This window comes from Halomonas sp. BC04 (assembly GCF_000568385.1).
In genome coordinates this window covers 1-55748 of the sequence record NZ_AZQX01000323.1, presented here as the reverse complement: position 1 = coordinate 55748, position 55748 = coordinate 1, and the positions used below count along the sequence as shown (strand labels likewise).

The window sequence follows — 55748 nt, the reverse complement described above, 5'->3', positions numbered from 1 at the left end:
CCTCTGCCGAAGTGTCGCATCATGCCGACCGCATGGATCAGCGCCTGGAACGCCAGGGGCACACGGTGCGAGAGGCTTCCGCCAGCATGGCCTCGATCACCTCCGCCATCGAACAGGTGGCAGCGAGCGCGGCCAACGTGGCGAGCCTCGCCAGCCGCTCCCGGGATGCCAGTCACGTCAGCCGCGAAGCGCTGGGCCAGGTCATCGAAGAGATGCAGGCATTGGCCGAGCGTTCGGAAGAGGCGCTTGAGTTGCTCAACATGTTGAGCCAGAAAGCCGATAGCGTTCGCCATGTCACCTCGTTGATCGAGGAGATCGCCGAACAGACCAACCTGCTGTCATTGAACGCCTCGATCGAGGCGGCCCGTGCCGGCGAGCACGGCCGCGGTTTTGCCGTGGTGGCCGGTGAGGTGCGTCAGCTGGCGGGGCGAACGGCGGATGCCACACGCAACGTAGAGGCCCTGGTGGGTGATATCGGCGACAGCAGCCATCGCGTGGTCGACACCATCGGTCATCTGATGCAGCGCGTCGGCGATCGTGCCAAGGAGATGAGCAAGGTGGGTGAACAGCTCACCGAGATGACCGGCAACTTCGATCAGGTCGAAAGCGAGATCCGTTCGATCGCCGAGGCCATGGACGATACCAACCAGCACTCTCAACGGGTGGCGGGAACGCTGACGACGCTGGAGAGTGAAACCGAGCAAGGTAACCGGGATATGCATGGGCTGGCGACCCAGGCCCGTTCGCTCATGGAGGGGGCGGAAGCCGTCGATGGAGCGCTGGCTCAACAGCGACTGGAAGGGCGTCACCAGCAGGTGTTCGGCGCGGCGCGCAAAGCCGCTGCCGCTCTCGGTTCACTGCTTGAATCGGCCATCAAGCGCGGTGAGCTCGATGAGCAGACACTCTTTCATGCCACCTACACGCCGATACCCGGCACCAACCCCCCGCAGCACTTGACCGGATTCGTCAGCTACACGGACGAACACTTCCCGGCCATCCAGGAGCCGCTGCTGGAGCAGCTAGGGGTGGCCTATGCCATTGGTATCGACCGCCGCGGCTACATACCGACCCACAACCAGAGCGTCAGCCAGCCACCCAGCGGCGACTACGATCACGACCTCAAGTTCTGCCGTAACCGTCGTATCTACGAGGATCCCACCGGGCAGCGCTGTGGTTCCCATGAGGAGACGCTGCTGCTGCAGACCTACAAGCGCGACACCGGCGAGATCATGCACGACCTCTCGGTGCCGATCTACGTGGGTGGCAAGCACTGGGGCGGTTTCCGTATCGGCTACAAGCCCGAGGCGGCTTGACCGGGCGAGGACATCACTCCTTCAGTCCGACTGATGCCCTGCCGGGGCCAGTGGCGTGCGCTCCGGGAGTGCCAGGCCGACCAGGAGTAGAGCGCAAGGCTGGCCCAGATCAGCACGAAGGTGGCCAGCTGGATCACTGATAGCGGCTCACGGAATACCAGCAGGGCGATGAAAAACTGGATGGTGGGGTTGAGGTACATCAGAAAACCCAGCGTTGCCAAGCGTAGCCGACGGGCGGCACCGGCAAAGGCCAGCAGGGGCAGAGCGGTGATCACTCCACTGGCTATCAGCAGCAGCGTGGTCCGAGACGTGTCGAGAAAATGGGAGAGATCGGCCATCGACAGCCAGGAAAGCGCCATCAGCCCCAGGGGAAGCAGCAGCAGGGTTTCCACAAAGAGGCCCGAGAGGCCATCCAGGGGAACCTGCTTGCGCAACAGGCCGTAGGTGCCGAAGGAGAGTGCCAGGCTCAGGCTGATCCACGGCAACTCCCCCAGCAGTACCAGCTGTATGACGATCGCCGTTGCCGCCAGCAGAACGGCCAGGCTCTGCACGCCGGCCATCCGTTCGCGCAGCACCAGCATGCCGAGTGCCACATTGACCAGCGGCGTCAGGAAATAGCCAGGCTGGCCTGGAAGACCTGCCGTGTCTCCACCGCATAAATGTAGAGCCCCCAGTTGATGGCGATCAGCACGGCGCAGCCGAGCACGCGTCCGAGCCGCCTTGGCTCGGCCAGTGCCTGGCGTATCGGGCGCCAGCGATTCATCACCGTGACCAGACCCACCAGGAAGAGGCAGGACCAGATAATGCGGTGGATCAGAACCTCGAAGGCGGGCACACCCTGGAACAGGGCAAAGAACAGTGGAAAGCAGCCCCACATGACATAGGCGGTCAGGCCAAAGGCAACACCCTTGGCGGCTTCCGGATCGGTAAAGGGCTTGATGGACATTCCATGTGCTCTTGGAGAAAGCAGTAACTTAGCAGGCTATCCGTCACGTTTCCATGGTGGCAGTAAGCCCCGGCTGACGGCGCAGCCCGGCTGAGTTAGGCTGTGGGGGTGGCGATTCACCCAAGGGAAGCCGATATGAGCGATTTGCGTACGACACTGGTGCAGTGTGACCTGCGCTGGGAAGATCCGGATGCCAACTGCCGCATGCTGGAAGAGAAACTCGGCGGACTCGATGGTTCGCAAACCGACCTGATCGTATTGCCGGAGATGTTCTCGACCGGCTTCACCATGAATTCCCGTGAAATGGCTGAGCCCATGGAGGAGAGCCGCGCGGTGGCCTGGATCCAGCGGCAGGCCATCGATCGTGGCTGCGTGGTGACCGGGAGCGTGGCCGTGGTCGAGGGCGATCACTATTACAATCGTCTGATCTGGGCGCGCCCGGATGGCAGTCGCGTCCACTACGACAAGCGCCACCTGTTTCGCATGGCCGGTGAGCACGAGCGCTACTCCATGGGCCACGAGCGCGTGATCGTCACCCTCAAGGGCTTTCGCATCCTGCTGAGTGTCTGCTATGACCTGCGCTTCCCGGTTTGGCTGCGCCAGCAGCCCGCCGCGAATGAACATTTCGAATACGATGCGCTGCTCTGCGTGGCCAACTGGCCGGCCCCGCGACGTCATCCCTGGCGCATCCTGCTTCAGGCACGGGCGATCGAGAACCTGTGCCCGGTGATCGGCGTCAACCGGGTTGGCGAAGACGCCAATGGCATGGCCTATGCCGGCGATTCGATGCTGGTGGACTTCAAGGGTGAGGCAGTGATCGATGAGCCCCGGGACCAGCCATTCATCAAGACGGGTGTGCTGTCCCGGTCAGAGCTCGATGCTTTTCGCGAGAAGTTTCCGGCCTGGCGGGATGCCGATCATTTCAATGTCGCCGATGGGGTCGGTTTCTGATGCGGCTGGACCGATTTCTTTCCGAAACCACTGACTTGACCCGCAGCCTGGCGAAGAAGGCGCTTCATCGGGGCGAGGTCACCGTCAACGGCGAAGTGATCAAGCAACCGGCGCTGCAGGTCGGTGAGCAGGACCGGGTGTGCTGGGAGGATGAGCCCCTGGTGCTGGTCGGGCTTCGCTATGTCATGTTGAACAAGCCGGCTGGCGTGGAGTGCAGCGCCCGGCGCGGGCTCTATCCCCGGGCAATCGATCTGATCGACCTGCCCAGGGTCGATCGACTGCAGACGGTAGGGCGGCTCGATGTCGATACTACCGGCATGGTCCTGCTGACCGACGATGGGCAGTGGTCCCATCGTGTGACTTCGCCACGCAAGCGCTGTGGAAAGGTCTACCGGGTCACCCTGGCCGACCCCCTCGAGGGTGAGGCCCTGGACAGCGCCGTTGCCTGTTTCGCAGAAGGGCTCCTGCTCGACGGCGAAGAGAAGCCGACGCGGCCCGCCGAGTTGTCCGTGCTGGGGCCGTTCGACGCCGAGCTGACCCTCTATGAGGGCAAGTACCATCAGGTCAAGCGGATGTTCGGTGCCATTGGCAACCGTGTGGCATCGCTCCACCGGGAATCCATCGGACCACTGAGCCTTGGCGGGCTGGCGCCTGGAGAGTGGCGCGAGCTGTCCGACGCGGAGGTGGCCGCCTTCGCCTGATTGACAGGGAGTTACCGCAGGGTGCGAGCGTAAATCAACCTTTATACCGTTATCTCATTGTTGCAATATGTGGGGCCTCCCATGCCGGCGGACGGTCTTCAGCGATAGTGCTCATCAGCTGTCGATGCGCAGGCCTGCCGCCTTGACCAGCGCGCGCGTGTAATCGCTGGTCGGGTTCTCGAGCACATCCCTGCAGTTGCCTTCCTCGATCAGCTCACCATCCTTGAGCACCATCACCCGGTGGGCCATGGCACGCACGACGGCAAGGTCATGGCTGATGAAGAGGTAGCTGAGGCCTCGACGTGCCTGCAGATCGCGAAGTAGTTCGACGAGCTGTTTCTGTACGGTGCGATCAAGCGCCGAAGTCGGTTCGTCGAGTATCATGAGCTCGGGTTCGAGAATCAGGGCCCGGGCCACGGCGATGCGCTGGCGCTGGCCTCCCGAAAACTCATGGGGATAGCGTGCAGCACAGTCGGCCGGCAGGCCGACTTCCTGCAGGGTCGCTTGGACCCGCTGCAAGACCTCGCTCTCCGCAAGCTTGGGGTAGTGAAAGCGCAGCCCTTCACTGACGATTTCCGAGACCGGAAGGCGTGGCGATAGCGAACCGTAGGGATCCTGGAAGACGACCTGGAAACGGCGTCGACGCTTGCGCAGGGCGTTGCCGCTCAGGCGGTCGAGACGCTCGCCGCCGAAGTCGATCTCACCGCGACAGGGCGTGAGTCTCAGCAGTGCCATGGCGAGGGTCGTCTTGCCGGAACCTGACTCGCCGACGATTCCCAGAGTCTCGCCAGGGGCGATCCGCAGGTTTATCGGCTTGACTGCCTCGAAGGCTGGCGGACGCTTGGCGAAGAGCCGTTTTGGCCGCTGGAAACTGACCGCCACGTCGCGTGCTTCTATGAGTGGCGCACCGTCCGGTACCGGTGCGGGATGCCCGGCTGGTTCGGCCTCCAGTAGCGTGCGGGTATAGGCGCTACGGGGTGATTGGAAGACCTCGGAAACCAGGCCGGTCTCCTGCTCGCGACCATCGTAGAGTACGCAAACCCTGTCGGCATGGCGGCGAACCAGGTTGAGGTCGTGGGTAATGAACAGCATGCCCATGCCATGACGATCACGCAGCTCCGCGAGCAGGGCGAGAATGTCCTGTTGAACGGTGACATCGAGGGCTGTGGTGGGCTCATCGGCAATCAACAGCTCGGGGTCGTTGGCGATGGCCATGGCGATCATCACCCGCTGCCGCTGGCCACCGGAGAGCTGGTGCGGCCAGGCATCGAGCAGCTCATCGGGGCGTGGCAGTTTTACCTGCTCCAGCAGCGTGCGCGTGCGCTCTCGTGCTGCCCGGCCGGATAGCCCCTGGTGAAGTCGCAGCGTCTCCCCGATCTGTTTGGCGACGGTGTGCAGCGGATTGAGCGACGTCATCGGTTCCTGGAAGATGAACCCCACACGTCCACCACGAAGCCCCTGCCAGTCACGTTTCCTGAGGCGGGTCAGATCGGTCCCGCCCAGCCAGCGTCCGCCCTCCACGCGAGCATTGTCGGGCAGCAGGTTCATGGCGCCCAGTGCCGATACCGACTTGCCGGATCCGGATTCGCCGACCAGGGCGAGGGTCTCTCCGCGACGCACCTCGAGTGACAGCTCCTTCAGCACCGGAACACCGTCGAACGCGATGGACAGCTTGTCGAAACGCAGCAAGTCTCGTGAATGCGATTCAGGCATTGGGCTGAGTCCTGGTCAGGGGTGTGGTGCTCGGGGCGTGCTGGATATGTCGCGGATCGAAGGCATCGCGCAGCCCCTCGCCGATGAACACCAGCAGCGACAGCATCAGTGACAGGCTCACGAAGGCGGTGATGCCGAGCCATGGGGCGTGCAGGTTATTCTTGCCCTGGGCGACCAGTTCGCCCAGGGACGGTGCGCCAGGTGGCAGGCCGAAGCCGAGGAAATCCAGGGCGGTCAGCGTGGTGATGGCCCCGGTAAACAGGAAGGGAATGAAGGTCAGCGTGGCAACCATGGCATTGGGCAGGACGTGACGCCACATGATCAGGCGTGAGGGCAGGCCCATGGCCTTGGCGGCGCGGACATATTCCAGGTTGCGTGCACGCAGAAATTCGGCGCGGACCACGTCCACCAGGCCGAGCCAGGAGAAGAGCAGCATGATGCCCAGCAGCCACCAGAAGCCGGGTTGCACCAGGCTGGCCAGGATGATCAATAGGAACAGCACCGGCAGTCCCGACCAGATTTCTGTCAGGCGCTGACCGACCAGGTCGGTCTTGCCGCCAAAGTAGCCCTGTATACCACCAATGAGGACACCCATGACCAGCGAGCCGGCAGTCAGCACCAGGGCGAAGAACACCGACAAGCGGAAGCCGTAGATGACCCTGGCGAGGACATCACGCCCCTGATCATCGGTACCCAGCCAGTGGCGCCCGTCAGGCGGAGATGGCGAGGGGCGCATCATCTGCATGTCCAGGGTCTGGTATGAGAAGGGGATCGGCGGCCAGAGCGCCCAGCCATGGGCCGCGATCTGTTCCTGTATGAACGGGTCGTGGTAGTCGGTACGCGTGGGCAGAAACCCGCCGAACTCGGTCTCGGGATAATTCACCAGCAGCGGTGCGTACCACTGTCCATCGAACTGCATCACGATGGGCTTGTCATTGGCGATTATCTCGGCAAAGAGGCTTAGCCCAAACAGCACCAGGAAGATCCACAGCGACACCCGCGCCCGCCGGTTCTGGCGAAAGACGCTGATGCGACGCCGGGCGATGGGGGAGAGCTTGGAGGTGAACGCAAGGGTCATGGGCTCAGGACTCCCGGGTCTCGAAATCGATACGTGGATCCACCCAGACATAGGTGAGGTCGGAAATCAGCTTCAGGATCAGCCGATCAGGGTATAGAGGAAGAGCGTGCCGAAGATCACGGGATAGTCGCGCTGCATCACCGCCTCGAACCCCAGGAGCCCCAGCCCCTCCAGCGAAAAGATCACCTCGATCAAGAGCGAGCCGGTGAAGAAGATCGTGATCAATGCGCCGGGCATTCCGGCGATGATGATCAGCATGGCGTTGCGGAACACGTGGCCATAGAGCGTGCGATGGTCACTGGCGCCCTTGGCCCGGGCGGTAAGTACATACTGCTTGTGTATCTCGTCCAGGAAACTGTTCTTGGTCAACATGGTCAGGGTGGCAAAGCTACCGATGGTCATGGCCACCACCGGTAGGGTGATGTGCCAGAAATAGTCCTTGATCTTGCCCCAGGTGGAGAGTTCGTGGAAATCGGGTGAGGTGAGGCCGCGCAGAGGGAATAGATCCCAGTAGCTGCCCCCCGCAAAAAGCACGATGAGCAGGATGGCGAACAGGAAGCCGGGGATGGCATAGCCCACGATCACCAGCCCGGAGGTCCAGACGTCGAATCGGGAGCCATGGTGCAGTGCCTTGCGTATCCCCAGTGGAATCGATATCAGGTAAACCAGCAATGTGGTCCAGAGCCCAAGGGATATCGATACCGGTAATCGTTCGATCATCAATTCCACGACCGGCCGGTCACGGAAGAAACTGTTACCGAAATCGAAGGTGGCGTAGTCGCGCATCATCCCCAGAAAACGGATGTGCGCAGGTTTATCGAAACCGAATTGCTGCTCGAGCTGTTCGATGAAGCGTGGGTCCACGCCACGAGCGCCGCGTGATTCATCCCGTACCACAACGTCACCACCGCCGGCATCCAGGCGTGTGCTGGACATGGCATCCATGCCCTCGAAGCGGGCCATCATCTGGTCGATTGGGCCCCCCGGGGCGGCCTGCACGATGATGAAGTTGAGCAGCATGATTCCTATCAGAGTGGGAATCATCAGCAGCAGTCGGCGCAGGATGTAGCGGCTCACGATAGGATTATCCTTGTGAAAGCAGCATTGACAGTGAGTGCCCGCACGGCCTAGCGACGGCGAAGACGACGGTTGATTTCGTCTTCCCGCTCGCTATCGACCCACCAGGCCGAAAGGTCGAAACCGTAGCTGGGGAATGGCTCGGGATAGCCGAACTTGTCCCAGACGGCAATTCGCGTCTCGCCCGAATGGTAATGGGGGATGGTGATGAAGTTCCACAATAGCACCCGGTCCAGGGCACGGGCGGCCGTGTTGAGTTCGCTGCGGCTGTTGGCCCGTATCAGGCGCTCAACCAGTTCATCGACCACCGGGTCCTGCAGTCCCATCAGGTTACGGCTTTGAGGACTTTCAGCGAAGTCGCTGGTCCAGAATTCGCGCTGTTCGTTGCCGGGATTGTTTGACTGGGGAAACTGCCCGGTGATGATCTCGAAGTCGAAGCTTCTCAGCCGGTTGAGGTACTGGTTGATATCGACGATGCGCAGGCTGCCCTGGATACCTAGGCGCGACATGTTGCGCAGCATGGGCTGCACGACCCGTTCCAGGCCGCTGTCGAACAGCATGACCTCGACGGATAGCGGGCGGCCGCTTTCGCCGTCGACCAGGACCCCATCCCGTACCTCGTAGCCCGCCTCCAGCAGAAGCTCATAGGCCAACCTCAGGCGTTCACGCAGCTCGGTCGGGTGGTCAATGGGCAGCTCACTATCGAAGATGCGTTCGGGCAGGTCGTCACGATGAGGCTCCAGCAGGGCGAGTTCCGACTCGCTCGGCAGCCCCTCGGCGGCCATCTCCGAGTTCTGGAAGTAGCTCTCTGTGCGGCTGTAGGAGTCGTAGAAGAGGTTGGCGTTAAGCCAGGGGAAATCGAAGGTGAGATTGAGAGCCTCGCGTACGCGAACGTCCTGAAACTTATCCTGCCGCAGGTTGAAGACGAAGGCCTGCATGCGTGACGGCTGGCCGTCCGGTACGGTGATTCGCTTGACCAGGCCGTCGTTGTAGGCAGGGAAGTCGTAACCGATGGCCCAGGTGGCGGCACGGGCGTCGGTACGATAGTCCATGACCCCGGCCTTGAAGGCTTCCCAGGCGATATCGCGGTCTCGATAGTAATCGTAAATCAGGCGATCGATATTGTGCCGGCCGCGATTGACAGACAGCTCGGCGCCCCAGTAGTCCGCCACTCGCTCATAGACGATGCGTCGGCCGGGCTCGACCTCGGCGAGACGATAGGGGCCGGATCCGGGGTGGCGTGCCAGGGTCGGCGCACTGAAGTCGTGCTCTTCCCAGTAATGCTTCGGCAGGATCGGCAGCTGGCCGACGATCAAGGGGAGCTCGCGGGAGTGGTTGGTGGTGAACTCGAAGCGCACGGTATGGCGGTCCAGAGCTTCAACACTCTCTACGTCGGCGTAGTAGCCGCGGTAGAAGGGATTGCCTTCCTCTACCAGCAGGTTGAAGCTGAATACCACGTCTTCGGCGGTCACGGGTTCACCGTCATGGAATCGTGCCTCGGCACGAAGGTCGAATTCGATCCAGAACCGGTCAGGGTCGAGTCGCATGCCGCGTGCCAGCAGGCCATAGACGCTGAATGGCTCATCGACGTTTTCCACCAGCAGGGTGTCGTAGATTTCGCCGATGCCGATGGCCGGCGTACCGCGGATGATGAAGGGATTGGTCGAGTCGAAACTGCTGCCGACGGCGGCACGGGTCAGGCTGCCCCCCTTGGGGGCATCCGGATTGACGTAGGGGAAGTGGGTGAAGTCTTCATCCAGTGCCGGCTCGTCGTAGAGAGCAAGCCCATGAACCGTGGGAATGGCTTCGTGTTCGTCAGCCAGTGTCGACGAAATCCAACTCGTGGCCAGTACCGTTAAGAAGAGGCAACGCATGACGAACCGCATCGATGACATCCTTGCTGAAACATGCCATGGCAGGCAGGGGGTGCCGCCTTAAAGTGTCAGTCCTTCCGTTGCTTGTAAACCTGTCCCGGTGAATTTCACGACACCAGGTGTCAACGAGCGGCCAGGCTGCGCCGTGGAATGGTCAGGCGTTGACCTTCATGGATCAAGTCCCCGTTGAGCCCGTTTTGCTGGCGGATCTCTTCCACGCTGCTGCCGTGCAGTGCAGCGATGGACGACAGGCTGTCGCCGCGTGTGACGATATGCTGCTCCGCCCCGGTGCTCGGCGATGCTGGAGTCGTCAGGTGGGCCAGCACAGCTTCCTCGTAGTCGACTGGCACCAGCACCACGTCAGTGGTGGCGGGGTGAGCAGTGCCATTGCTCAGGGCCGGGTTGAGTGCCGACAGTTCGTCCCGGTCAACGCCCGTCATGGTTGCCAGGCGAGCGAGGTCGATCGGTGCCTCCACCGTTACCTTGGCGAAGACCGGTGCATCGTCGATTTCCGGCAGATCGATGCCGTAGGCATCAGGATCGGCAATGATGGCTGCGATGGCATTGAGCTTGGGCAGGTAGTTCATGGTTTCGTTGGGCAGTTGGAGGTGCCAGTAGTCCGCTGGCTCACCCCGTGCCCCGGCAGCGTGTCGTGCACGGTTCACTGTGCCGGCACCTGCATTGTACGCAGCAAGGGAGAGTTCGAGGTCGCCCTCATACCACTGCTCGGCCTGCAGCTCGATATAATCCAGCGCGGCCGCGGTGGAGGCCACCACATCCAGGCGGCCATCGTAGCCATTACGCCGACTCAGGCCCAGGGCATCGCCCGTGCCAGGCATGAACTGCCAGAGACCGGCGGCACCGCGATGACTGCGGGCCGTGGGATCGAAGGAGCTCTCCACGAAGGGGATCAAGGCGATTTCACCCGGCAGGCCGCGGGCTTCCACCTGCTCATTGATCCAGGCTAGCCAGGGGCGAGCGCGTTCGATGATCTCGGTCACGTTGGATGGATTGGCGCGGTAGTGCTTTATCCAGTGCTGGACGCGTGCATCATGGCTGCGATCCAGCCACTGCAGGTTGTCACGCAGCCTCTCCCAGGTGTCGCCAGGAGGAATTCCAGCTGCAGGTCGTTCCAGAAGTGTGCCGTCGAAAGCGTGTTGCTGACTCCGGGGTGGGGAGCGGCCTGACTCTGTGCGCCGGCAGCCAGCGCTCCGAGCAGAGCCAGGCTGCTGGCGAGGCCAATGACCTTTCGTCGAGCGGTGAGGTAGGTCATGCGTTCTCCTTCTGGTCGCTGAAGCGGCGTGACGGTAGGCCGCCAGGCTTCCATGGGATGCGTTGAAATCAGAAACTGTCTTTCCAGGCTCGCAAGGTGGCGAAGGTGGCCTGGTCGGTATCGGTATCGCCGTGCTGCGAGGCGGCCGCGCGGACAGCGGGGTCAGCGCAGCGCAGGAAAGGGTTGATCCTTTTCTCGCGGCCCAGGTTGCTGGGCAGGGTGGGCCGGTCGAGCGCCCTGGCCCGCTGTGTCTCGTGCAATGCCGTTGCCACTTCGGGATTGTTCGGATCGGCGGCGCTGGCGAATGCCAGGTTGGCCTGGGTATATTCGTGGGCGGCGAAGACCAGGGTGTCGTCGGGCAGCCTGGCGAGAGCCTGCAGGGATTGGTGCATCTGTTCCGGTGTGCCTTCGAAAAGTCGACCACAGCCGGCAGAGAACAATGTATCGCCACAGAACAGCAGGGGGGGGATGCCGGCAGTGAAGAAGGCAATATGGTCCAGTGTGTGCCCTGGTACTTCCATGACGTCGAAGAGGCGTCCCATGACACGGCAGCTGTCGCCCTGGCCGACGCATTCGTCGATACCTGCTATCTGCGGGTTGTGCGGGCCGATGACATGGGGTGAGTAGCGCTCGATGAGCTCCGCGAGGCCGCCGACATGATCATGGTGATGATGGGTGATGAGAACGCTGGTGAGATTCAACTGGTCCCGTTCCAATGTCTTGATGACCGGAGCGGCATCGCCTGGGTCCACTATGCAGACATCGGGGCTCGTGTCCTGGCGCATTAGCCAGATATAGTTGTCGCCAAAAGCGGGAATCGGTGTCACGCTCAGCATAGGCCTAACGTCCTCGTCGCGTCGTCAACCGGTGTGTTGCAGGGCAAGAAACCACGCTGTTGAAAGCCGCGCAACATCAATGCAATTGCATCGTTTCAATGCTCAGTACAGTGATGCACGCGATAGCCGAGGGCCATTGCATGGCGGCGAAACGCTGCCATCTTGCTGTAAGTTGCCTGCAAAACCGGTGATAATGGAGGGTGTTGTAGCCAATGTCAAATTCACAGGATCTGCTGGCGCTGGCTCAACTGTTCCGGGAAGGACGCCGCTATTGGTCGAGTCCCGACGGTGTCGCTCACTGGCGTGCCGAGCGTGCCTGCCTGGGGCCTGTTTGTGAGCGCATGCATGGGCTCCACAGCCTGGAACTCGGCATGGGCCCGCTCTGGCCGATATGTCACCCATTCATCACAGCATGCGCTGGGCGCCGACCGTAGAGTTGGCCGAGCAGCCGTCGACCCTGATCTGCCCACCCGACGCGCTGGCGCTGCCTGATGAAAGTCTGCAACTGGTGATCATCCACCACCTGCTGGAAATCGTCCCGAATCCCCACCGACTCTTGCAAGAGTCCGCTCGGCTTACCAGCGACGAGGGTTGCCTGATCATTTTCGGCTGGGCCCCGCTGGGCGTGGCGGGCCTGTCACGACTCTCACCGGGTCGCGGCGCCGGCAGCCGTGGCGTGGGCAGTGGCGAACACCGGCCAAGCTGCGTGATTGGCTGGCATTTGTGGATTTCCGAATCGAGCGGGTAGACTACTGCGGTTTTCATCTCCCTGGCAGAATGCCGGGCAACGCCACATTGGAGACCCTGGGGCGACGGCATAATGTGCCGCTGGGGGACAGCTATATCATTCGCGCGCGACGTCGCACCAAGCTGGCCCAGATTCAGCGCCCTCGCCTACGACTCGGTGGAGCGTTGGGTGGCAACTCGCTGGGCCATGCTTCCCGGATCGGCCGTCCCGCCGTCGAAGAACCGAGTAAAAGGACTACCGAGGTTGAGTGATACCGAACAGGCCAAGTCGTTACCTAGCGTCACCATATACACGGATGGGGCATGCCGCGGGAATCCGGGGCCGGGCGGCTGGGGAGCGGTGCTGACCAGTGGCCGGCACGAAAAGACCCTCAATGGCTTCGAAGCCAATACCACCAATAATCGTATGGAGCTGATGGCGGCCATCATGTCCCTGCGTGAGCTCAAACAGCCGTGCCAGGTCGAACTCTGGACCGATTCCGAATATCTGCGGAAGGGTATTACCGAGTGGATCCATGGCTGGATGAAGCGGGGGTGGAAGACGGCCAACCGGCAGCCCGTCAAGAATGCCGAACTATGGCGAGAGCTTCTGGCAGAGGCCAGCCGACACCGGATGCAGTGGCACTGGGTGAAGGGGCATAGCGGCCATCCGGGCAATGAGCGTGCCGATGCGTTGGCCAATGCCGCCATCGATGCCCATAGGGCCAAGCCAAGCGTCGTCACCAAACCATCGTGAGTCAAGAATCATGCGTCAGATTGTTCTGGATACGGAAACAACCGGTATCGACCCGAAGGAAGGGCACCGGCTGATAGAAATCGGTGCCGTGGAGATGGTCAACCGCCGCCTCACCGGCCAGACCTACCACCAGTACATCAATCCGCAGCGGGAGATCGAGGCCGAAGCGACGGCGGTGCACGGTATAACCAACGACGACCTGCACGACAAGCCGGTCTTCGCCGATATCGCCGATGCGTTCTGGGACTTCATCGGTGGTGCCGAGCTGGTGATTCATAACGCGGCCTTCGATGTGGGGTTCATCGATCACGAGTTGATGATGCTGAATGCCCAACGTGGTGAGCCGCAACTGGGCCCGGTTGCTGGACATTGCACCATCCTGGACACCCTGCGACTGGCGCGCGATCGCCACCCGGGGCAGCGCAACAACCTCGATGCGCTGTGCAAGCGCTATGAGATCGACAATGGACGCCGGGTGCTCCATGGTGCCTTGTTGGATGCCGAGATCCTTGCCGAGGTCTACCTCGCGATGACCGGCGGGCAGACCGCCCTGACGCTGGATGCCGAAGAGCGGGGTGGCGAGGACGCCATGGCCGGAGGGTTGTCGATTCGACGCCTGTCGCTGTCGGCAGGCAGCCTGAGCGTGCTGAGCCCTGGCGTGGAGGAGATGGCCGCTCACGAGGCCAAGCTCGCGCAGATCCGTCAAACTGCTGGCTCCTGTCACTGGGATGAGCTGGGCTCGGTGAGTAACCTGGTTGAAAAGACCCGCTGATGCTGCGCCGCGAACTGCCGCTCGATGAGGTGGCTGGCAGGGTTATCCGGATCGCCTCTGGCCATATCGCGCCGGGACCGGATGGATCTCCCCTGCAGCGCACACAGCCGTGGGCGTCGACCCTGCAGCCGCTATGCTACTGGCACGACGAACCGGTGGCCCTGTCAGTGGAAGACCAGGTAGGTGAGAGCTGGCCGGACGGCAGGCAATGGATGGCCAGGCTGCCCGAATCCTGGTTTCCGCTGCTCTCCACGGCACTCCAGGTGGCGTCCTGGTTGCGCGATCATCGGTTCTGCGGTCGCTGTGGTGCCGGTGCGGCGAGGCTGGATGCCGAGTTTGCCATGCATTGCCAGACCTGCGGGCTACGTAACTACCCCAGAATTTCCCCTTGTATCATTACCCTGGTGACCCATGGTGATGCCATGCTGCTTGCCAGGAGTCCGCGCTTTCCCCCCGGGCGCTATTCCACGCTGGCCGGTTTCATCGAGCCAGGGGAGTCTGCCGAGGAGGCCGTTCACCGGGAGGTTTTCGAGGAAGTGGGGCTCACGGTGGGGCGCATACGCTACTACCGCAGCCAGGCCTGGCCGTTCCCCCATGCGCTGATGCTGGGCTTCTTCGCTGAAGCCGCGACCAGGCGCATTCGTATCGATGGCATCGAGATAGCCGATGCCGCCTGGTTCAACCCAGAACGGCTGCCTCAACTGCCGCCTCCCTACTCGATTTCGCGTGCCTTGATCGAGACGCATCTTAGCGAGGTAAAGGGCAGCCCCCGCTGAGAGGGTGCCTACAAAAGGACTGCACTCGACAATACGTCGTTAAAAATTGGCTCGTCTTGCCTTCGTTCGTCTGTTTTGTAAACACCCTCTATGGCGCGCGGGCCGCCATGTGGCGGCCCGCGTCGGTCTGATGATTCTTGCCGGATCAGCGTGCCGGGAAAAGGCTCGTCAGCTTGGTCGCCAGCATGACGTTACCGGTCGCCTTGAGCTTGCCGGTCATGAAGGCGGTCATGCCGTTGATTTCGCCATTCATCACGCCTTTCAGGGTATCGGTGCTCATGCTCAGGCTGACCGAGGGATCATCGTGCTCGCCCTCTTCAATGGCAAGGCTGCCATCCTTGATGACCAGGTAGTGGCTGCCGTTATCACTGAAATGGAACTGGAAGATGTCATCCATTCCCTTGGCGGCCTGGGGGTCGAATCGATCCTGCAGTTTGTCGAAGGTGTTGCTGGACATGCGAGGCTTCCTCTGTCGTAGGGGTCAAGGGAGGATTGAGGCACTACTTGCGAGAGTATTTCAAACGAATGTTTTAATCAAGGCCATTGTACCGGAGGGCGGGCAACGTCAGTATGAATCGACCAACCAGGAAGCGGAGAGAGTAACGTGAACGAGTGGCTGCTGGATATCGGGCGCTTCACGGCCCAACTGACGATTCTACTGCTATTGGTGGGGGTTGTGGTGGTCATCGTGGCCCGGGCCAGAAGTGAAGGTGGTGATCGCCTGCGGATGCGTATCGAGGAACTCAACCGCCGGCATGAGTATCGGCGGCGGCGGCTCGCTCTCGCTGCCAGTGAGCCGGGGGCTCGCAAGCGGCTGCTCAAGGCGTTTCGACGTGATGACAAGACAGAGGGCCGTCAGGGGCGCAAGGAGCAGGGCGCTACCCGACAGACGGTCTGGGTGCTGGATTTTCGCGGTGATATAAAAGCATCGGGTGTGGGGCGGCTGGCAGAAGAGATATCGGCTGTCATTGCGGCCGCTTCAAAAGGGGATGAGGTGGTGGTGCGCCTCGAGTCAGCCGGCGGGCTGGTGCACGCCTATGGGCTTGCCGCTGCCCAGATGGACCGGCTCCGGGATGCGGGTCTGACGACCACGGTCTGTGTCGACAAGGTGGCGGCCAGCGGAGGTTACCTGATGGCCTGTACCGCCGACCATCTTCGCGCGGCTCCCTTTGCGGTTCTGGGTTCCATTGGCGTGGTGGCGCAGCTGCCAAACCTTCATCGGCTCCTGAAACGGCACGATATCGATGTCGAGCTGCTCACGGCCGGGGAGTACAAGCGAACCCTGACGGTGTTCGGCGAAAACACCGAAGAGGGCAGGCAGAAGTTTCAGGCGGATCTGGAAAACATCCATCACCTGTTCAAGTCGCATGTCGCCGAGCGTCGTACTGGGCTGGACATCGAGACAGTCGCTACCGGTGAAACCTGGTACGGTCGGGATGCCCTCAACAAGGGACTGATCGATGGCCTGGGCACCAGCGAGGCGTATCTGCTGTCACGCATGGAGGATGCGCGGGTGATCAGCATGCGGCTGGAAGCGCGGCATCCCATGGGCGAACGATTCGGCATGGCCATATCGAAAGGGGTCGAGGGTGGCATCGACCGGATAATGGAACGACTCGATGCTGGACGCTGGGAGAAACGCTGAGCCTGCGCTGCCGGTCATAGTTGCTGCAGCCTGACCAGCGTCTCGATCAGCGCTTTCGCCTGATCGCCCTGAAGGGAGTAGTAGATGGTCTGGGAGGCTCTTCGTGTCGTCACCAGGCCTTCCCGACGCAGGATGGCGAGATGCTGAGACAGGGCCGACTGGCTCAGTGAAAGGCGTTGGTTGAGTTCGGTCACCGACAGTTCGGAATCATCGAGCAGGCATAGAATGCGTAATCGATTGTCATTGGCCAGTGCCTTCAGTAGGGCAGTGGCCTGGTCGATTGCGACATCGCCGGCTTCGAGCAGGCGGGATGCATTGTTGTGCGAGGTGCTCATGTCGATCTCCCCGGGTTGGCTGTCCGGCTGCGGTGCAGGCCGTGGCAGGCTGCTTCTGGCGGCTACCTCGGCCTGCGACGACAGCCATCCAGCAGGCTGTGGCAGGAGGCAGGGGTGTGACAGTGCCCTTCGTGGTTTATGGCATTGCTCATTTAGTTATCATTGATAGTGGCCCATCAACTGTCAAACGTCGAATCAACGAAGTCTTGATGCAGGTCGGGTAAAGGCGTCGTTATTGTCAACAATGGCGACGGAATGGCCGCTTTCGCGGGGCTGATTAGCCGATGGTATGAAGGAAATTCTTGGCGAACCCTCTAAAGTGTCAACAATCCTAGGCAACTTCGTGTCGGACAGGACGCTCATGACAACCTATACCAACGAATTCAACCGCTCCATCGCACAACCTGAAGCCTTCTGGGCCGAGCAGGCTCGACGCATTCCCTGGTTTACGCCGCCCAAGACCATTCTCAGCTACGACGACCAGCAGCATGCGCGCTGGTTCATCGACGGAGAGCTGAATCTCTGTCATGCGGCACTGGACCATCATGTGGATCAGGGACGAGGAGAGCAGCCGGCTGTCCTGTGGGACTCTCCGGTTACCGACAGCAAGCGGACGCTGAGCTACCGTGAGATGCGCGATCAGGTGGCGCTTTTTGCCGGTGCGTTGAGAGGCCTCGGCGTCGAGAAAGGCGACCGGGTTGTCATCTACATGCCCATGGTGCCCGAGGCCCTCATGGCGATGTATGCCTGCGCGCGCCTGGGGGCAGTGCACTCTGTGGTCTTCGGCGGCTTTGCGCCTCACGAGCTGGCCGTGCGTATCGACGATGCCCAGCCCAAGGTCGTCGTGGCGGCCTCCTGCGGCATCGAGGTAGACCGTGTCATCCCATACAAGCCGATCATCGATGCCGCCATCGAACAGAGCGAGCACAAGCCGGACGCCTGCGTGATATTTCAGCGTGAGCAGCAGCTCGCCGAGCTTGGCGGTCGCGATCACGACTGGGCAGCGCTGGTGGCGAAAGCCGAGCCGACCGAGTGTGTGCCGGTCAAGGGCAGCGATCCGCTATATGTCCTCTATACGTCCGGCACCACCGGCAAGCCCAAGGGGGTAGTGCGCGACACCGGCGGCTATGCCGTCGCACTCCACTACTCGATGGAGGCGATCTACGACGTGGCGCCCGGGGATGTATTCTTTTCAGCCTCGGACGTGGGCTGGGTCGTGGGACACTCCTATATCGTCTACGCCCCGCTGCTGCGTGGCTGTACCACCGTGGTCTACGAGGGCAAGCCGGTAAAGACCCCGGATGCCGGCGCCTTCTGGCGGTTGATCAGCGAGTATGGCGTAAAGAGCTTCTTTACCGCTCCCACTGCCTTTCGTGCCATCAAGAAGGAGGACCCGGACGGCAAGTTGCTGGCGCAGTACGACATTTCCTGCCTGAAGGCGCTGTTTCTGGCCGGGGAGCGGCTGGATCCACCGACGTTCCATTGGCTTGACGACCTGCTTGACGTTCCCGTGATCGACCATTGGTGGCAGACGGAGACCGGCTGGCCCATCGCCGCCAACCTCCACGGGCTGGATCCGATGCCGACCAAGGCGGGCAGTGCCACGGTACCGGTTCCCGGGTTCGACGTGCAGATTCTCAACCGCGAGGGTGAGCGGGCCAAGCCAATGGAGCAGGGGAGTGTCGTCATCAAGCAGCCCATGCCGCCCGGCTGCCTGGTGGGCGTATGGGGCGATCCGCAGCGGTTTCATAGTGCCTACATGGCCGCCTTTCCGGGCTACTACCTGACCGGTGATGGTGGCTATTTCGATGAGGATGGCTATCTGTTCATCATGGGGCGCACCGATGACGTCATCAATATCGCTGGCCATCGCCTCTCGACCGGCGAAATGGAGGAGGTCGTGGGGGCGCACAAGGCCGTTGCCGAATGTGCCGTCATCGGCATCCATGATGCACTCAAGGGGCAGGTGCCGGTGGGTCTGGTGATTCCCAAGGATGGCTTCGAAGGCGATGAACTGGCGCTGGAAAACGAACTGATTGCCCTGGTGCGCGAGAAAATCGGGCCCATTGCCTGCTTCAAACAGGTATTGGTGGTCAACCGCCTGCCCAAGACGCGTTCCGGCAAGATTCTGCGCAAACTGCTGCGTAATATCGCCGATGGCAAGGAGTACGGAGTCCCCTCGACCATCGACGACCCGGCCAGCCTGCAAGATGTTCACGATGCGATGAAGGATCGTGCGGTGGGTGCGGCCCATGAGGCTCGCCAGGTCTGAGTCGTACGACCTCGACCATGTTGCCTGCGATCGGCACGACGCCACCCAATGGGTGGCGTCGTCGCGTTGGGTGGCAGGTGCATTGGCCAGCGCCCGCCATCCTGCGTATAATCCGCGCCTTTCCGAGGGTTCCCTCACCCCTCGCCCTGCAGTGACACGACGCCGTCCGGTGGGGTCGTCAAAAAGGACCAACCGATGTTCATGTTGAACGAAACCCAGTACCGCCGCTGCCTCTTGCTGCTGGTCGCGTTTCATATACTGATTATCGCCGCCAGCAACTATCTGGTTCAGCTTCCCTTTACGCTGTTCGGGTTTCATACGACCTGGGGTGCCTTCAGCTTCCCCTTCATCTTCCTGGCCACCGACCTGACCGTGCGGCTGTTTGGCAAGCAGGCGGCGCGTGCCATCGTCATGCGCGTGATGCTGCCGGCACTGTTGATCTCCTATGTGGTATCGGTGGTATTTCCCCGGGGTGGCTTTGCCGGTGTGGAGGCCTTGGGCGAGTGGAACCTGTTCGTGGCGCGGATCGCCCTGGCGAGTTTCCTGGCCTACGTACTGGGCCAGTTGCTTGATGTGCAGGTGTTCGATCGGCTACGCGGGCTGAAATCCTGGTGGGTGGCGCCGGCCATATCGACTGTCTTTGGCAACCTGGCCGATACCGCGGTCTTCTTCGCCACGGCTTTCCACCGCAGCCCCGACCCCTTCATGGCGGCCAATTGGGTCGAGATAGCCACGGTGGACTATGTGATCAAGCTTGGCATCAGCCTGCTGTTCTTCCTACCGCTTTACGGCGTGCTGCTGGCCTGGCTGAGTCGCCGGCTGGTGACGTTTACTGGCCAGCAGGACCTGGCACCGCAGCGTGCTTGAATAGAACCCGGCACTGGAGGCCCGATGACTGTCGAACTCAACTCTGTCGAACTCAATTATCTGGATACCGGTGGCGAAGGGACGCCGCTGTTCGTTGTGCATGGCCTGCTGGGCAGTGCCGATAACTGGCGTTCCCACGTCAAGCAGTGGCAAGAGCACCGGCGAGTCGTGGCCGTGGACCTTCGCAACCATGGCCGATCCCCCCATGTCGAGGGAATGAGCTATACAGCGATGGCGCAGGATCTACTGGCCCTCATGGATCGGCTCGGGATCGAGCGTGCCCACCTGCTGGGACACTCCATGGGCGGCAAGGTGGTGATCACGCTCGCGCGGCTGGCTCCGGAACGTGTCGCATCCCTGATCGTGGCCGATATTGCGCCCCAGGCCTATGGCCACGGTCACAGTGCGGTATTTGCCGGGCTTCGCCGCCTGGAGGAAGGCAAGCCGGGAAACCGCCGTGAGGCCGATGAACTGCTGGCCGAGCACGTCGAGGAGCGTGACACGCGCCTTTTCCTGGCCACTAACCTTCAGCGCGGTGAGGCTGGCGATCTTGAGCTGCGTATCGGTCTCGACGAGATCGAGGCCGGCTACGATGAAATCATGAAGGCGCCGGCAGGCCAGGGTGCCTTTGATGGGCCGACGCTGGTGCTGCGCGGGGGCAACTCCCACTACGTCACTGACGACATGCTGCCGGCACTGCGTGACGTCTTGCCCCGGGCCGAGATCCGGACCCTGGCAGGAGCAGGGCACTGGTTGCATGCGGAACAGCCCGAGGCCTTCCAGTCGGCGGTGAGCGCATTCCTCGATGCGCAGGAGGCTTGATCCAGGGATGGGGCTCAGGGCGTGATGGCGCCAAGGTCGATGGCGAGTCGCTCCAGGGGGCTGGTCGTCTCGAGCACACCCGCTTCGAGCAGGTACTGTTCGAAGCGGTGATAGCGCCCATGGTCCACGGCGGCTGGCTGTAGCGACAGGCGAGGGAAAACCTGGCTCCACGCCTCTCGTGTAGCCGGGTCATCCAGTGCCGGCTCCGATGCTGACAGCAGCTCCCAGGCCTGCTCCGGATGATTGAGTATCCAGAGGGTGGCTTCCTCGATGGCTGCGACGAGCGCGCGTATGGCCTCGCGCTTGTTGCCGTTCAGCTTGTCCCGGTTGGCCATCAGGATCAGGCCGTCATGACTGGGGATACCATGCTCTTCGACCCCCAGGAAATGGGAAGCGACACCCTCATCCAGCAGTTGTCGTGGCAGCAGGTAGCGGTGGTTGATCATCACCCCGTCGACGACACCCTCCCTGATGGTATCCCTCGCCGAATAGTGGACGTCCCGCGCGTCCACCAGGTCGAGCCCTTTCTCCAGCGTCAGCACGTTGGCCAGCAACCGCGAGAGCAGGATGTCGCGCCCATCGAGGTCGGTATAACCGAGGTGCACACCTTCCAGGTTGAGCTCACCGTTGTCGTCGGCCAGGGGGGCGCGCAGCAACAGTCCCGCCATCGGTGTACCGATGAGCGTTGCAACACGAATCAACGGCAGCCCCTTGTTCACCAGCAGATGGAGCTGGGGTTGCCGGCCCAGCGCCAGGTCGGTTCTGCCGGCCGCCAATAGCTTGGCCGGCACATTGGGGTCTGCGGGGCTGACCAGGGAGACATCCAGGCCCCGGCGAACGAACATCCCCTTCTCCCGTGCCACCAGCAGGGCGGCATGCTGGGGGTTGAGGTACCAGTCCAGGGTAATCTCGAGTGGGAAAAGTGGCGGCGGAACGATCGGCTCGGCAGGCGTGCTGGCGACGGAGGGTATCTCGGCACCTTCTGCGTCGTCGGTAACCGTGGACTCTTGTGGGAGGAACAGTTCAATGAAGGAAGGTCCTACGACAAGAGGAGGTAACTGAACGTGCTGGGTCGCCTCGTCCTGGGCCAGGGCTTCAGCCCGGTAGAAGGCCGGTGGAGGGAGACTGACGTCGGTTTCCAGCGACAGTGGCGGCACGTCCAATGCCTCTGAGGGCTCCGATGAAGAATCGGCCAGGAGAGGGAGTGATGTCAGGGTCAACGACACGGCCATCGGGGCCAGAGCGCGTAAGGCGAACCATCGATAGGATCTAGCCATGGGATGGGTGCGTCTCCAGCGGCGGTAGCAATCAATCGGCGAAGGGCCAGTTTAGCCTTGCCGGATGGCCGAAGGCCAGCGACGGCGACCGCTGCTCATCCTTGACGGGCGTGTCATAATGATGGGCTCAGGACCTTGAGGCTCCTATGGATACCATCAATACCCTTTTTCTGTTGAGTGGTTTTCTGATCGCTCTCAGCGTGCTGGCCAGCCGTCTCTCCTCCATGGTCGGGTTGCCCCTGTTGCTGATTTTCCTGGGGTTGGGGATGCTGGCAGGCGAGGAGGGGGTGCTGGGCATCCGGTTCGACGATTACTCACTGGCCTTCGTGATCGGGCACCTGGCCCTGGCCATGATTCTGCTGGACGGCGGGCTTCGTACGCGCCTCAAGACCTTCCGGGTAGCCTTCAAGCCAGCCTTGTCGCTGGCGACATTCGGTGTCTTCGTCACCAGCGCCCTGGTTGGCATCATCGCGATGTGGGTATTCGATCTCACCCTCGTCCAGGGTCTGCTGGTGGGAGCGATCGTCGGCTCCACCGATGCGGCTGCGGTCTTCTCGATGCTCAGCGGGCGCGGTGTCCATCTCAATGAACGGGTCGCCGCCACGCTGGAGATCGAGTCCGGTACCAACGACCCCATGGCGATCTTCCTGACCCTGCTACTGGTCGAGGTATTGGTGGGCGACATCCGGGGCGTGTCGTCCACGCTGCTTTTCCTGGCTACCCAGTTCGGCCTGGGGCTGCTGATCGGCCTGGGAGCCGGCTGGCTGAGCGGCAAGCTGTTGCGCTGGCTGGATCTGGCACCGGGCCTGTACGCACTGCTGGCCCTGGCGCTGGGCTTTTGCGTCTTTGGCCTGACCAGCTTCCTGGGGGGAAGTGGCTTCCTGGCGATCTATCTGACCGGCCTGATGATAGGCAACCAGCCAGGACGCCACCTCAACTTCATCCTCCCCGTGCATGACGGTCTGGCATGGCTAAGCCAGATCGGCCTCTTCCTCATTCTTGGCCTTCTGGTCAGTCCCAGCGGACTGCTGGAGTTTGCGCTACCGGCGTCACTGGTAGCCTTGGCACTGATCTTCGTGGCTCGGCCTCTGGCGGTGCTGGTTACCGTCAAGCCCTTCTTCAAGTTTCGCTGGCGGGAGATCGGCTTCATCTCCTGGGTGGGACTGCGGGGAGCGGTTCCCATCGTGCTGGCGATCTTTCCGGTGATCGGCGGGGTGGAGAACGCGTCGCTCTACTTCAACGTCGCTTTCGCCGTGGTCTTGATGTCGCTGCTCATACAGGGAGGGACACTGCCGTGGATGGCTCGCTGGATGCGAGTCGAGATCCCGGTGGGCGTCACGCCAAACCACCGTGGACCGCTGGGTATTCTGCCCGAGAACGACTACGAAATGTTCGTCTACAAGGTCGATAATCAGGATCTGGACGACGTGCCGATACGATTGCTGCGCTTTCCTTCCGGCGCCGTCATCTCGGCGCTGTTTCGACAGCATGCCATGCTGCACCCCAAGGGCAGTACCCGGCTCAAGCTGGACGATGTCATCTGCGTGATCGGGCGCAGCGACGACCTCCCGGCGCTGAATCGACTCTTCAGCGGCGATGCCAAGCTCAAGCAGGAGCGCGCCTTCTTCGGCACCTTTACTTTCGACGGTGCGGCGCTGATGCGCGACATCGCAGGTGTCTATGGCTTGACCCTGAGCCCCGGAGAGAGCGACATGACCCTGGGGGAGTTCGTCTCTCTGAGGGTCGGTGGCCACCCGGTCGTCGGCGATGACGTGGACTGGCACGGCATCCACTGGGTGGTGAGCGAAATGGAGGGCAACACGGTAACGCGTGTCGGTCTACGGCTCTACTGACGGCAGTGCACCATGATGGAGCGGTAAGGCCGGCTACGTTTCACGTCGCCCGCTGGCGTTCAGTGAGCATAACCTCCACCGACTGCTCGGGACTCGCCAGCCAGAGCATGCCATCCTGAATGGTGCAGTTCAGCGACATACTTTTCGCTGCCAGTGTTGCCAGGGATTGAACCGATGCGACGTCGACATCTATCACGGTGAGGTTGGAAAGGGTGGCAAGCTTGGAGTGGTGCTGCTCCCACCAGAGCGATGCCCCATGCCCGCTGTAGGTATAAAGCGTGACCTGGCGGGACCGACCGCAGGCCTTGCGAATGTCTTTTTCATCAGGCTGGCCGAGTTGTATCCAGTGCTCGATGGTGCCGGTCAGGTTCTTGACCCACAGGTCCGGCTCGTCATCGGTGCTGAGCCCCCGGCCGAAGGCCAATGAATCGCCTGCATGGCGTGAGAAGGCCAGCAACCGAACCATCATGCGCTCGTCGGTCTCCGACGGGTGGCGAGCCACGGTCAGGGAGTGGTCTGCATAGTAATGCCGATCCATGTCAGCGATCTGTAGCTGGACCTTGTGAATGGTTGCCTTCGATGCCATGTGTCTTGATTGCCTTGTTCGGGGTATGCCCCCCATGATGCCATACTCCTGCGTCGTTCTCGTTCGGTGGCATTGAAAAAGTTGACGAAAGTGGCCGGCCCAGAGCAGCGGAGACTTGCACTGCAGGTGAAATAACAACTATGTTTCCCCTGTCGATTCCTCCTTTATCGCTGCATAAAGTGTCAGGAAGCAAGCAATAAACGTGATTAACGTAAGTATATGGTAAGCCTGAACCAGGTTATGTAATGTCTGGAGGAAACCACACGCAGTTTCAGTCGCAATCCGGCAATATGGATAACATCAATACACGGAGGTTATCATGTTGAAGTTCCTGGCCAGCACCGCCGGTGTCATCTTTCTCATTGGCCTGATCGTCGTTATCGGCCTCTTGATGCTGATGTTCTAGGAGCGGTTTCCTGGCTGGCTAGTCAGCCGTTTCGATATTCCCACGTCGATTCAATGCGCATTGCTGGTCCTTGCCTGAATCCCGGTGTCGTTCGTCCTGCCCGATTGCATTGCGTAGCCTTTGGTATAGGCCGCTGAAGGAGCGCGTACATGTGGTTGACCGGCAGACAGTGGGCTGCAATAGGCATTGGTCAGGTATTAGGCACTTTTCTTTTCATGGTCATTCAATGGCCTCCCCATGCGCATCATGATCTCTTCATCGCCTTTGGCGGCATGCTGGTTCCCACTATCTTTGCCCTGACCGGGGCGGTGGTTGGGAGAATCTTCGGTGTCGCCGAAGCGGCAATCGGAATGGCTGTTGGCTATGTTCTCTTCTTCGCTCCCGCCAGCGTGATGATGTTTGCCAACTGAGAGGCGTCCTCTTCCTGCCCACCTTGGTCTAGGGTAAGGGTAATGAGGGTGAAGCCTGGCACTTGATCGGGCTCCGCCGAGGTGATGCTATTGGTAACCGATGGAGGGCAGCGAGATGCGCACCATCACGCTACAGCAGTTCGAGGCTCTGGAATGGATAGTCGACGAAATCGAGGTTGGCGAGCATCAGTTGGACAAGTTCGAGGAGCCGGTGGGCCTGGATGGTGATGGCGAACCGGCCATGACAACCCAGTACATCTCCTGGCTATCCGGCACTTGCCTGCTTCGGGCGAAGGCCGTTCCGCAAATTTCCTACCTCTTCGACTGGACGGCCCAGGGTGGCAAGGAGTCGCTGGAGGATGCCCATGACTTCTATATCGATTTCAGCGAGGCCGGTGATAGCAGGCTCGAAATGGAGGGCATTGAGCTGGTCGATGATGAGGGGAGTGTATTGCCACTCAGCGAAGCTGAACAGCTGGCATACGAGGCGGCAAACAAGGATGTCGACTGGGAAGTGGAAGTCGGCAGGCAGTTACCCGAAGTGCCAATGACGTGAGAATCGTGACAATGCGGTACGGCCTTCAAGAGAAGGAAGACCAATGAAAGCGAGTCTTGAACACAGTCATGACAAGGAGGACATTCGCAAGCGGCTACGTGATGGGCACGGTTCAAGCTATCTACGAGATGCCATCCTTGGTGGTATTGATGGCTGCGTGACTACCATTGCCGTGGTGGCCAGTGTCGCAGGGGCAGGGCTTCCCGGCATGATCGCCTTTGTACTGGGTGTTGCAAGCCTGGTGGCCGATGCCCTCAGCATGGGGGTAAGCAACTACCAGGCTGTAAAGAGTGACGAAGAAGCGAGAGAGCGGTTACGCCGCCAGGAAGAAAAACATGTCGACATCGTGCCGGATGGTGAGCGAGAGGAGATTCGCGAGATCTTTCGTGCCAAGGGTTTCAGCAGCGATGCTCTCGAGACAATTGTTGAAACCATCTGCGCAGATCGCAAGCTGTGGGTGGATACCATGATCAAGGAGGAGTATGGGCTGGCCCTTGACGGACCGACTGCCTGGAAAGCCGGCTGCGCCACCTTTTCCGTGTTCATGGGCGTCGGGGCGCTACCGTTGTTACCCTTTCTGGTTCCCTATCTCAGCGGTGCGGAATACTTCGTTGCCAGTGGCGTGGTAACAGCCCTGGCGCTGTTCGGTATCGGCTGGATCAAGGGGTGGGTGCTTGATACCCGTCGTTTTCAAGCCGGTTTGGAGACCCTGCTCATGGGCGGCGGCGCTGCAGCAGTGGCCTTTCTCTTCGGTTTCTTTCTGGAACCGATGCTGGGTGATCTGAGGCTGGGATAAACTCACAGGAGGGTGGGGGGCGGTGGCCCCCTCTTGCCCATGGTTTCGCATAGGACGATTCATACAGAACGAGCAAGGCCATCCTGCCGAAGTCTCGTGGATACGATGTATAAGTCATTGCGGATTGGCGTTGGCAAGGGCCCGCTTTCCCAACAAAAGGGCCGGTCTGGAACGGAAAAACCCGCCACAAGGGCGGGTATTCTGGGAGCTGGGTGGCGGAGGGACAGGGATTCGAACCCTGGGTAGGTTTGACCCTACGCCGGTTTTCAAGACCGGTGCATTCAACCGCTCTGCCATCCCTCCGGCTCACGGGGGCGAATATTACCAGCTATCCTCATGAGGTCAAGGGGTTCCATCGGATCGGCACCAGGAGACAGTCATGGCGATGCCGCGGAAAAGCTCCGTCATCCTGCCCGTCGTGGCAGTATCCGCAGCGTTGCTGCACGAGGGCCGTGTATTGATGATCCGGCGCAGGCGTCCACCCAACGCCGGCATGCTGGCCCTGCCCGGAGGGCGGGTCGAACCCGGCGAGCCACTCCTTGCCGCAGCGGTGCGTGAGTTGCAGGAGGAGACGGCCACCGAGGCCGAGCCGCTCCATGTCATGACCGCCGTTGAGGACAGGCAGTACGACAATGACGGCAGGCTGTTAAGCCATTACGTTATCGTGGTGGTGCGATGCCGCTGGCTTGCCGGCGCAGCAGTGGCCGGTGACGATGCCAGTGAAATCCACTGGCTGGATGAATCTGCGGTCAACGACGACGCAACGATCTGCAGCAGCGCCCGCCATATTGCGAATCAGCTGCTGATCGCCGAGAATCCTGCGATGATGGTACGTTGAGTCTTTCAGAACTAAGGGGTTGCGTTGGGAACCAACCGGCGGCATTCTTTGTCCACTGCCGAGATCACTCAGATCAACTACAGGGAGCTCTGGATCAATGGCCTATAACGAAACACATGTGGCTCAGCATACGTCACAGGTAGTCAGCACCAACAAGGTGCTACGCAATACCTACGGCCTGCTGGCCATGACCCTGCTGTTCTCCGCTGTGACTGCTGGCGCTGCCATGACCATGGGCGTCGAGCGGATGAACATTCTGATATTCTTCCTGGGCGCCTACGGCCTGATGTTCCTGGTGCACAAGACGGCGAATTCCGCTGCCGGCCTGTTGGCCACCTTCGCCTTCACGGGCTTCATGGGCTTCACGCTAGGCCCGATCCTCAGCGCCTACCTGGCACTGCCCAATGGCGCGGCGCTGATCATGAATGCACTGGCCATGACCGGCCTGACCTTCATCGGCCTCTCGGCCGTGGCGCTGATCACCAAGAAAGACTTCAGCTTCCTCGGCAATTTCCTGATGGCCGGTGCGATCGTGCTGATCCTGGCCATGGTGGCGGGCTTGATCTTCCAGATCCCGACCCTGATGCTGATGGTGTCGGCCGGTTTCGTGCTGTTCGCCTCTGCGGCAATCCTCTACCAGACCAGCGAGATCGTGCATCGTGCCGGGGAAACCAACTATATCCTTGCCACCATCACGCTCTATGTCTCGATCTACAATCTCTTCGTCAGCCTGCTCATGCTGCTCGGTATCATGAGCAACGACTGACCTCAGGTTCGACAGAGTAATCCGCAGGCCCCGCTCAGGCGGGGCCTGCTCGTTTGATTGGACAGGAACCTTCATGCGCTACGCATTGCTCGTTCAGGGCGCACCCTACAGCAGCCAGGCCTCCCATTCCGCACTGCGCTTTGCCGCGGCCCTGCTGGTTCGTGGGCACTGCCTGGAGTGCGTCTTCTTCTATCATGATGGTGTCTATAACGCTGCACGACTGGCGGCGCCGCCCCAGGATGAACCGCACCTGGTGGATGCCTGGCTGAGGCTGAACGAGGAGCATGGCACCCAGCTTCAGGTCTGCATCGCCGCTGCCCTGCGCCGGGGATTGCTGGATGAGCGCGAAGCCTCCCGCCACGGCAAGTCGGGACATAGCGTCGAGCCGCCATTCGAGCTGACGGGGCTGGGTCAGCTTATCGACCTGGGCCTGAACGTCGACCGCCTGGTGACCTTTGCGCCCTGAGGAGGACTCGATGCAAACAGCGACCGTTCCGGCCGGAGACGTGCTTGTCATACTGCGCCACCCACCCCACGGCAGCAGCTGGCTGCGTGAAGGCCTCGATGCCGCACTGGTGGCGGCGGCCTTCGGCCAGGCCGTGAGCCTGCTGTTCCAGGGCGATGGGGTTCTAGGTCTGCTCCAGGGCCAGGGGCCAGGCCCCCTGGGACAGAAGGGCACCTCGGCCACACTGGATATGCTGGCGATGTACGATATCGAGTCGCTGTTCCTGGACGCGGCGTCACTCACCCGTCTGGGTATCTCCATCGATTCGCTGCAACTGCCGGCGAGCCCCCTCGAGCCGCCATCGATAGCGGCGCTGATTGGCGGGCACCGGTTGGTACTGACATTCTGACGCCATCGGTGACACGACGATATCCGCGAGGTCGAACATGATCCTGCATATTCTCAATCGCTCCCCCAGCTCGAGCCTGGTCTACCGGGATGCCCTTGCCGGCATGGGGCCGGAAGATCGCTTGCTGCTGGTCGAGGATGGCGTGCAGGGCGCACTGCCGTCTCAGGTACGCCATTTCGAGGTGATCGGTGGCCGGCTGTTTGCCCTGCGTGAGGACCTGGTGGCCCACGGACTGGAGGGCCACTGCGATGCCAGCGTCCAGGTGGTGGACGTCGACGGCTTCGTGGCACTAACCGAAGAAGCCGACAAGACAGTGAGCTGGTTCTGATGGCCTCTACGGAAATCGATCGCTTCCTGTGGGTCGAGACGCATCGGGTAGCCCTCGATCCCGAGGGCTACCTGGTCGATCTGGATGACTGGACGCCGGCCGTGGCCAGGGCCATGGCAGCAGAGGAGGGGCTTGAGCTGACCGACGAGCACTGGGAGGTCATCACTGTGCTGCGCGACTTCTATGCCCGCTACGAGGCATCTCCGGCCATGCGTCCCCTGGTCAAGGCCGTGGGGCAGTCGCTGGGAAGTGAGAAGGGGCGGTCGCTGCACCTCATGCGGCTCTTCCCGGAAAGCCCTGCCAAGGTGGCGGCGCGGCTGGCAGGGCTGCCTAAGCCGACAAACTGTCTCTGATGAAAGATCACTCTGGATGTAAGGGGGCCACGTGAATTTTCTTGCCCACGCCTGGCTCGCCCGTGGCGGTAGTGACGGATTTCTCTACGGCAATCTTGTCGCCGACGGCGTCAAGGGCAGCGACCTCTCGGCCTGGCCCGACGAGGTAGCCAGCGGCATCCGGCACCATCGTCGGGTAGATGCCTTCGTCGATGGGCATACGGTGATTCATTCGGCACGGAGCAGGGCACCGCAGACGCTTCGGCGTTATACCGGTATCGCCCTCGACTTGATGTGGGATCACTTCGTGGCGCGTCAGCTGGAACTCGATGTCGTCGATTCTCGGCTAGTATTGCGCTGCTACCGCCTGCTGGAACAGCGTCGTCCCGCTCCTGCCCGCCTGGCACTGATGATGCCAGTGCTGGTGGAGCAGGACTGGCTGCATCGCTACGCCGACTTCGATTTCACCTGTCGCGCGGTGCGTGGTATCGGCCAGCGACTATCGGGTCCCAACCGCCTAGCCGAACTGGTGCCCTGGCTCCAGGCGGATTATGTTGCCTTGGAGAGGGACTTCCAGCGCCTCTGGCCCGCCGTGAACGAAGAGCTCGAGGTGCCTGAGACCGGTATTGGGCCGTCATTCAATCGACCCTGAGCCACAGGCAATCAACGGTGTCACCGGGTGCGATGCTTGAATGCTCGGGGATCACGGCCAGCGCATCGGCGCCGACGCAGGAAGAGAGGACACCGGAGTTCTGGTCGCGAAACGCCCTCGCCACGATCCCTTGCTCACCGAACTCGAGTGCCACGCGCATATAGTGGCGACGAGGGCCGGTGCTGGTCGCGAAATCGGCCCGGGCCGAAAGTGTCGGCAGTTCGGCAAGGGCAGGGCAGTCGAGCAGGGCACCCATCAGGGGCGCAGGAACAACCAGGCACCGACGAAGCACGACACGGGGTTGCCCGGCAAGCCGACGAAGCGCGCCGGCCGGCCACCTTCCCCGGGCAACCGACCGAGGGCGAGTGGCTTGCCGGGCCGTATGGCCAGCCGCCAGAGGTCGAGCCGCCCGATGGATGCCAGCGCAGCCCGGACATGATCCTCATCCCCCACGCTGACGCCACCGGTGGAGATCACCACATCCGCCTCCCGGGCGGCCCGGCTCAGGGTGGCACGAGTGCTTCCGGGTCGTCGGGTATGGAGGCCACGAGAACCACCTCGGCACCAAAGCGTTCCATCAGTTGCCTGAGCATGGGGCGATTGGAGTTGTAGATCTGCCCCGGGGCCAGGGGCTGCCCCGGTTCGACGATCTCGTCACCGGTGGAGAGCAGGGCAATACGGGGGCGACGGCGCACCACCACCTCGGTGATGCCCTGTCCGGCAAGATGACCCAGTGCGGCAGCATCGAGGCGTACCCCAGCATCGAGAAGCGGCGCGCCCGCCCGAACGTCGCGGCCCCGGCGGCGTACGTTGTCACCGGCTGGAATATCCGCGGGGATAGCCGCCAGGTTGTCCTTTTCCTCGACGCGCTCCTGCATTACCACGCAGTCGGCCCCTGGCGGCAGCTCACCGCCTGTGAAGATCCGTGCGCAGCTTTTCGGCGATAGCGGCTGGACGATAGTCCCCGCGGTGATGCGCTGCGTGATCGGCAGTGACCGCCCCGCATCGTCATGATGCAGGGCATAGCCGTCCATGGCGCTGCTGTCGAAGGGCGGCACGTCGAGTCGGGCCGGCACCGCATCGGATAGCACCCGCCCCGCGGCATGGCTGCAGCTCACCAGCTCCGTCGGTAGTGGGGCGACATCCTCGAGCAGCGTGGTGAGTGCGGCCTCTATCGGTTGCAGCTCAGCCATGTTGACCCCGGCCGGGTATGACCAGGTTGGCCTGAACGTGTAGAGAGTTGCAGGGCTTGTGACGGCTGTCGGTGGTCTCAAACATGCTGGCCTCGCTCGGGTATGACCAGGTTGGCGAAGTTGCAGGGCTTGTGACGGCTGTCGAGCTGCTCTGCCAGCAGACCATCCCAGGCGGTACGACAGGCACCGCTGGAGCCTGGCAGGCAGAAGATCACCGTGGCATTGGCCAGGCCGCCCAGGCAGCGGCTCTGGATCGTCGAGCTGCCCACGTCCAGGAATGAGAGCTGGCGGAACTGTTCGCCGAATCCTTCGATGCGCTTGTCCAGCAGCACCGACACGGCTTCAGGCGTCGAATCGCGACCGGTGAATCCCGTGCCGCCGGTGGTCAGGATGACCTGAATGTCCGGGTCGGCAATCCACTCGGAGACAACCGCGCGAATACGGTAGATGTCATCGATCACGATCCGGCGCTCGGCAAGCCGATGGCCCGCCAGCTCCAGGCGCTCGGCCAGCAGGGCACCGCTGCGATCAGTGTTCAGGTCCCGGGTATCGGAAATGGTCAGCACCGCTATGGTCAGAGGTATCATCGGTTCGCTCATGACTCCTGTTGCTCCCGCTTGCGGGCCTGGAGGGCCTCGAAGGCGGCCAGCTGTTCCGGCGTGGCCTTCTGCTGATAGTGGGCTTTCCACTCCTCGTAGGGCATCCCGTAGACATATTCCCGGGCTGATTCGTAATCCAGGCCGGCGCCACGCGCCTCGGCCGCCGATACCAGCCATTTGGAGAGGCAGTTGCGGCAGAAGTCGGCCAGAATCATGAGGTCGATGTTCTGCACCTCCTTGTGCTCGTCGAGGTGCTGGAGCAAGCGGCGAAATGCCGCGGCTTCGAGCTCGGTACGGGTAGTCTCGTCGAGATTCTGCATGTAGGCGCTCCTTGTCAGGTTCGTCACAGGATAACAAAAGTGAGCGGCGTTGGTGGCCGCTGTCATGGCCTCGCGGATGTATTTCACTGGCTACAGACAGCCCTCGCCAGGGATGCGATCATGCCACCTCCCGCATACAGAACAGACACGTGGAACAGGGGTAAACGAGATGTCCTTCACCAGCTTCAGTCATGCTCGCCTGCCCACCACACTGGAAGTCGACGTGGTCGATGAATTTGGCCAGTCACGTCGCCAGGCCATTGCGGCCGAGCGTGCCCTGACGCTGTATCTCAACAAGCGTGAAATCGTCACCCTGATGACCCTGGGTGCCGACCCGGAGGCGCTGGTGGTGGGGTATCTGCGTAACCAGGGGCTACTCCAGAGCGCAGAGGATCTCCAGGCGGTCCAGGTCGACTGGGACGTGGAGGCGGCCGCCGTCGTGACCCGGCGGCTGCCGGACGACATGGAGACCAGGTTGGGGCAGCGCACCGTGACCACTGGCTGCGGGCAGGGCACGGTCTTCGGGCGACTCCTGGATTCGACTTCGCTGACACGCTTGCCCGAGACGCGACTTTCGCAGTCGGTGCTCTATGCACTCCTCGAGCGACTGGGTGACTACAACGAGACCTATCGCAGCGCCGGAGCGGTCCATGGCTGCGCGCTTTGCCGCCAGGCGGAGGTTCTGGACTTCGTCGAAGACGTGGGGCGGCATAACGCGGTGGACACGCTGGCCGGGCGCCAGTGGCTGGAAACCAGCGAGACCCGGGGCAGCGACATCTTCTATACCACCGGAAGACTGACCTCCGAGATGGTGCTCAAGGTCGCCCAAATGGGTATCAGCGTCCTGGTGTCACGTTCCGGCGTCACCCAGAAGGGCGTGGAGCTGTCCGAGCGCTTCGGCGTGCTGTTGATCGCCCGCGCCAAGGGGCGTCACTTCCAGGCGATCAATGCCGAGGCGAGGTTGGAACTGGATGACATTCCGGTACGGCGCCCGGGCGACCGCCGGTAGCGCTGCACTCAGGTGGTGTCCCCATGGGTACAGACCGAAAGCACCACGGCATCCTCCGCGCTGGTCGAGACCAGCGCGTGGCCCATGTCACTGTCGAAGTAGATGCTGTCCCCGTGGGCGAGCTGCAACGGCTCGTAGAACTCGGTGTAGAGGCAGATCCCTCCTTCCAGGACCATCAGGAACTCTTCGCCGTCATGACGCACCCATTCGCTGAACTCGTCGAAGCTGCGTGCCCGCACGATGGTCTTGAAGGGTATCATGCGCTTCTGAGCCAGTTCACAGCTGAGCAGCTCATGCTCGTAGGTGGGTGTGGGATGGTGCTCGCCCTTGCCCTGCCGGGTCAGGTCGCGGCGTCCCATGGTGCGAGGCTGGGCGCGAGGCGGTGTGAGCAGCTGTGGCAGGTCGATGTCCAGACCGTTGATCAGCTTCTGTACGGCGGTAAAGGTGGGTGATATCTGATTGTTCTCGATCTTGGACAGGGTCGAGCGGGCCAGGCCGGTGCGCTGGCTGACATCCTCCAGCGTCCACTGGTTGGCCAGGCGAAGCTCCTTGAGGCGTTCGCCGAGACGTAGTGGTTCCACGAAGGGCTTGCGACCGGATGCAATACGCAGCGCGGCCTGCTGATCGGTGGTGGCTGGCATGGGCAGGTTCACTATAGGAAACAAGTTTCTCCAAAGCGTACCATAATTGGCGCGAAACGCATTGCCATAGCGACATTTACGCACCGGATCGCGACGGGGTGTTTCCTGGCTCGGAGTAATGCGCCTCAACCGTCGAAGGGCAGGCCCAGCAGTGCACGCACGTGTGCCTCGGCACCGCGACCGAGCGAAGCGAGGTCGTAGCCTCCCTCCAGGACGGAAACCAGACGATTGTCGGCATAAAGGGCGGCGATCTCCATGGCCATATGGGTCACCCAGTAAAAATCCTCGTCCTCCAGGCAGAGCTCCGCCATGGGATCCTCGCGGTGGGCATCGAAGCCTGCCGACACCAGCACCAGCTCCGGTTTGAAGGCGTGCAGGGCCGGCAACCAGTCGTTCTCGATCTCACGGCGGAAGGCAGCACTGTCGGTACCGGCATCCAGCGGAGTGTTGACCACGTTCTGCCATTCGCTGCGCAGGTAGCGCCAGGGGTAGAAGGGGTACTGGAAGCTGGTGCAGACCAGGATGTCAGGATCGTCCTTGAAGATATCGATGGTGCCATTGCACTGATGAACGTCGAAGTCGAGGATGGCGATACGCCGGGCACCGTACTTGGCCCGGGCGTGGGCGGCACCGACGGCGACATTGTTGTAGAAGCAGAAGCCCATGGCATCGGTGGCTTCCGCGTGATGTCCCGGTGGTCGCACGGCGCAGAAGACATTGTCGGCCTGGCCGCGATAGACCTGCTCAACCCCGCGTATCACCGCGCCGGCAGCCATGCGTGCGGCCTGCAGGCTGTCGGGGTTCATCATGGTGTCACTATCCAGCGTGACGATGCCGGTTTCGGGCACGCACTTGTCCAGTGCCCTGAGATGACGTATCGGGTGAACCCGAGCCAGTTCATCCTCGGTGGCTTCACGGGCATCCGACTGCATGGTCTGCTGAAGCAGTCCCGAGAGGGAGAGACGAGCCTGGATGGCCTCGAGCCGCAGAGGGCTTTCCGGATGTTCCGGGCCCATATGGTGAAGGTGGCAGTCCGGGTGGGTAATGTAAGCCGTGATCATATGGGCGCTCCACAATGACAAGGGTCACCATAATGCCAGTAACCCCTTGCACAACAGTGTCAATAAGTCGTACACAGGATGGCAGGAACTAACTTGGCGGAGAAAGCGATTTGGGCACCCGATTCCTGCGGCACTTCTTCGAGCCGCGAACCATTGCAGTAATCGGGGCATCGGAAAAGCCTCAATCCATAGGCGGGTTGGTCATACGCAACCTGCAGGAGGCCGGCTTTACGGGCTCCATCTGGCGGTCAACCTCAAGGGCTACGCGTCGGTCTTCGGCCAGCCCTGCGTGTCCCGCATCCGTGACCTGCCCGAAACACCCGACCTGGCCGTCATCTGTACGCCGGCAAACAGCCTGCCCAAGGTGATTACCCGGCTGGGACGGCTCGGCGTCAAGGCGACCCTGGTCCTGTCCGGGGGTTCTCACCTCGACGAGGCCGGTGAGGGCAAGGCGTCCATCCGCGAACGAATGCTGGCGGCGGCACGAGAGTCGGGGATCAGGGTGCTGGGCCCGGAATGCATGGGACTGATCGTGCCGGGACGCAAGCTCAACGCCTCCTACGCCAGTCAGCCGGTCAAGGCGGGCCGGGTGGCCTACCTGGGGCAGTCGGGCATGCTCGGCAACGCCATGATCGATTGGGCCGCGGGTCGTGGCATCGGTTTCTCGCACCTCATTACCGTAGGCGACAGTGTCGATGTGATGCTTCCCGACCTGCTCGACTACATCAACCAATACTCCCCCACCCAGGCGATCCTGCTGCACCTGGAGCGCATCCAGGACTCCCTGCACTTCATGACAGCGCTGCGCGATGCCTCGCGTAACCGGCTGGTCCTCGCCATCAAGAGCGGACGGACCCCGGAGTCCGACCTCTCCAACATGCCGCCGACACCGGGTATTGCCAACCGTGACGTTGTCTTTGACGCGGCGTTTGCCCGTGCCGGCGTGGTGCGGGTCAACGATTCCGATGAGTTGTTCGATGCCTTGATGACCCTGTCCCAGATGAAACCGCTCAAGGGCGATCGGCTGGCCATCGTCTCCAACGGCCTGGGGCCGGCATTGCTCGCCATCGACAAGCTGATCAGCGCCGGGGGCAAGCTGGCGAATTTTTCCGATGAGACGCGAACAGCGCTGAAGAAAGGCGACTTTGACATGAGCAGACCCGGGGAAAACCCGGTGGATCTCGGCGGCAACGCCACGCCGGAAAAGCTGGTCGAGGTACTGGAGGTCGTTGCCGCCGACGCCGGCGTGGACGCCGTTCTGGTGGTGCATGCGCCGACTCGCCTGGCGCCCTCAAAGGTCACGGCACAGGCCGTCATCGCCAATCGCAAGCGGTTTCGCCGCAACCTGCTGACCAGCTGGATGGGGCTCGAGGCCGCACTCGACGCCCGGAATGAGTGCAGCACTGCGGGCATACCAACCTACGTTTCGCCGGAGAAGGCGGTGAAGGCCTTCATGCATATGGTCGATTATCAGCGTGTCCAGGCGCTGCTGCAGGAGACCCCGCCGACGCTTCCCTTCGCCACGACGCCTGACATCCGCGCCCGTTGCCGCACACTCATCGAGGAAGCCAAGGCCGAGGGGCGCGAGACCCTGTCACACTCCGAGACCGCCCAGGTGCTCGAGGCCTACGGCATTTCCGTTGCCCCGAGTCACTATGTACAGACACCGGAAGAGGCCTTCGGCGCGGCCGACAACATTGACGGTCCCATGGCCCTCAAGGTGGTGCATGAGGGCAACTGCCGGCCATTTCGCTACCGCCGGCAACCGCAACGGCTCTCGGCGGGCCTGCTGCAGGACCTTCACTCGCCCCAGCAGGCGGCCGACGGTGTCACACGCCTGGGGGACAAGCTACGGGAGCGGTTCCCACCGGTGAGGATTCGCGAGTACTGCCTTCAGCCCATGCAGCGGGGCAAGCACTCGATGCAGATATGCGCCGGGATCACCCGGGACCCGATATTCGGTCCACTCATCGTGTTCGGTATCGGAGGCTACAAGGTCAACGTGATGGCCGATCGCCAGGTGGCGCTACCGCCACTGAACATGACCCTGGCGGCCGATGTGGTGGGCCGCACCCACGCCGCCCGACTGATTCGTGAGCACTCCAGCGACCCGGAGCGGGACCTGAAGCGCCTTTGCCAGTTGCTGGTCCAGCTGTCGCAGATGGCTTCCGATCTGCTCGAGCTGCGCGGCCTGGAGCTCAACCCGCTGCTGTTGAATCGTGACGGCATACTGGCAGTGGACTTCGCCATGGACCTGGGGGCTCCGGCCCGTTTCGCGATCATGCCCTATCCTGAAGAGCTGCGTGAGTGGACGACGCTCAAGAATGGCATGACGGTGGAGGTGCGCCCCATACGTGCAGAGGACGCACCGCTGATCACCAATTTCCACGGCCAGCTCTCCGAAGAGAGCATCCGTTTTCGTTACTTTCACAACAAGTCCGACCTCAGCCAGCGTGATCTCTCGATTCTGTCGCATATCAACTACGACCGGCAGATGGCCTTCATCGCCGAACATCGACGAGAGGATGGCAGCAAGGAGATGCTGGGCGTTGTGAGGGTGTGGAACGATCCGGACAATATCCGGACCGAATTCTCGGTGATCGTCCGTGACGACATGGCCGGGCAGGGGCTGGGAAGCTTGCTGATGAAGAAAATGATTGCTTATTGCAAGAGCGTGGGCACCCTGGAGATGATTGGCAAGATCATGGTCGACAACCACCCCATGCGGGCGCTGATGAAGCACCTGGGCTTTCGTTGCCGCTATAACATGGAGGAACAGGTGGTGGACGCGGTGCTGCGTCTCAACGAGCCCGAGAACGAATGGCAGCGCCACCGCCTGGAGAGCTTGCCGGACTGAAGGCGCCGGTTTCCTGGTTGGCGAGGGGGGAAGAGGCCTGGTGTGTCTCGCTGCTCTCCCGGCCCCCCTCACCGAAGCGCTCAGGGCGCCATGCGGAAGAAGTGCCAGCTACCGTCGCGCAATTCGTAGCGGATACGATCATGCAGCCGGCTGGGCTGGCCCTGCCAGAATTCGATCATCTCCGGTATGACCCGGTAGCCTCCCCAATGGACGGGCCGTGGGATCTCCTGGCTTCATAGGCTTGCTCGAAGCGGTGCTGTCGCTCCTCTATCCACGTTCGGCCGGGGATGACTACGCTCTGGGTGGCGATCCAGGCACCGAGCTGGCTGGCACGCGGGCGGCTGTTGAAATAGGCGTCCGATTCGTCGTCGCCAACCAGTTCGACGCGCCCCTCGACGCGAAGCTGGCGACCCAGTGACGGCCACCAGAAGGTCAGCGCTGCATAGGGCACGTTGGCCAGCTCGCTGCCCTTGTGGCTGTGATAGTTGGAGTAGAAGACCAAACCTCTTTCGTCATACCCCTTGAGCAGAACGATCCGAGCATGGGGCAGGCCCTGGCTGTCAGCGGTGGCCAGCGTCATGGCATTGCCATCGTCGCCTTCGGCGTCCAGTGCCAGGGTGATCCACTCGTCCAGAAGCACCATGGGGTCAGCGGGCACCTTGTTCTCTTCCAGCTGGCCGCCCTCATAGTCGCGCCGTATGTCGGCGATTTTTCGTGTCATGGCGTTCTCCTAGAAAATTTTGTACATGGTCGCTTCTGCACGGCCGAAGCACAACACTCGATTCGCAACCCCCATCGGTACCCGGCAAAGCGACTCCCCCAGTGGTGCTGTTCCGCTGGTCAGGATGACGAACAGAAGTCATTGTTCGACCGGTGGCGGACGAATCGGATAGGGAAAGGGAGACCTGCGAGAGCGTACTCCATTCCGGGGTGACGATGCATCGTGCGGTGTTATCGTTTCGCTATGATTCTATTCTAGGTGAATTCCTGCGGCGACAGGGATATCCATCAGGCGAGTCAACCGCAGAGCGGCAGGGAGTCGATATGCACTATTCGGTATGGGATCTTCCGATCAGGCTGTTCCACTGGGGCTTGGTGGGTGGCGTGGGGCTGGCGTTCTACACCATGAAGCTGGGTGGTGCTCCTTTCCTGTTTCCCGTCCAGGTCCATGCCAAGGCGGGCTATGTCGTGCTGGGGCTGCTTCTGTTCCGCTGGCTCTGGGGGCTGGTCGGCAGCCCCCACGCTCGATTCCGGAACTTTCTCCATGGCCCGGCGACGATGCTCGCCTATGCTCGTCACCTGCTCAAGGGCCCGCCCCCCGTCTACGCCGGGCACAACCCGATGGGGGGGGCAATGGTGCTCATCATGCTGGTGTCGTTGACCTTTCAGGCCACAAGCGGCCTCTTCCTGACCGATGACATCTTCTTTCGTGCGCCGCTGTACGGCCTGTTTGGCCGCGATGTCAGTCGCGAACTGCAGACGCTGCACCATCTCAACGCTGACCTGCTGATGGTGCTTATCGCCGTGCACCTGCTCGCCCTGATCGTCCATCGATTGAAAGGTGAAAGCCTGGTGGTGGCCATGTTCACCGGGCGGAAGCGACTGCCGAAGGAGCCGGAGGATGCGTCTGTGGGAACGGCAGGGCGTGGGCGCCCCAACAGGTGGCTTCTGCTGGCCGCCATGGCGCTGGCGGCCGTACCGGTCATATGGCTGTGGAACGCGTGACAGGCTCAATCTGCCCGATAGTTATCGTGACAGCCGCGGCAGGTGTTGGCCACGGCGGCCACCTGTTGGCGCATGGCGCCGAAATCATCCCCCTGGGCCAGCTCGGCCAGGGTGGCGGTTTCCTCGATGAGCGTGCGCTGCCTTGATTCGAAGTCCTCCCAGTCGTCGGCGATCGCGGCCAGGGCATCGGTATCGACACCGTGGCCATCGCCGCGCAGCGATCCTTCGATGAAGCCCTCCCAGGCAGGGAGGCCAGGAAGGCGAGGTTTTCGGCTCGATGGGCAAATTCCTCGGCATCGTAGTCGATATCCCCCTGGGCCATGGCGCCCAGCGGACCAATATTCCATCCGATCACGCCAAGAGCGCTCTGACGATAGTGGATGGAATCCTCCACGTCGCTAGCCTGTGCGATGGCGGCGAAAGCAAGGCCCGCGGAAAGGCCACAGGCAACCAGGGTGGTCTTCAGTGTCAATGTCATCACGATCTTCCTGAGTGCTGGTTTTGTTGTTGTATCGGCGTAGGCGTAAACCTTAACCAAGTTAGCACGCTGTGAGAAAAGTGCATGATGGGATCAAGGATGGCTGTCCCCGCGCATCTGCCGGCTGCGGAAGCGGGCGTAGAACATGCAACCGGTAAACAGTCCCAGCGCACTGATCGCTTCGAGGCCCCCCAGCAGGCCTTGGCCGGGAAGCGTGGCAACCATGACACCCTGTGTGAAGTAGAGCAGGCTGACGAAGGCCAGCCAGGCGTGCCCCCGGGGGCGGCGACCAAGGATCGATGGCAGGAACAGGACCAGGGGCAGTATCCGAACCAGAATCGGGGTCAGAGGATTGTCGCCGGCCTGCATCGACAGACCGCTCCAGATCAACAGCACCATCAGCAAGCCGAAGCTGCCCAGCACCAGCTGGCGAGAGCGGTCGGTGAGGTTGTCGAGGCCATGGCGCGCTTCCAGATCCTCCATCCAGCGTCTCATGAGGCTCCCGTAGGCTCTGCATGGCCAAGGCCAGCCGGGCGATCCGCTTGCCCTGGGCGCGCACGAGCCGCCGTTCGCTGTCGGCTAGCGGCTGGTCGCTGCGCTGGCCTGCCACATGGCTGGCTCCGTAGGGCGTACCGCCGGCGGTGGTGTCCATCAACTCGGTCTCGCAGTAGGGGAGGCCGGCGTAGACCATGCCATGGTGCAGCAGCGGCAGCAGCATGGAGATCAGCGTGGTTTCCTGGCCGCCATGCAGGCTAGAGGTGGAGGTGAAGGCCGTGGCCGGCTTGTCGATCAGGCGCCGTTGAGCCACAGCGTGCTGGTGGTATCGATGAAGTGCTTGAGCGGGGCGGCCATGTTGCCGAAGCGAGTCGGGCTGCCCAACGCCAGTGCGGCGCAGTGTCGCAGGTCGTCGAGGCTGACATAGACGGCACCCTCCTCGGGTATCTCGGGGTCGACGGCTTCGCAGGTGGGCGAGACGGCCGGTACGGTTCGCAGGCGTGCCTCGATGCCGGAAGTCGACTCAACGCCTGCGGCGAGCTGCTCGGCCATGGTACGGGTCGCACCGTGGCGAGAATAATAGAGGATCAACACATAGGTAGGGGGTCGCGCATCTTGGCTCCTGGTGCGTGGAGAGTCTGGGCCCGGATTCAATCGTCGGCGTGCAGGAGAGCGAGCACATCTTCCGGCGGGCGGCCCAGCACGGCGCGCTTGCCATCGTCGGCGATGGGGCGTTCAAGCAGTCGGGGATGTGCCACCAGTGCCTGTATCACCTGCTCCTGATCCTGGAGATCGATGTCCAGGGATGCCCACTCGGGCTCCTGGGTTCGTATCAGTGCCTCGCCGTCCGCATCCATTCGCGACATCAGGCACGCAACTCCTCTTCGTCGAGGGGCTGGTCCAGGTAGCGGCGAATCGCCACCTCGGCACCCTTTTCCTCCAGCAGGGCGAGGGCCTGGCGGGATTTTGAGCAGCGGGGGTTATGGTAGAGCGTGATCGACATGGCGGGCTCCTCGATCCTTGGAAAGTGGCGGCTATTGTAGAAGGGGCGTCGTGCTCACCACAACTAAGGAGCCTGTCGGACTTTACGCTGATCTACTGCGAGATCCGGTCAAGTCCGTCAGGCTCCTGGCCGTCGGCTTCGAGAAGCGCCTCGACAGCAATGTCTTCGTCGGCCAGCCTGCGGTAGACCCACACCGAACGCCCGTCCGCCAGTTGCTCGGGTACGCGTGCATAGCGGATGCCCAGGCGCTCGTAGCGATCCAGCCGCTCCAGCTCATCGGCACTGACCACGATCACTTCGCCTGCCACCTGCTCTCCCGGTTCCTCCACCAGGTCCAGCCCCTCGCGGCGGAAGCCGTCCAGCACCGCTGGCTCGGATTCCCCGGCTCGGCCCATCACGATCCAGCGCACCAGCGAAAGGCGCAGGGTGCCATAGACGAAGACCGAGTGTGGCCCTTCATCGACCTCCGGCAGGTGGTCGGGGCGATCATAGGTGAAGGGGCTGAGCATGGTGAACCAGAGCCAGGCTGCGATGGCCAGCGGCAGGGCCACCGAGGCGACCAACAGGTATCGCAATCCCTGCATGGGTGTTTCCTCACGCGATATGACGCGGCTTATCCTGCCATGAGAAGACCCCTGCTGTCCGGCTAAAACGCGATTCCCGGCTCTGGTAGGATATGAGGAGCCTGTCGAACTTGACGCTGACGGAGGTGGCCCATGAATCAGTCTGCCCGTGATGACCAGGACTTCCGAGCGATGATGGGTGATGTGCGGCCGCTTTCCGCTGCCGCCAATCGGGCCAATCCAGGACGGCGGAGGCAAGATCCCACCGAGGCACAGCTTGCCCGCCGAGAGAGTGCCCAGGCCGAGACCGGCAAGGACAGCTTTCTTTCCGATGATTTCGTCGAGCTGCTACCGCCCTTCGATCCGGTCGAGTATCGGCGTGTCGGCATCCAGCAGGCTGTGGTGGACCGCCTTCGCCAAGGTGGCTATCCGGCCCAGTCGCGGCTGCTCCTGTTGCGTCGCCCGCTGGGGGAGTGTCGCCGGGTATTGCCGGCCTTCATCCACGAAGCCTATGCCCACGACCTGCGCTCGGTGCTGGTCGTGCACGGTCGCGGCCGCGAGATCGACAGCCGGCCTAATGTGCTGCGTTCCTATCTGGTCAAGTGGCTGGCCCAGTTCGAAGAGGTACAGGCGTTCGTCTCCGCCCATCAGGCCGATGGGGCCTGGGAGCCACCTGGGTGATGCTGCGCAAGAGCGAGCGGGCGAGGGCGGCGAATCGGGAGCGGCAGCAGAAACGACGCGGCTAGGCTTTCCCGAAAAGTGGCTGCGCTGAAAGCCAGGAAGCCGGCTCCAGGAAGCCGGCTTCTTGTTGGACGACGTCTGTGGCCTCAGGCAAAGGCGGCCTCTGCCTCGCGGACCGCTTCGCGCAGCCGGTGACGAAACAGCGGCTCCGGTTCGTCGACGGCCGGCTGGTAGGCGCGGCTGAAGGCGTTCAGTGCCTGGAGTGCATCTTCCAGCCACTGGTCCTCGCGCAGCGACAGGCCATCGAAGCCGCAGCGGGTCAGGAAGAAGACCTGGTCCACCAGCACGTCACCGACGGCACGGATCTCCCCCTCATAGCCGAAGCGTTCCCGCAGCAGGCGCGCCAGGCTGTAGCCACGCCCATCGGTGAACTTGGGGAAATCGATGGCGATCAGCGGCGCATCGGCCAACTCGCCGGCGAGTTCGGACGTCAGTTCCGTATCGCTGCCAAGCAGCGGGGCCCGGTTCTGGCTGTCGGCCTCTTCACGCCACTGGGACAATGGCACGATGGCGGGCCCGTCGGGGGGCGTCGACTCGGGTTCGCGAATCAGCGTCCAGCGGTCATCGGCCGGCCGTCCCTGGAAGATGAAGGGACGTGCGGTATTGGCTTGATCAGGCATAGACCCGCTCCTTGAAGGGTTTGAGGCCGATACGGCGATAGGTCTCGACAAAGGTTTCGCCCTCGATGCGCTCACCGACATAGACCTGCAGCACCTTGTCGATGACCTCGGGTACCGACTCGCGGCTGAAGGAGGGACCGAGGATCTTGCCCAACGAAGCTTCGTTGCCCTGGGCGCCGCCCAGCGAGATCTGGTACCACTCCTCGCCCTTCTTGTCGACGCCAAGAATGCCGATATTGCCGACATGGTGATGGCCACAGGCGTTCATGCAGCCGGAAATGTTCAGCTCCACCGGACCCAGGTCGTAGAGGAAGTCGAGATCTTCGAAGCGCTCCTGAATGGCATGGGCGACGGGAATCGACTTGGCATTGGCCAGGCCGCAGTAGTCGCCGCCGGGGCAGCAGATCAGGTCGGCCAGGGTGCCCACGGTGGGGTTGGCCAGACCCAGCTCGCCGAGCCGCTGCCAGAGTGCTTCCAACTGGTCAACGGCCACATCGGACAGCACCAGGTTCTGCTCGTGGGTCACCCGCAGCTCGCCGTAGCTGAATTCATCGGCCAGGTCAGCCACCTGGTGCATCTGTTCCCAGGTCAGGTCGCCGGGGGAGTGGCCGCTGCGCTTGAGCGACAGGGTCACCGCCTTGTAACCGGGCACCTTGTGGCCATGCACGTTGTTGGTCACGAAGCGGGCGAAGGCACGATTCTCGCTGCGCAGGCGCTCGAAGTCGGCAATCGCCGCTTCCCTGATCGGGCGACGCTCCGGATCGACGAAATGGTGCTCCATGTCCTCGACGGTCTGGCGTGTCAGGGTCTGGGGGCCATCCTTGAGGTGGGCCCATTCGGCATCGACGCGGCGCCGGAACTCATCCACGCCCAGCGCCTTGACCAGGATCTTGATCCGGGCCTTGAACTTGTTGTCACGGCGGCCGAACTGGTTGTAGACACGAACCAGGGCCTCCAGATAGGTCAGCAGGTGCTGCCAGGGGAGATCCTCGCGGACCACTTCGCCGATCATCGGCGTACGGCCCAGGCCGCCACCGGCCAGGACCTTGACCCTGACCTCGCCTTCGGCGTCACGCCACAGGCGCAGGCCCACGTCATGGACCTGGATGGCCGCACGGTCCTCGGCGGAACCGGTGACGGCGATCTTGAACTTGCGCGGCAGGTAGGTGAACTCCGGGTGGAACGTCGACCATTGGCGGATCAATTCGCACCAGGGACGCGGATCCACTTCCTCGTCTTCCGCAACGCCGGCGAATTGATCGCTGGAGGTGTTGCGAATGTCGTTGCCGCTGGTCTGGATCGCATGCATTTGCACGCTGGCCAGCTCGGCGAGCATGTCGGGTACCGTTTCCAGCTTGGGCCAGTTCAACTGAAGATTGGTGCGGGTGGTGAAGTGGCCATAGCCGCGATCGTAGTCGCGGGCCAGGTCGCCCAGCTTGCGCAGCTGATAGGAGGCCAGCATGCCGTAGGGTATGGCGATGCGCAGCATCGGTGCATGACGCTGGACATAGAGGCCGTTCTGCACGCGCAGCGGCAGAAACTCCTCTTCGCTCAGCCTTCCGGCCAGATAGCGGTTCATCTGGTCGCGAAACTGGGCGACGCGTTCGTTGACCAAGGTCTGATCGTGGGTGTCGTAGCGATACATTCAGCCGGTCCTGCTGCTGTGAGAGTGGCGAAGCGTCAGGGGCCACCTTAACGCCTCTGCGTTATTCTATGAAAGAATAAATATTCATATTTTTTATACTGAAAGTAATATAAGGAGTCAAGTCTGCCGACGCGACTAGACCACAAGCCGCTGCCAGCGGCGTCGCTGCCAGATAAGAACGAACCAGGCCGAATTCAGGCATCGATAGCCGAGCTGGACCCACCAGATGCCCAGCAGGCCCTGCTCGAGAACGATGCCGACCCACCAGGCCAGCGGTAAAAAGACCAGCCATTGAAGCGTGAGGGTGGTGGTCATCACGGTACGGTTGGCGCCAGCGCCTAACAGTGCTTGGCCAAGTACCAGCGCCGCCGCGTCCAGTACGATCATGGCTGCCGTGAGCTGCAGTGGCAAACGGCCGAGGGAGACCAGGGCTGGGTCGTGGAGGAACAGGCCCAGTACCAGATCGGGAAAAAACGCCATGGGCAGCGCCAGGGTCGCCAGGCAGAGCCAGGCCAGGCGTACCACGTCCCAGCCCCAGCGGTGTGCCTCCTGGTGCGCATGCTGGCCCAGGGAGTGGCCGACCAGGCTCATGGCCGCCATGCCGAGACCCACGCCGGGCAGGATTAGTAGCAGTGACAGATTGACCAGGACATGGCCTACCGCCACGCTGGCGGCATCGATCTGGCCCAGTATCCAGAACAGCACCGCGTAGCCGGCGGCGAACCACAGCTGCTGGAAGGAGTGGGGTAGCGCCAGGCGCAGGGTGGTTCTGAAGGTTGCGAGCATTGGTAGCTCGACCAGGAAACCACGCTCTCCCGCATGCCGTGCGCTGACCCGCGCCCAGATGGCCAGCCCGACGAACAGCGACAGGGTAGTGCCGGCGCCCGCACCGGAGGGTCCCATTGCCGGAAGCCCCAGGTAGCCGAAGATGAGCGCCAGGCTGGCGGCCACGTTGATCACATGGGTAACCAGGATGATGCGCAGATAGATCCCGGTCTGCTGGATGCCGTTCCAGTAGCCGCGGAAACAGAAGATCATCGCCACGGCAACCAGCGAGAGAACGCGCCAGCGGAAATACTCCACGGCCACCGCGCTCACGGCGGGGTCCTGATTGATCAGGCCGAGCAGTATAGGGGCCTGCCACAGGCAGAGCAGGACAACGGGTAGCGAGACTGCAAGGGCAATCACCAGGCCGGCATTGAGTGGCATGGCGCAGTTCGACCAGTCCTGCTCGCCATGGCGCCTGGCGGTCTGTGCCTGCACCCCGGAGGAAAGCCCGAACACCAGGGCGGTGATCAGGAACATGGCGTAGCCGCCGATACCAATGCCGGCCAGGGGCACCTCGCCGAGCGAACCGACCAGGGCCGCATCGATCAGGTTGATCAGGCTCTGGGACAGCATGCCGGCGATGATCGGCAGAGCCAGGCGCAGAATTTTCTGTCGTCGGAGCGAGTCAGGCAGCATCCGGCTTCCGGTCGAAAAGGGTGGCGGAGGAGAAGCCCTCGCGAACGAGGGCTTCCGGAGTCCGGTCAGGTCGGATCGTAGGAGAGCACCGGTGACAGCCAGCGCTCCAGCTCCTGCAGGCTCATCTGCTTGCGCTCGGCCAGGGCTTCCACCTGATCCCGAGTGATCTTGCCGGTGGAGAAGTATTTCGACTGGGGGTGCGAGAAATACCAGCCGGACACCGCTGCCGCCGGCCACATGGCGAAGTTCTCGGTGAGATCGATGCCGGCGTTCCTTGAGGCATCGAGCAGACGGAAGAGGGTGCTCTTCTCGGTGTGATCGGGGCATGCGGGGTAGCCCGGCGCTGGCCGGATGCCTGGTACTTTTCGGCGATCAGGTCGATGTTTTCCAGCCGTTCGTCCGGCACATAGCCCCAGAACTCCTTGCGTACCCGCTCGTGCATACGCTCGGCGAAAGCTTCGGCCATGCGGTCAGTCAAGGCCTGCACCATGATGGCGCTGTAGTCGTCGCCGGCGGCCTTGTAGCGCTCGGCCAGTGCCTCGACGCCATGGCCGGTGGTCACGGCGAAGCCGCCGATCCAGTCCGGCTTGCCCGACGCCTTGGGCGCCACGAAGTCGGCGAGGCTGTAGCAGACCCCGTCGCGATTCTTGGTGGTCTGCTGGCGGATATGGTGCAGTCGCTCGATGACCTGGGTACGCGACTCGTCGGCGTAGACCTCGATGACATCGTCGTCGACGCTGTTGGCCGGCCACAGGCCGATCACGCCACGCGCCTGGATGTGCTTCTCGTCGATCAGCTTGCGCAGCATCTCCTGGGCATCGGCGAAGAGACTGCGGGCGGCTTCGCCGACCACCTTGTCATCGAGGATCTTGGGATACTTGCCGGCCAGTTCCCAGCTCATGAAGAAGGGGGTCCAGTCGATGCGCTCGATCAGTTCCTCGATATCATAGTTGTCGAACACCTTCAGCCCGGTGATGGCGGGGCGGGGCGGGGTGTAGTTGGCCCAGTCGATGGGCAGCTTGCGCTGGCGGGCCTCGGCATAGCTGAGGTCCGCCGCCTTGGGCCGGCGCCGGGCGTTGCGCTCGCGCACCTGGTCGTACTCGGCGCGGATCTCGGCGACATAGCTTGGCTTCAGCGCGGGCGAAAGCAGCTTGCCGGCCACGCCCACGGCGCGGGAGGCGTCCGCCACGTAGATCACCGGGTGCTCGTAGCCGGGCTCGATCTTCACCGCGGTATGGGCCTTGGACGTCGTGGCCCCGCCGATCAGCAGCGGCAGCTCGAAGCCCTGTCGCTGCATCTCCTTGGCCACATGGACCATCTCGTCCAGGGAAGGAGTGATAAGCCCCGACAGGCCGATGATGTCGGCGTTCTCCGCCCTGGCGGTCTGGAGGATCTTTTCCGCCGATACCATGACGCCGAGGTCGACCACATCGTAGTTGTTGCACTGCAGGACCACGCCGACGATGTTCTTGCCGATATCGTGGACGTCGCCCTTCACCGTGGCCATGACGATCTTGCCCTTGGCCTTGGTGTCCTCGGTCTTCTCCGCCTCGATATAGGGGATCAGGTAGGCCACCGCCTGTTTCATGACCCGGGCCGACTTGACCACCTGGGGCAGGAACATCTTGCCGGCACCGAACAGGTCGCCGACCACGTTCATGCCGTCCATCAGGGGGCCTTCGATCACCTCGATGGGGCGCTTGGCCCGCTGCCGTGCTTCTTCGGTGTCGTCTTCGATGTAGACGGTAATGCCCTTGACCAGGGCATGGGAGATGCGTTTCTCCACCTCCCAGCTACGCCACTCCAGGTCCTCCTTCTTGGCGGGGCCGCTGCCGTCTCCCTTGTAGCGGTCGGCGATATCGAGCAGCCTCTCGGTGCCGTCGGGGCGCCGGTTCAGGACCACGTCCTCCACCGCGTCGCGCAATTCCGCAGGCAAGTCGTCATATACGGCCAGCTGACCGGCATTGACGATACCCATGCTCAGGCCGGCGCGGATGGCGTGATAGAGGAAGGCCGAGTGAATCGCCTCGCGCACCGGGTTGTTGCCGCGAAACGAGAACGAGACGTTGGATACGCCGCCCGAGACCATGGCGTGGGGCAGGTGCTCGCGGATCCAGCGGGTGGCCTCGATGAAGTCCACCGCATAATTGTTGTGTTCTTCGATGCCGGTGGCGATGGCGAAGATGTTGGGGTCGAAGATGATGTCTTCCGGGGGGAAGCCCACCTCGTCGACCAGAATCTGGTAGGCGCGCTGGCAGATCTCCGTCTTGCGGGCGAACGTATCGGCCTGGCCCTGCTCGTCGAAGGCCATGACCACCACGGCAGCACCGTAGCGCCGGCACAGGGTCGCCTGCTCCCGGAAGGCGTCCTCGCCCTCCTTCATGGAGATGGAGTTGACCACTGCCTTGCCCTGGACGCACTTGAGGCCGGCCTCGATGATCTCCCACTTGGAGGAGTCGATCATGATGGGCACCCGGGCGATGTCGGGCTCGCCGGCGATCAGGTTGAGGAAGCGCACCATGGCTTCCTCGGACTCCAGCATGCCCTCGTCCATGTTGATATCGATGACCTGGGCACCGTTCTCCACCTGCTCCAGGGCCACCTCCAATGCCGTATTGTAGTCCTCGTCGACGATCAGGCGCTTGAAGCGAGCCGAGCCGGTGACATTGGTACGCTCGCCGACGTTGACGAACAGCGAGTCCTTCTCGATGTTGAAGGGCTCGAGGCCGGACAGGCGGCAGGCCCTCGGGCGCTCGGGCACCTGTCGCGGAGGCATGCCCTGGATGGCGGCATGGATGGCGGCAATGTGCTCCGGGGTGGAGCCGCAGCAGCCCCCGATGATATTGACCAGGCCGCTCTCGGCGAACTCGGCGACGATGGCGGCCATTTCCTCCGGCGTCTGGTCGTATTCGCCGAACTCGTTGGGCAGGCCGGCGTTGGGGTGCGCGGAAACGAAGGTGTCGGCCTTGGTGGAGAGCTCTTCCACATAGGGGCGAAGCTCCGCAGCACCCAGGGCGCAGTTGAGTCCGATGGAGAGCGGTTCGGCGTGGCGCACCGAGTTCCAGAACGCCTCGGTGGTCTGGCCGGATAGCGTGCGCCCCGAGGCATCGGTGATGGTACCCGAGATCATGACAGGCAGGCGTTCACCGCGATCGGCAAACAGTTCCTCCAGGGCGAAGATGGCCGCCTTGGCATTGAGGGTGTCGAAGATGGTCTCGATCATGATCAGGTCGGCGCCACCCTCGATCAGCGCTTCGGCCGCTTCATAGTAGTTCTCGCGCAGGGCATCGAAAGTGACGTTGCGCTTGGATGGGTCGTTCACATCCGGCGACAGCGAGGCGGTGCGTGAGGTCGGCCCCAGGACACCGGCCACGTAGCGTGGCACGCCGGTCTCGCTGGCCACGGCGTCGCACACTTCGCGGGCCAGTCGCGCCGACTCCCGGTTCAGCTCGGGGACCAGCTCCTCCATGCCGTAGTCGGACTGGGAGAGGCGAGTGCTGTTGAAGGTGTTGGTCTCGATGATATCCGCCCCGGCCTCCAGGTACTGCCGATGAATTCGCGTCACCAGGTCGGGGCAGGTCAGGGCCAGCAGATCGTTGTTGCCCTTGAGATCCGAGGGCCAGTCGCTGAAGCGCTCTCCGCGGAAATCGGCCTCATCGAGTTCTGCATTCTGCAGCATGGTACCCATGCCACCATCAAGCATCAGGATACGCTGACCGAGTTGTTCGGTGAGAGAGGCAGTCAAGGCAGAGGGAACGGCGGCCATGGGTGGGATCGGTCTCCAGCGAAGTCACGGGTAGCCGGCCACGCAGGCGCCTCTGGGCGTCTTCTTTGGCGGGCCGAGTCGGCCCTTATGTTACCAAAAGCGGCGGCGCGAGGGCAGGGCTGATCAAAAACCGACCAAAATAGTCGGGATTGTCTCGCCGCCCGGTTTTGCTTACCATGAGGGCATATCAATACGGCCTGCCCGACTGGGCAGCGACCAGAGCAGCGAGAACACCATGAGCGAGACTATCCAGATTACCGACAGTGCCCAGGATTACCTTGCCGAACTGCTGGAGAAGCAGAACGTCGAGGGTATCGCCGTGCGCATCTTCATTACCCAGCCCGGTACGCCCTATGCCGAGACCTGTCTGGCCTACTGCCGGCCGGGTGAGGAGGAGCCCACCGATGAGCGGGTCGAGCTGGAAAAGATCAATGTGTTCCTGGACAAGAACAGCCTGGCCTTCCTCGACGAGGCGGTGGTCGATTTCAATGCCGACCGCATGGGGGGGCAGCTGACCATCAAGCGCCCAACGCCAAGATGCCCAAGGTCAACGCCGACAGTCCCCTCGAGGATCGGGTCAATTATATTCTCTACAGCGAAATCAACCCCGGCCTGGCTGCCCATGGCGGCGAAATCAAGCTGACCGAGTTGACCGAGGACAAGGTGGCGGTGCTCGCGTTCGGCGGCGGCTGCCAGGGCTGCGCCGCGGTCGACCTGACCCTGAAAGAGGGGGTCGAGAAGACCCTGATGGAGCGAATTCCCGAGCTGGCCGGCATTCGTGACGTCACTGACCATACCGACACCACGAACGCCTATTACCGCTGAGGCCGTACGACACGCGAGGCGTGTCTGCTGAGGATAGCCTGAGAGCCGCCGATGTTATCGGTTCTCTCCCTTGCTACTGTCGATCGTGCCCCTGTCGACTGATTCTTTTGAAGGCTCCGCCGTGGCGGGGCCTTTCTTCGTCCCGGGAGACACCGGCTCCTTCGCCTGGTGTCGCTCGTCGCCCTGCCAAAGCCGGCGGCTGATCTCGGACTCCAGCAGGCGCAAGCGGCTGGCCTGCTCTTCCAGATGGCGTTTCTGGTCGTCGATACGCGCCTGAAGCAGCGTCTGCTCGTGGCGCATGGTGTCGGCGCGCTCTTCGGCCCGGGTCCGGGACCACTGGGTTTCCCGGTGCTGTTTCTCCTCCCTGGCCAGCGCAGCACGCATCTCCTGCAGCTCCTGCTTCAGCGCCTCCTGGCGGCTTTCCAGCTGTCGGAGGTTGGCCGCGTAGCGCTTCTCACCGGCCAGGCGCTCCTGGCGGGCCTCGTCCAGCAGGCTCATCAGCCTCGCTTCGGCGGCTTCGTGACGCTGCTCTTCCTGTTGCTGGCGGGCCTGGTGCTGCGCTTCCCGTTCCCCCAGGGCCTGCTGGTGGGTCTGAAGCTGCAGTTCGCTTTCCGCCTGAAGTCGCTCCAGCTGCTGGAGGCTGCGGGCGAGTCGCTCGCCGAGCCGGCGAGCCTTCTCGAGAGCCTGGTCGCGCTCGACTTCTGCAGTGGCCAGGGCTGCGCTGCGCGCTTCCAGCCGCTGCTCGATGCTGGCCAGGTGCGCGGAGAGTGCAGCCTCGCGCTGTTCCGCATCCTCGGCCTGGCGCCTGGCATCCTGAACGGCATCCCTGGCAGCCGTGACTTCGCGATCGGCCGCTTCACGGTATTCGGCAAGGGCGTTTCCGGCGGCATCCTGCGCCTTCTCCCAGAGCCCCTCGGCCAACTGCTGGATCGGCTCGGGCATGCCCTGTGTGGGCGTGGTCTCGACCCGCTCCTCACGTCGCGCGCGCCATTCACGCAGGTGATCGCTGATGGTGGTGAAGCTACCGGTCCCTAGCACATCCCTGATCTTCTGCACGCTGGGGGCTTCCCCCTTGGCCATCAACGCATCGATGGCCTGCTTCACGTCTTCGTACTGTACACCGCTGCGTGCCATGGCGTTCTCCTGGCGTCATCCGTGTTTCGTGCCTGGGCAAGACCGCTGCTAGGTGTCCTAACTGTCTAGCGGCCTGCCTCATCGACCGTTGTCGATAGTTTAGTGCCAGCCGTGCAGAAGGGGAAGATAATTACATGATAAATATTACGTAAAATACGTTACGATATGTAATAAAATTCAAGATTACCCGTCTTATCTTGATTTATTTTCCATGCCGTTGGGATACTGGCCGGCAAGGAGCAGGGTCGGCATTCATGTCGAGCTGCGCTGGGGGCAAGCGAGGAGAAACAGTGACGCAACAGAAGATCCATCAGAGCGCACGCGGGGGCTGGCCAGTGCCGGCGGGCGAGCTGCTCCCCACCGGGCCGACCGGGCAGGGTGCTCATATTGCCGTTAGCAGCGATGCGGAGGCGGTGGGGCAGTGGCTGGCCGAGTATCGCGCCAGCCCGCAGACGCTGCGTGCCTACAAGCGTGAAGCCGAGCGGTTGCTGCTCTGGCTGGGCGAGAGGGGGACGGGGCTGGGTGAGCTCAGGCGCCAGGATCTCGATGCCTACGAGGCCTTCCTTGCCGACCCGCAGCCCAGTGAACGCTGGGTCGGGCCGTCGCGCCCCCGGCACTCCCCGCAATGGCGCCCGTTTCGCGGGCCGTTGTCACCGGCCAGCCGTCGGCAGAGCCTGGTGATTCTGCAGGGCCTGTTCGCCTGGCTGGTCGAGGCGGGGTGGGTGGCACACAATCCATTTCGCCTGATGCGCGACAAGCGCCGTCGCCTCGACAATCGCCAGGGGAGGGTCGAGCGCTACCTGGAGCGCCCCCTGTGGGACTGGCTCTGGCAATGGCTGGAAAGGCCGCCGGATGAGGGCGCGGGTGCCAAGGCCCGCTTCCATCACGCCCGGCGCCGCATGATCTTCGGCTTCGCTACCTGCTTGCGCCACGTATCAGTGAAATGGCGGCGACGCGCATGGATGACTTTGCCATGCGGGAGGGGCGCTGGTGGTGGCGGGTCGTGGGGAAGGGGGACAAGCTCGCGCACATTCCGGTACCCCAGGACATGCAGCAGCTGTTGGGGGAGTGGCGCACTCTCCTGGGCCTGAGTCCCATGCCGGAACCCGGCGAGGATACGCCCCTGCTGCGTGGGCTGGATGGCCGCCGTGGCCTGGGCGACAACCAGCTCTATCGCCTGATTCGCGAGGCCTTCGGCGACGCTGCCGGGACGCTGGCAGCAGAGCAGGGTGGCCAGGGGGAGGTCCAACGGCTACGCCAGGCAACGCCCCATTGGCTGCGACATACGGCCCTGACCCACCAGGCCCAGGCCGGCGTGGAGCTTCGCTACCTGGCGAGTACCGCGCGCCACGCCCGGCTGGACACCACGGCCCGCTACCTGCATGCCGAGGATGAGGAGTGGCATCGCCAGTCGTCGCTGCACGGGTTGCCCGGTGGGGCGGACGAAACCCGGGATGAGCCGGTATAATGATCACCATGCCAACCACGGAGTTCCCATGACGACAGAAGCCACCGCCGAGCAGGCACAGCAGGAACTGCTGGACGAGTTCGAGATATTCGACAACTGGATGGACCGCTACCAGTACATCATCGACATGGGCAAGCAGTTGCCGGCATTTCCCGAAGAGTGGAAAACCCCCGAGCGCAAGATCCAGGGCTGCCAGTCGAATGTCTGGATGCACTATCGCCGCGAGGGCGATGTGCTCCACTTCGACGCCATCTCCGATGCGGCCATCGTGTCAGGCCTGATTGCGGTGCTGCTGCGCATCTACAGCGGACGCCCGGCACGGGAAATTTGCGCGACCAGTCCGCACTTCATGCAGGATCTTGGCCTCGACAAGCATCTCTCGCCAACCCGCAGCAATGGGCTTCACGCCATGCTGAAGACGATCTACGAAGTGGCGGACCGGGAGGCGGCGGCCTGAGCCTGTCGTCTTGACGTGTGGGCTCCTGCCGCCTGCCGGTGACGCTCCCGAGTCAGGATGCCCTCGGCATCGAGGCCCGCAATTGAGGCACTCTTGGCCACAGGTATCTCGCCGGCCAGCTGCAGCGCCAGATAGCGGCCGCAGCAGACACGCAGGAAAGAGGCGAAGTTGTCGAGATCATGTCCCCGCCTCTGCGCTCTCCCGGGAGAGATTCGCCACGAGCTGGCTGAGCGTGAGGTCGTCACGCCTGCCGACCTCCTCGAGCACCTCCCAGAAGAAGCGCTCCAGCCGAACGCTGGTCGAGACACCGTACAAACGCATGGAGCGGGTCTGGGGCTCCCAGAGCTCCGGCTCTGCGCCGATGAAGAGCCTGCACATGCTGTTTCCTCCCTCGCCGGCCTGCCCGGACACCCTTCATCATGGCGCCGGGCACGGGCCAGGACAAGGAAATCAGGTCTCGATGCGGGTCCCCAGCACCGACAGGAACTGGGCCAGCCATGCTGGATGGGCCGGCCACGCCGGGGCGGTGACCAGCTTGCCATCGGTAACGGCATCGTCGACGGCTATGTCGGCGTAGTGTCCGCCGGCCAGCTCCACCTCGGGACGGCATGCGGGGTATGCCGCACAGGTACGACCCTCAAGTACCCTGGCGGCCGCCAATAGTTGGGCCGCGTGACAGATCGCCGCCACCGGCTTGTCGGCGTCGAAGAAGTGGCGCACCAGCTCGATGACCTTGTCGTTCAGGCGCAGGTATTCGGGCGCTCGTCCGCCGGCAATCACCAGCCGTCATAGTCGGTCGGATCAACATCGGCGAAATCGGCATTGAGGGTGAAGCGATGCCCTGGCTTTTCAGTGTAGGTCTGATCGCCCTCGAAGTCGTGAATGGCGGTGGCGATGCTGTCGCCGGCCCGCTTGTCGGGACAGACGGCATCGACACGATGGCCCACGGCCTGCAGGGCCTGGAAGGGCACCATCGTTTCATAGTCCTCGGCGAAATCGCCACATAGCAAGAGCAAACGTTTGGCGGACATTGGCGTATCTCCTGATCGGCTCGTTGTGATTGGGTTGCCGTTGACCAGTCTGGCACGGCTGGGCCGGAGGAGGGTGTTAGCGGGCTACTACAGCGGACTCAGGGAATCAGACATTCGACACTGGGGGGGCAGCAGGGAGATCAGCGCTCAGGGGCGCGCTCGGTGGGCCGGCAGCAGAAGTGTTCGTCGAGCTCAGGGTCGTCGCGGCAGAGCCGTTCGCTGGGACCGCCCGGGACCGGTCGATGCCGCCCTTGCTGCCGGGGTG

The 55748-nt window shown here is 62.5% G+C and carries 49 protein-coding genes, 1 tRNA gene and 12 pseudogenes (1 of these 62 running past the window's edge); 30 read left to right on the top strand and 32 right to left on the bottom strand.

From position 1 onward, the window contains the following. Nucleotides 1-1313, top strand: the 3' portion of a protein-coding gene (locus Q427_RS21935; RefSeq protein WP_231613844.1) for a methyl-accepting chemotaxis protein. The gene continues 268 nt to the left of window position 1, outside the view; the window shows 1313 of its 1581 coding nt (coding positions 269-1581); its start codon lies beyond the left edge, outside the window; it ends in the stop codon at nucleotides 1311-1313. Here Q427_RS21935 and rarD read toward each other — a convergent pair. Then, nucleotides 1292-2259, bottom strand: a pseudogene (gene rarD / locus Q427_RS21930) (EamA family transporter RarD). The gene Q427_RS21935 and the pseudogene rarD sit on opposite strands and share 22 nt — an antisense overlap. Before the next feature lie 135 nt (nucleotides 2260-2394). Here rarD and Q427_RS21925 point away from each other — a divergent pair. Both Q427_RS21925 and Q427_RS21920 read left to right on the top strand, forming a co-directional pair. Continuing rightward, a complete protein-coding gene (locus Q427_RS21925) occupies nucleotides 2395-3210 on the top strand; it encodes an amidohydrolase (protein WP_043517289.1) in 816 nt (271 codons plus the stop codon). Then, the gene (locus tag Q427_RS21920; protein ID WP_043517288.1) at nucleotides 3210-3911 is read left to right on the top strand and encodes a pseudouridine synthase; all 702 of its coding nucleotides are present in this window, start codon (nucleotides 3210-3212) and stop codon (nucleotides 3909-3911) included. The genes Q427_RS21925 and Q427_RS21920 overlap by 1 nt, the downstream gene beginning before the upstream one ends. A gap of 114 nt (nucleotides 3912-4025) precedes the next feature. Here Q427_RS21920 and Q427_RS21915 read toward each other — a convergent pair whose 3' ends face one another. The 7 genes and pseudogenes from Q427_RS21915 to gloB all read right to left on the bottom strand — a co-directional run bounded on the left by Q427_RS21915 (nucleotide 4026) and on the right by gloB (nucleotide 11762). Next, nucleotides 4026-5624, bottom strand: coding sequence for an ABC transporter ATP-binding protein (locus Q427_RS21915; protein ID WP_043517286.1), 1599 nt, complete (start codon nucleotides 5622-5624; stop codon nucleotides 4026-4028). Further along, nucleotides 5617-6702 (bottom strand): ABC transporter permease, encoded by a 1086-nt coding sequence (locus Q427_RS21910; protein WP_043517284.1) that lies wholly within the window; start codon nucleotides 6700-6702, stop codon nucleotides 5617-5619. The genes Q427_RS21915 and Q427_RS21910 overlap by 8 nt, the downstream gene beginning before the upstream one ends. Before the next feature lie 4 nt (nucleotides 6703-6706). Continuing rightward, nucleotides 6707-7779: pseudogene (locus Q427_RS21905) on the bottom strand (microcin C ABC transporter permease YejB). A gap of 50 nt (nucleotides 7780-7829) precedes the next feature. Next, complete coding sequence (locus Q427_RS21900; protein ID WP_043517281.1) at nucleotides 7830-9665, bottom strand: extracellular solute-binding protein; 1836 nt, start codon at nucleotides 9663-9665, stop codon at nucleotides 7830-7832. A gap of 110 nt (nucleotides 9666-9775) precedes the next feature. After that, nucleotides 9776-10654 (bottom strand): transglycosylase SLT domain-containing protein, encoded by an 879-nt coding sequence (locus Q427_RS21895; protein ID WP_231613843.1) that lies wholly within the window; start codon nucleotides 10652-10654, stop codon nucleotides 9776-9778. 26 nt (nucleotides 10655-10680) lie between these two features. Beyond that, complete coding sequence (locus Q427_RS34585) at nucleotides 10681-10926, bottom strand: hypothetical protein (protein ID WP_231613842.1); 246 nt, start codon at nucleotides 10924-10926, stop codon at nucleotides 10681-10683. A gap of 68 nt (nucleotides 10927-10994) precedes the next feature. Next, entirely contained in the window at nucleotides 10995-11762 is a 768-nt protein-coding gene (gloB, locus tag Q427_RS21890; protein WP_043517279.1) for a hydroxyacylglutathione hydrolase, read from the bottom strand. A 391-nt stretch (nucleotides 11763-12153) separates the two neighbouring features. Between gloB and Q427_RS34580 the strand changes: the two genes are divergently transcribed. From Q427_RS34580 to nudC, 4 genes are all read left to right on the top strand, one after another. Next, nucleotides 12154-12510 (top strand): methyltransferase domain-containing protein, encoded by a 357-nt coding sequence (locus Q427_RS34580; protein ID WP_231613841.1) that lies wholly within the window; start codon nucleotides 12154-12156, stop codon nucleotides 12508-12510. Nucleotides 12511-12753: 243 nt separating this feature from the next. Then, on the top strand, nucleotides 12754-13245 hold the full coding sequence (gene rnhA, locus Q427_RS21880; protein WP_043517277.1) for a ribonuclease HI: 492 nt from the start codon (nucleotides 12754-12756) through the stop codon (nucleotides 13243-13245). 10 nt (nucleotides 13246-13255) lie between these two features. Further along, entirely contained in the window at nucleotides 13256-14017 is a 762-nt protein-coding gene (dnaQ, locus tag Q427_RS21875) for a DNA polymerase III subunit epsilon (RefSeq protein WP_043517275.1), read from the top strand. After that, nucleotides 14017-14793: an NAD(+) diphosphatase gene (gene nudC / locus Q427_RS21870; protein WP_043517273.1), complete on the top strand. Its 777-nt coding sequence runs from the start codon at nucleotides 14017-14019 to the stop codon at nucleotides 14791-14793. Before dnaQ ends, nudC begins: the two co-directional genes overlap by 1 nt. Nucleotides 14794-14938: 145 nt before the next feature. On the opposite strand, the gene Q427_RS21865 is transcribed toward nudC, so the two are convergent. Then, entirely contained in the window at nucleotides 14939-15250 is a 312-nt protein-coding gene (locus Q427_RS21865; RefSeq protein WP_043517270.1) for an SCP2 sterol-binding domain-containing protein, read from the bottom strand. A gap of 147 nt (nucleotides 15251-15397) precedes the next feature. Here Q427_RS21865 and sohB point away from each other — a divergent pair, with 147 nt between their 5' ends. Beyond that, nucleotides 15398-16438 (top strand): protease SohB, encoded by a 1041-nt coding sequence (gene sohB / locus Q427_RS21860; protein WP_043517269.1) that lies wholly within the window; start codon nucleotides 15398-15400, stop codon nucleotides 16436-16438. A 14-nt stretch (nucleotides 16439-16452) separates the two neighbouring features. Here the strand turns inward: sohB and Q427_RS21855 are convergent, their stop codons facing one another. Further along, nucleotides 16453-16773: an ArsR/SmtB family transcription factor gene (locus Q427_RS21855; RefSeq protein WP_043517268.1), complete on the bottom strand. Its 321-nt coding sequence runs from the start codon at nucleotides 16771-16773 to the stop codon at nucleotides 16453-16455. A 361-nt stretch (nucleotides 16774-17134) separates the two neighbouring features. On the opposite strand from Q427_RS21855, the gene Q427_RS21850 reads away from it, so the two are divergent. The 3 genes from Q427_RS21850 (at nucleotide 17135) to Q427_RS21840 (ending at nucleotide 20734) form a co-directional block, all read left to right on the top strand. Continuing rightward, entirely contained in the window at nucleotides 17135-19045 is a 1911-nt protein-coding gene (locus tag Q427_RS21850) for a propionyl-CoA synthetase (protein ID WP_043517266.1), read from the top strand. A gap of 195 nt (nucleotides 19046-19240) precedes the next feature. After that, nucleotides 19241-19912: a 7-cyano-7-deazaguanine/7-aminomethyl-7-deazaguanine transporter gene (locus Q427_RS21845; protein ID WP_043517265.1), complete on the top strand. Its 672-nt coding sequence runs from the start codon at nucleotides 19241-19243 to the stop codon at nucleotides 19910-19912. Between the two features lie 24 nt (nucleotides 19913-19936). After that, nucleotides 19937-20734: an alpha/beta fold hydrolase gene (locus Q427_RS21840; RefSeq protein WP_043517264.1), complete on the top strand. Its 798-nt coding sequence runs from the start codon at nucleotides 19937-19939 to the stop codon at nucleotides 20732-20734. 14 nt (nucleotides 20735-20748) lie between these two features. On the opposite strand, the gene Q427_RS21835 is transcribed toward Q427_RS21840, so the two are convergent. Then, complete coding sequence (locus Q427_RS21835) at nucleotides 20749-22011, bottom strand: ABC transporter substrate-binding protein (RefSeq protein ID WP_081786145.1); 1263 nt, start codon at nucleotides 22009-22011, stop codon at nucleotides 20749-20751. 146 nt (nucleotides 22012-22157) lie between these two features. On the opposite strand from Q427_RS21835, the gene Q427_RS21830 reads away from it, so the two are divergent. Beyond that, a complete protein-coding gene (locus tag Q427_RS21830) occupies nucleotides 22158-23864 on the top strand; it encodes a potassium/proton antiporter (protein WP_043517263.1) in 1707 nt (568 codons plus the stop codon). Between the two features lie 40 nt (nucleotides 23865-23904). Here the strand turns inward: Q427_RS21830 and Q427_RS21825 are convergent, their stop codons facing one another. After that, a complete protein-coding gene (locus tag Q427_RS21825; protein WP_043517261.1) occupies nucleotides 23905-24450 on the bottom strand; it encodes a YaeQ family protein in 546 nt (181 codons plus the stop codon). A 319-nt stretch (nucleotides 24451-24769) separates the two neighbouring features. Here Q427_RS21825 and Q427_RS37085 point away from each other — a divergent pair, with 319 nt between their 5' ends. The 4 genes from Q427_RS37085 (at nucleotide 24770) to Q427_RS21810 (ending at nucleotide 26618) form a co-directional block, all read left to right on the top strand. Continuing rightward, on the top strand, nucleotides 24770-24856 hold the full coding sequence (locus tag Q427_RS37085; protein WP_442905549.1) for a hypothetical protein: 87 nt from the start codon (nucleotides 24770-24772) through the stop codon (nucleotides 24854-24856). A gap of 149 nt (nucleotides 24857-25005) precedes the next feature. Continuing rightward, nucleotides 25006-25266, top strand: coding sequence for a hypothetical protein (locus tag Q427_RS21820; protein WP_043517258.1), 261 nt, complete (start codon nucleotides 25006-25008; stop codon nucleotides 25264-25266). Nucleotides 25267-25381: 115 nt separating this feature from the next. Continuing rightward, nucleotides 25382-25822: a hypothetical protein gene (locus Q427_RS21815; RefSeq protein ID WP_043514287.1), complete on the top strand. Its 441-nt coding sequence runs from the start codon at nucleotides 25382-25384 to the stop codon at nucleotides 25820-25822. A 43-nt stretch (nucleotides 25823-25865) separates the two neighbouring features. Beyond that, nucleotides 25866-26618 (top strand): VIT1/CCC1 transporter family protein, encoded by a 753-nt coding sequence (locus Q427_RS21810; RefSeq protein ID WP_043517256.1) that lies wholly within the window; start codon nucleotides 25866-25868, stop codon nucleotides 26616-26618. Between the two features lie 213 nt (nucleotides 26619-26831). Here the strand turns inward: Q427_RS21810 and Q427_RS21805 are convergent. Continuing rightward, nucleotides 26832-26921: transfer RNA gene (locus tag Q427_RS21805), tRNA-Ser, on the bottom strand. A gap of 76 nt (nucleotides 26922-26997) precedes the next feature. Between Q427_RS21805 and Q427_RS21800 the strand changes: the two genes are divergently transcribed. From Q427_RS21800 to Q427_RS21770, 7 genes are all read left to right on the top strand, one after another. After that, a complete protein-coding gene (locus tag Q427_RS21800) occupies nucleotides 26998-27456 on the top strand; it encodes an NUDIX hydrolase (protein ID WP_051496591.1) in 459 nt (152 codons plus the stop codon). A gap of 97 nt (nucleotides 27457-27553) precedes the next feature. After that, complete coding sequence (locus Q427_RS21795; protein WP_043517253.1) at nucleotides 27554-28222, top strand: Bax inhibitor-1/YccA family protein; 669 nt, start codon at nucleotides 27554-27556, stop codon at nucleotides 28220-28222. A gap of 73 nt (nucleotides 28223-28295) precedes the next feature. Next, nucleotides 28296-28688, top strand: a complete 393-nt coding sequence (gene tusD, locus Q427_RS21790; protein ID WP_043517251.1) for a sulfurtransferase complex subunit TusD — start codon at nucleotides 28296-28298, stop codon at nucleotides 28686-28688. Nucleotides 28689-28698: 10 nt separating this feature from the next. After that, nucleotides 28699-29076 carry a sulfurtransferase complex subunit TusC gene (gene tusC, locus Q427_RS21785; protein WP_043517249.1) on the top strand — a complete coding sequence of 126 codons (378 nt, stop codon included), beginning with the start codon at nucleotides 28699-28701 and terminating at the stop codon, nucleotides 29074-29076. Between the two features lie 37 nt (nucleotides 29077-29113). After that, nucleotides 29114-29404, top strand: coding sequence for a sulfurtransferase complex subunit TusB (gene tusB, locus Q427_RS21780; protein WP_043517246.1), 291 nt, complete (start codon nucleotides 29114-29116; stop codon nucleotides 29402-29404). Then, the gene (locus Q427_RS21775) at nucleotides 29404-29757 is read left to right on the top strand and encodes a TusE/DsrC/DsvC family sulfur relay protein (RefSeq protein WP_043517244.1); all 354 of its coding nucleotides are present in this window, start codon (nucleotides 29404-29406) and stop codon (nucleotides 29755-29757) included. Before tusB ends, Q427_RS21775 begins: the two co-directional genes overlap by 1 nt. A gap of 31 nt (nucleotides 29758-29788) precedes the next feature. Beyond that, the gene (locus Q427_RS21770; RefSeq protein ID WP_043517242.1) at nucleotides 29789-30388 is read left to right on the top strand and encodes an acyl carrier protein phosphodiesterase; all 600 of its coding nucleotides are present in this window, start codon (nucleotides 29789-29791) and stop codon (nucleotides 30386-30388) included. Here the strand turns inward: Q427_RS21770 and Q427_RS21765 are convergent. The 3 genes and pseudogenes from Q427_RS21765 to Q427_RS21755 all read right to left on the bottom strand — a co-directional run bounded on the left by Q427_RS21765 (nucleotide 30375) and on the right by Q427_RS21755 (nucleotide 32500). Continuing rightward, a pseudogene (locus Q427_RS21765) lies at nucleotides 30375-31581 on the bottom strand (molybdopterin molybdotransferase MoeA). The gene Q427_RS21770 and the pseudogene Q427_RS21765 sit on opposite strands and share 14 nt — an antisense overlap. Nucleotides 31582-31658: 77 nt before the next feature. Further along, nucleotides 31659-32180, bottom strand: a complete 522-nt coding sequence (gene moaB, locus Q427_RS21760) for a molybdenum cofactor biosynthesis protein B (RefSeq protein WP_043517239.1) — start codon at nucleotides 32178-32180, stop codon at nucleotides 31659-31661. Beyond that, nucleotides 32177-32500 (bottom strand): DUF1244 domain-containing protein, encoded by a 324-nt coding sequence (locus Q427_RS21755; RefSeq protein ID WP_043517238.1) that lies wholly within the window; start codon nucleotides 32498-32500, stop codon nucleotides 32177-32179. Before Q427_RS21755 ends, moaB begins: the two co-directional genes overlap by 4 nt. A 169-nt stretch (nucleotides 32501-32669) precedes the next feature. Between Q427_RS21755 and Q427_RS21750 the strand changes: the two genes are divergently transcribed. Continuing rightward, nucleotides 32670-33509, top strand: coding sequence for a formate dehydrogenase accessory sulfurtransferase FdhD (locus Q427_RS21750; protein ID WP_043517236.1), 840 nt, complete (start codon nucleotides 32670-32672; stop codon nucleotides 33507-33509). A gap of 8 nt (nucleotides 33510-33517) precedes the next feature. Here Q427_RS21750 and Q427_RS21745 read toward each other — a convergent pair whose 3' ends face one another. Then, a complete protein-coding gene (locus Q427_RS21745) occupies nucleotides 33518-34150 on the bottom strand; it encodes a helix-turn-helix domain-containing protein (RefSeq protein ID WP_043517233.1) in 633 nt (210 codons plus the stop codon). A gap of 125 nt (nucleotides 34151-34275) precedes the next feature. Next, on the bottom strand, nucleotides 34276-35211 hold the full coding sequence (locus tag Q427_RS21740; protein WP_043517230.1) for a histone deacetylase family protein: 936 nt from the start codon (nucleotides 35209-35211) through the stop codon (nucleotides 34276-34278). Nucleotides 35212-35321: 110 nt separating this feature from the next. Here Q427_RS21740 and Q427_RS21735 point away from each other — a divergent pair. Then, nucleotides 35322-38068: pseudogene (locus Q427_RS21735) on the top strand (bifunctional acetate--CoA ligase family protein/GNAT family N-acetyltransferase). Between the two features lie 80 nt (nucleotides 38069-38148). Here the strand turns inward: Q427_RS21735 and pdxH are convergent. Then, nucleotides 38149-38789, bottom strand: a pseudogene (gene pdxH, locus Q427_RS21730) (pyridoxamine 5'-phosphate oxidase). A gap of 323 nt (nucleotides 38790-39112) precedes the next feature. On the opposite strand from pdxH, the gene Q427_RS21725 reads away from it, so the two are divergent. Further along, nucleotides 39113-39793 carry a cytochrome b/b6 domain-containing protein gene (locus Q427_RS21725; protein ID WP_043517228.1) on the top strand — a complete coding sequence of 227 codons (681 nt, stop codon included), beginning with the start codon at nucleotides 39113-39115 and terminating at the stop codon, nucleotides 39791-39793. Nucleotides 39794-39798: 5 nt separating this feature from the next. On the opposite strand, the pseudogene Q427_RS21720 reads toward Q427_RS21725, so the two are convergent. The 6 genes and pseudogenes from Q427_RS21720 to Q427_RS21700 form a co-directional block, all read right to left on the bottom strand. After that, nucleotides 39799-40271: pseudogene (locus Q427_RS21720) on the bottom strand (c-type cytochrome). Nucleotides 40272-40364: 93 nt separating this feature from the next. Next, entirely contained in the window at nucleotides 40365-40766 is a 402-nt protein-coding gene (locus Q427_RS21715) for a DUF2069 domain-containing protein (protein ID WP_043517226.1), read from the bottom strand. Between the two features lie 4 nt (nucleotides 40767-40770). After that, nucleotides 40771-41318: pseudogene (gene wrbA / locus Q427_RS21710) on the bottom strand (NAD(P)H:quinone oxidoreductase); the annotation flags it as partial. 98 nt (nucleotides 41319-41416) lie between these two features. Then, the gene (locus Q427_RS34575; protein WP_231613840.1) at nucleotides 41417-41632 is read right to left on the bottom strand and encodes an ArsC/Spx/MgsR family protein; all 216 of its coding nucleotides are present in this window, start codon (nucleotides 41630-41632) and stop codon (nucleotides 41417-41419) included. After that, the gene (locus tag Q427_RS34570; protein ID WP_231613839.1) at nucleotides 41632-41769 is read right to left on the bottom strand and encodes a hypothetical protein; all 138 of its coding nucleotides are present in this window, start codon (nucleotides 41767-41769) and stop codon (nucleotides 41632-41634) included. The genes Q427_RS34575 and Q427_RS34570 overlap by 1 nt, the downstream gene beginning before the upstream one ends. 92 nt (nucleotides 41770-41861) lie before the next feature. Next, nucleotides 41862-42353: a gamma-glutamylcyclotransferase family protein gene (locus Q427_RS21700; RefSeq protein ID WP_081786143.1), complete on the bottom strand. Its 492-nt coding sequence runs from the start codon at nucleotides 42351-42353 to the stop codon at nucleotides 41862-41864. 132 nt (nucleotides 42354-42485) lie between these two features. Between Q427_RS21700 and smrA the strand changes: the two are divergent. Continuing rightward, a pseudogene (smrA, locus tag Q427_RS21695) lies at nucleotides 42486-43078 on the top strand (DNA endonuclease SmrA). Between the two features lie 81 nt (nucleotides 43079-43159). Here smrA and Q427_RS21690 read toward each other — a convergent pair. The 4 genes and pseudogenes from Q427_RS21690 to metH all read right to left on the bottom strand — a co-directional run bounded on the left by Q427_RS21690 (nucleotide 43160) and on the right by metH (nucleotide 50568). Then, nucleotides 43160-43693 carry a DUF934 domain-containing protein gene (locus Q427_RS21690; protein WP_043517224.1) on the bottom strand — a complete coding sequence of 178 codons (534 nt, stop codon included), beginning with the start codon at nucleotides 43691-43693 and terminating at the stop codon, nucleotides 43160-43162. Next, nucleotides 43686-45338 (bottom strand): nitrite/sulfite reductase, encoded by a 1653-nt coding sequence (locus tag Q427_RS21685; protein WP_043517222.1) that lies wholly within the window; start codon nucleotides 45336-45338, stop codon nucleotides 43686-43688. The genes Q427_RS21690 and Q427_RS21685 overlap by 8 nt, the downstream gene beginning before the upstream one ends. Before the next feature lie 135 nt (nucleotides 45339-45473). Further along, nucleotides 45474-46802: an MATE family efflux transporter gene (locus Q427_RS21680; protein ID WP_043517219.1), complete on the bottom strand. Its 1329-nt coding sequence runs from the start codon at nucleotides 46800-46802 to the stop codon at nucleotides 45474-45476. Nucleotides 46803-46867: 65 nt separating this feature from the next. After that, a pseudogene (gene metH / locus Q427_RS21675) lies at nucleotides 46868-50568 on the bottom strand (methionine synthase). 235 nt (nucleotides 50569-50803) lie between these two features. On the opposite strand from metH, the pseudogene nfuA reads away from it, so the two are divergent. Further along, nucleotides 50804-51393, top strand: a pseudogene (gene nfuA / locus Q427_RS21670) (Fe-S biogenesis protein NfuA). Between the two features lie 54 nt (nucleotides 51394-51447). On the opposite strand, the gene Q427_RS21665 reads toward nfuA, so the two are convergent. Continuing rightward, nucleotides 51448-52527, bottom strand: a complete 1080-nt coding sequence (locus tag Q427_RS21665) for a DNA-binding protein (RefSeq protein WP_051496589.1) — start codon at nucleotides 52525-52527, stop codon at nucleotides 51448-51450. 335 nt (nucleotides 52528-52862) lie between these two features. Between Q427_RS21665 and Q427_RS21660 the strand changes: the two are divergent. Both Q427_RS21660 and Q427_RS21655 read left to right on the top strand, forming a co-directional pair. Then, nucleotides 52863-53995, top strand: a pseudogene (locus tag Q427_RS21660) (tyrosine-type recombinase/integrase). A gap of 28 nt (nucleotides 53996-54023) precedes the next feature. Then, entirely contained in the window at nucleotides 54024-54452 is a 429-nt protein-coding gene (locus Q427_RS21655; protein ID WP_043517218.1) for a SufE family protein, read from the top strand. A gap of 177 nt (nucleotides 54453-54629) precedes the next feature. Here the strand turns inward: Q427_RS21655 and Q427_RS36475 are convergent, their stop codons facing one another. Next, nucleotides 54630-54830: a ribbon-helix-helix domain-containing protein gene (locus Q427_RS36475; protein ID WP_331280682.1), complete on the bottom strand. Its 201-nt coding sequence runs from the start codon at nucleotides 54828-54830 to the stop codon at nucleotides 54630-54632. A 72-nt stretch (nucleotides 54831-54902) separates the two neighbouring features. Further along, nucleotides 54903-55483 (bottom strand): annotated as a pseudogene (locus tag Q427_RS21645) (DJ-1/PfpI family protein). Nucleotides 55484-55748 lie beyond the last annotated feature (265 nt).

Excerpts from the sequence above, each read along its gene's own strand:
- nudC (WP_043517273.1), top strand. The coding sequence starts at position 14,017 with ATGCTGCGCCGCGAACTGCCGCTCGATGAGGTGGCTGGCAGGGTTATC.
- Q427_RS21655 (WP_043517218.1), top strand. The coding sequence starts at position 54,024 with ATGACGACAGAAGCCACCGCCGAGCAGGCACAGCAGGAACTGCTGGAC.
- Q427_RS21775 (WP_043517244.1), top strand. The coding sequence starts at position 29,404 with ATGGCCTCTACGGAAATCGATCGCTTCCTGTGGGTCGAGACGCATCGG.
- Q427_RS21700 (WP_081786143.1), bottom strand. The coding sequence starts at position 42,353 with ATGCAGGGATTGCGATACCTGTTGGTCGCCTCGGTGGCCCTGCCGCTG.
- tusB (WP_043517246.1), top strand. The coding sequence starts at position 29,114 with ATGATCCTGCATATTCTCAATCGCTCCCCCAGCTCGAGCCTGGTCTAC.
- Q427_RS37085 (WP_442905549.1), top strand. The coding sequence starts at position 24,770 with ATGTTGAAGTTCCTGGCCAGCACCGCCGGTGTCATCTTTCTCATTGGC.
- Q427_RS21690 (WP_043517224.1), bottom strand. The coding sequence starts at position 43,693 with ATGCCTGATCAAGCCAATACCGCACGTCCCTTCATCTTCCAGGGACGG.
- Q427_RS34580 (WP_231613841.1), top strand. The coding sequence starts at position 12,154 with ATGTCACCCATTCATCACAGCATGCGCTGGGCGCCGACCGTAGAGTTG.
- Q427_RS34575 (WP_231613840.1), bottom strand. The coding sequence starts at position 41,632 with ATGTCGCGAATGGATGCGGACGGCGAGGCACTGATACGAACCCAGGAG.
- Q427_RS21680 (WP_043517219.1), bottom strand. The coding sequence starts at position 46,802 with ATGCTGCCTGACTCGCTCCGACGACAGAAAATTCTGCGCCTGGCTCTG.
- Q427_RS21755 (WP_043517238.1), bottom strand. The coding sequence starts at position 32,500 with ATGCAGAATCTCGACGAGACTACCCGTACCGAGCTCGAAGCCGCGGCA.
- Q427_RS21745 (WP_043517233.1), bottom strand. The coding sequence starts at position 34,150 with ATGCCAGCCACCACCGATCAGCAGGCCGCGCTGCGTATTGCATCCGGT.
- Q427_RS21665 (WP_051496589.1), bottom strand. The coding sequence starts at position 52,527 with ATGGCACGCAGCGGTGTACAGTACGAAGACGTGAAGCAGGCCATCGAT.
- Q427_RS34570 (WP_231613839.1), bottom strand. The coding sequence starts at position 41,769 with ATGTCGATCACGCTCTACCATAACCCCCGCTGCTCAAAATCCCGCCAG.
- dnaQ (WP_043517275.1), top strand. The coding sequence starts at position 13,256 with ATGCGTCAGATTGTTCTGGATACGGAAACAACCGGTATCGACCCGAAG.
- tusD (WP_043517251.1), top strand. The coding sequence starts at position 28,296 with ATGCGCTACGCATTGCTCGTTCAGGGCGCACCCTACAGCAGCCAGGCC.
- tusC (WP_043517249.1), top strand. The coding sequence starts at position 28,699 with ATGCAAACAGCGACCGTTCCGGCCGGAGACGTGCTTGTCATACTGCGC.
- Q427_RS21740 (WP_043517230.1), bottom strand. The coding sequence starts at position 35,211 with ATGATCACGGCTTACATTACCCACCCGGACTGCCACCTTCACCATATG.
- Q427_RS21825 (WP_043517261.1), bottom strand. The coding sequence starts at position 24,450 with ATGGCATCGAAGGCAACCATTCACAAGGTCCAGCTACAGATCGCTGAC.
- Q427_RS34585 (WP_231613842.1), bottom strand. The coding sequence starts at position 10,926 with ATGACCTACCTCACCGCTCGACGAAAGGTCATTGGCCTCGCCAGCAGC.
- Q427_RS21800 (WP_051496591.1), top strand. The coding sequence starts at position 26,998 with ATGGCGATGCCGCGGAAAAGCTCCGTCATCCTGCCCGTCGTGGCAGTA.
- Q427_RS21810 (WP_043517256.1), top strand. The coding sequence starts at position 25,866 with ATGAAAGCGAGTCTTGAACACAGTCATGACAAGGAGGACATTCGCAAG.
- Q427_RS21795 (WP_043517253.1), top strand. The coding sequence starts at position 27,554 with ATGGCCTATAACGAAACACATGTGGCTCAGCATACGTCACAGGTAGTC.
- Q427_RS21835 (WP_081786145.1), bottom strand. The coding sequence starts at position 22,011 with ATGGCTAGATCCTATCGATGGTTCGCCTTACGCGCTCTGGCCCCGATG.
- Q427_RS21815 (WP_043514287.1), top strand. The coding sequence starts at position 25,382 with ATGCGCACCATCACGCTACAGCAGTTCGAGGCTCTGGAATGGATAGTC.
- Q427_RS21685 (WP_043517222.1), bottom strand. The coding sequence starts at position 45,338 with ATGTATCGCTACGACACCCACGATCAGACCTTGGTCAACGAACGCGTC.
- moaB (WP_043517239.1), bottom strand. The coding sequence starts at position 32,180 with ATGAGCGAACCGATGATACCTCTGACCATAGCGGTGCTGACCATTTCC.
- Q427_RS21920 (WP_043517288.1), top strand. The coding sequence starts at position 3,210 with ATGCGGCTGGACCGATTTCTTTCCGAAACCACTGACTTGACCCGCAGC.
- Q427_RS21865 (WP_043517270.1), bottom strand. The coding sequence starts at position 15,250 with ATGTCCAGCAACACCTTCGACAAACTGCAGGATCGATTCGACCCCCAG.
- Q427_RS21915 (WP_043517286.1), bottom strand. The coding sequence starts at position 5,624 with ATGCCTGAATCGCATTCACGAGACTTGCTGCGTTTCGACAAGCTGTCC.
- Q427_RS21850 (WP_043517266.1), top strand. The coding sequence starts at position 17,135 with ATGACAACCTATACCAACGAATTCAACCGCTCCATCGCACAACCTGAA.
- Q427_RS21900 (WP_043517281.1), bottom strand. The coding sequence starts at position 9,665 with ATGCGGTTCGTCATGCGTTGCCTCTTCTTAACGGTACTGGCCACGAGT.
- Q427_RS21750 (WP_043517236.1), top strand. The coding sequence starts at position 32,670 with ATGTCCTTCACCAGCTTCAGTCATGCTCGCCTGCCCACCACACTGGAA.
- Q427_RS21845 (WP_043517265.1), top strand. The coding sequence starts at position 19,241 with ATGTTCATGTTGAACGAAACCCAGTACCGCCGCTGCCTCTTGCTGCTG.
- Q427_RS21855 (WP_043517268.1), bottom strand. The coding sequence starts at position 16,773 with ATGAGCACCTCGCACAACAATGCATCCCGCCTGCTCGAAGCCGGCGAT.
- Q427_RS21925 (WP_043517289.1), top strand. The coding sequence starts at position 2,395 with ATGAGCGATTTGCGTACGACACTGGTGCAGTGTGACCTGCGCTGGGAA.
- Q427_RS36475 (WP_331280682.1), bottom strand. The coding sequence starts at position 54,830 with ATGTGCAGGCTCTTCATCGGCGCAGAGCCGGAGCTCTGGGAGCCCCAG.
- Q427_RS21830 (WP_043517263.1), top strand. The coding sequence starts at position 22,158 with ATGGATACCATCAATACCCTTTTTCTGTTGAGTGGTTTTCTGATCGCT.
- Q427_RS21715 (WP_043517226.1), bottom strand. The coding sequence starts at position 40,766 with ATGAGACGCTGGATGGAGGATCTGGAAGCGCGCCATGGCCTCGACAAC.
- Q427_RS21820 (WP_043517258.1), top strand. The coding sequence starts at position 25,006 with ATGTGGTTGACCGGCAGACAGTGGGCTGCAATAGGCATTGGTCAGGTA.
- Q427_RS21840 (WP_043517264.1), top strand. The coding sequence starts at position 19,937 with ATGACTGTCGAACTCAACTCTGTCGAACTCAATTATCTGGATACCGGT.
- Q427_RS21725 (WP_043517228.1), top strand. The coding sequence starts at position 39,113 with ATGCACTATTCGGTATGGGATCTTCCGATCAGGCTGTTCCACTGGGGC.
- Q427_RS21910 (WP_043517284.1), bottom strand. The coding sequence starts at position 6,702 with ATGACCCTTGCGTTCACCTCCAAGCTCTCCCCCATCGCCCGGCGTCGC.
- gloB (WP_043517279.1), bottom strand. The coding sequence starts at position 11,762 with ATGCTGAGCGTGACACCGATTCCCGCTTTTGGCGACAACTATATCTGG.